Annotated in this window: 44 protein-coding genes (1 of these 44 running past the window's edge); 24 read left to right on the top strand and 20 right to left on the bottom strand. The window is 69.2% G+C overall.

Annotated elements, in window-relative coordinates; translation table 11 throughout:
- A protein-coding gene (locus VF106_RS33675) for a condensation domain-containing protein (protein WP_330843962.1) crosses the window boundary here: on the bottom strand, positions 1-771 show its beginning. 2,133 nt of this gene lie to the left of the window's left edge; the window shows 771 of its 2,904 coding nt (coding positions 1-771); its start codon is at positions 769-771; its stop codon lies beyond the left edge, outside the window.
- Positions 768-2,522 (bottom strand): non-ribosomal peptide synthetase, encoded by a 1,755-nt coding sequence (locus VF106_RS33670; RefSeq protein WP_330843961.1) that lies wholly within the window; start codon positions 2,520-2,522, stop codon positions 768-770. The genes VF106_RS33675 and VF106_RS33670 overlap by 4 nt, the downstream gene beginning before the upstream one ends.
- Here VF106_RS33670 and VF106_RS33665 point away from each other — a divergent pair.
- Positions 2,438-3,424, top strand: a complete 987-nt coding sequence (locus VF106_RS33665) for an NAD(P)-dependent oxidoreductase (protein WP_330843960.1) — start codon at positions 2,438-2,440, stop codon at positions 3,422-3,424. The genes VF106_RS33670 and VF106_RS33665 overlap by 85 nt on opposite strands.
- Positions 3,425-3,441: 17 nt before the next feature.
- On the opposite strand, the gene VF106_RS33660 is transcribed toward VF106_RS33665, so the two are convergent.
- Positions 3,442-4,596, bottom strand: a complete 1,155-nt coding sequence (locus tag VF106_RS33660) for a fatty acid desaturase (protein ID WP_330843959.1) — start codon at positions 4,594-4,596, stop codon at positions 3,442-3,444.
- A gap of 226 nt (positions 4,597-4,822) precedes the next feature.
- Between VF106_RS33660 and VF106_RS33655 the strand changes: the two genes are divergently transcribed.
- Together VF106_RS33655 and VF106_RS33650 are read left to right on the top strand one after the other, a co-directional pair.
- Positions 4,823-5,338 (top strand): hypothetical protein, encoded by a 516-nt coding sequence (locus VF106_RS33655; protein WP_330843958.1) that lies wholly within the window; start codon positions 4,823-4,825, stop codon positions 5,336-5,338.
- 146 nt (positions 5,339-5,484) lie between these two features.
- On the top strand, positions 5,485-8,478 hold the full coding sequence (locus VF106_RS33650) for an AfsR/SARP family transcriptional regulator (RefSeq protein WP_330843957.1): 2,994 nt from the start codon (positions 5,485-5,487) through the stop codon (positions 8,476-8,478).
- 6 nt (positions 8,479-8,484) lie between these two features.
- Here VF106_RS33650 and VF106_RS33645 read toward each other — a convergent pair whose 3' ends face one another.
- On the bottom strand, positions 8,485-9,141 hold the full coding sequence (locus VF106_RS33645) for a response regulator transcription factor (RefSeq protein WP_330843956.1): 657 nt from the start codon (positions 9,139-9,141) through the stop codon (positions 8,485-8,487).
- A gap of 184 nt (positions 9,142-9,325) precedes the next feature.
- On the opposite strand from VF106_RS33645, the gene VF106_RS33640 reads away from it, so the two are divergent.
- Positions 9,326-10,363 (top strand): hypothetical protein, encoded by a 1,038-nt coding sequence (locus tag VF106_RS33640; RefSeq protein ID WP_330843955.1) that lies wholly within the window; start codon positions 9,326-9,328, stop codon positions 10,361-10,363.
- Positions 10,364-10,445: 82 nt separating this feature from the next.
- Positions 10,446-11,222 (top strand): NYN domain-containing protein, encoded by a 777-nt coding sequence (locus VF106_RS33635; protein WP_330843954.1) that lies wholly within the window; start codon positions 10,446-10,448, stop codon positions 11,220-11,222.
- Between the two features lie 33 nt (positions 11,223-11,255).
- On the opposite strand, the gene VF106_RS33630 is transcribed toward VF106_RS33635, so the two are convergent.
- From VF106_RS33630 to VF106_RS33620, 3 genes are all read right to left on the bottom strand, one after another.
- Positions 11,256-12,545, bottom strand: a complete 1,290-nt coding sequence (locus tag VF106_RS33630; RefSeq protein WP_330843953.1) for a ferredoxin reductase family protein — start codon at positions 12,543-12,545, stop codon at positions 11,256-11,258.
- Between the two features lie 71 nt (positions 12,546-12,616).
- Positions 12,617-12,994 (bottom strand): hypothetical protein, encoded by a 378-nt coding sequence (locus tag VF106_RS33625; protein ID WP_330843952.1) that lies wholly within the window; start codon positions 12,992-12,994, stop codon positions 12,617-12,619.
- Positions 12,995-13,214: 220 nt separating this feature from the next.
- Positions 13,215-13,781, bottom strand: coding sequence for a TetR/AcrR family transcriptional regulator (locus VF106_RS33620; protein WP_330843951.1), 567 nt, complete (start codon positions 13,779-13,781; stop codon positions 13,215-13,217).
- Between the two features lie 73 nt (positions 13,782-13,854).
- Between VF106_RS33620 and VF106_RS33615 the strand changes: the two genes are divergently transcribed.
- Positions 13,855-14,727 carry an SDR family oxidoreductase gene (locus tag VF106_RS33615; protein ID WP_330843950.1) on the top strand — a complete coding sequence of 291 codons (873 nt, stop codon included), beginning with the start codon at positions 13,855-13,857 and terminating at the stop codon, positions 14,725-14,727.
- 11 nt (positions 14,728-14,738) lie between these two features.
- On the opposite strand, the gene VF106_RS33610 is transcribed toward VF106_RS33615, so the two are convergent.
- The 3 genes from VF106_RS33610 to VF106_RS33600 form a co-directional block, all read right to left on the bottom strand.
- Complete coding sequence (locus tag VF106_RS33610) at positions 14,739-15,875, bottom strand: glycoside hydrolase family 76 protein (protein ID WP_330843949.1); 1,137 nt, start codon at positions 15,873-15,875, stop codon at positions 14,739-14,741.
- A gap of 148 nt (positions 15,876-16,023) precedes the next feature.
- Positions 16,024-16,662 (bottom strand): response regulator, encoded by a 639-nt coding sequence (locus VF106_RS33605; protein WP_330843948.1) that lies wholly within the window; start codon positions 16,660-16,662, stop codon positions 16,024-16,026.
- Positions 16,662-17,831, bottom strand: coding sequence for a sensor histidine kinase (locus tag VF106_RS33600; protein ID WP_330843947.1), 1,170 nt, complete (start codon positions 17,829-17,831; stop codon positions 16,662-16,664). Before VF106_RS33600 ends, VF106_RS33605 begins: the two co-directional genes overlap by 1 nt.
- Before the next feature lie 224 nt (positions 17,832-18,055).
- Between VF106_RS33600 and VF106_RS33595 the strand changes: the two genes are divergently transcribed.
- Positions 18,056-19,192: an ABC transporter substrate-binding protein gene (locus VF106_RS33595; RefSeq protein WP_330843946.1), complete on the top strand. Its 1,137-nt coding sequence runs from the start codon at positions 18,056-18,058 to the stop codon at positions 19,190-19,192.
- Between the two features lie 21 nt (positions 19,193-19,213).
- Here the strand turns inward: VF106_RS33595 and VF106_RS33590 are convergent, their stop codons facing one another.
- Both VF106_RS33590 and VF106_RS33585 read right to left on the bottom strand, forming a co-directional pair.
- Positions 19,214-20,155 carry an alpha/beta hydrolase fold domain-containing protein gene (locus VF106_RS33590; RefSeq protein ID WP_330843945.1) on the bottom strand — a complete coding sequence of 314 codons (942 nt, stop codon included), beginning with the start codon at positions 20,153-20,155 and terminating at the stop codon, positions 19,214-19,216.
- Positions 20,156-20,376: 221 nt separating this feature from the next.
- Positions 20,377-24,087, bottom strand: a complete 3,711-nt coding sequence (locus VF106_RS33585; protein ID WP_330843944.1) for a S8 family peptidase — start codon at positions 24,085-24,087, stop codon at positions 20,377-20,379.
- A 193-nt stretch (positions 24,088-24,280) separates the two neighbouring features.
- On the opposite strand from VF106_RS33585, the gene VF106_RS33580 reads away from it, so the two are divergent.
- Both VF106_RS33580 and VF106_RS33575 read left to right on the top strand, forming a co-directional pair.
- Positions 24,281-26,179: a Xaa-Pro dipeptidyl-peptidase gene (locus VF106_RS33580; RefSeq protein ID WP_330843943.1), complete on the top strand. Its 1,899-nt coding sequence runs from the start codon at positions 24,281-24,283 to the stop codon at positions 26,177-26,179.
- Between the two features lie 165 nt (positions 26,180-26,344).
- Positions 26,345-27,019 carry a Crp/Fnr family transcriptional regulator gene (locus VF106_RS33575; RefSeq protein ID WP_330843942.1) on the top strand — a complete coding sequence of 225 codons (675 nt, stop codon included), beginning with the start codon at positions 26,345-26,347 and terminating at the stop codon, positions 27,017-27,019.
- Here VF106_RS33575 and VF106_RS33570 read toward each other — a convergent pair whose 3' ends face one another.
- Complete coding sequence (locus VF106_RS33570; RefSeq protein ID WP_330843941.1) at positions 27,020-28,117, bottom strand: hypothetical protein; 1,098 nt, start codon at positions 28,115-28,117, stop codon at positions 27,020-27,022.
- Positions 28,118-28,359: 242 nt separating this feature from the next.
- Between VF106_RS33570 and VF106_RS33565 the strand changes: the two genes are divergently transcribed.
- Both VF106_RS33565 and VF106_RS33560 read left to right on the top strand, forming a co-directional pair.
- The gene (locus VF106_RS33565; RefSeq protein WP_330843940.1) at positions 28,360-31,761 is read left to right on the top strand and encodes a CHAT domain-containing protein; all 3,402 of its coding nucleotides are present in this window, start codon (positions 28,360-28,362) and stop codon (positions 31,759-31,761) included.
- Positions 31,762-32,126: 365 nt separating this feature from the next.
- Complete coding sequence (locus VF106_RS33560) at positions 32,127-36,356, top strand: NYN domain-containing protein (RefSeq protein WP_330843939.1); 4,230 nt, start codon at positions 32,127-32,129, stop codon at positions 36,354-36,356.
- Here the strand turns inward: VF106_RS33560 and VF106_RS33555 are convergent.
- The 3 genes from VF106_RS33555 to denD are packed head-to-tail and all read right to left on the bottom strand — an operon-like array spanning position 36,350 to position 38,796.
- Positions 36,350-37,252, bottom strand: coding sequence for an alpha/beta hydrolase (locus VF106_RS33555; protein WP_330843938.1), 903 nt, complete (start codon positions 37,250-37,252; stop codon positions 36,350-36,352). The genes VF106_RS33560 and VF106_RS33555 overlap by 7 nt on opposite strands.
- Positions 37,249-37,761, bottom strand: a complete 513-nt coding sequence (locus VF106_RS33550) for an SDR family oxidoreductase (RefSeq protein WP_330843937.1) — start codon at positions 37,759-37,761, stop codon at positions 37,249-37,251. The genes VF106_RS33555 and VF106_RS33550 overlap by 4 nt, the downstream gene beginning before the upstream one ends.
- A gap of 45 nt (positions 37,762-37,806) precedes the next feature.
- Positions 37,807-38,796 carry a D-erythronate dehydrogenase gene (denD, locus tag VF106_RS33545; RefSeq protein ID WP_330843936.1) on the bottom strand — a complete coding sequence of 330 codons (990 nt, stop codon included), beginning with the start codon at positions 38,794-38,796 and terminating at the stop codon, positions 37,807-37,809.
- A 66-nt stretch (positions 38,797-38,862) separates the two neighbouring features.
- On the opposite strand from denD, the gene VF106_RS33540 reads away from it, so the two are divergent.
- From VF106_RS33540 to VF106_RS33515, 6 genes are all read left to right on the top strand, one after another.
- Positions 38,863-39,441 (top strand): phosphatase PAP2 family protein, encoded by a 579-nt coding sequence (locus VF106_RS33540; protein ID WP_330843935.1) that lies wholly within the window; start codon positions 38,863-38,865, stop codon positions 39,439-39,441.
- Positions 39,442-39,650: 209 nt separating this feature from the next.
- Entirely contained in the window at positions 39,651-42,368 is a 2,718-nt protein-coding gene (locus VF106_RS33535) for a beta-L-arabinofuranosidase domain-containing protein (RefSeq protein ID WP_330843934.1), read from the top strand.
- A gap of 18 nt (positions 42,369-42,386) precedes the next feature.
- A complete protein-coding gene (locus tag VF106_RS33530; protein WP_330843933.1) occupies positions 42,387-43,769 on the top strand; it encodes a family 43 glycosylhydrolase in 1,383 nt (460 codons plus the stop codon).
- A gap of 11 nt (positions 43,770-43,780) precedes the next feature.
- Positions 43,781-45,220, top strand: coding sequence for a glycoside hydrolase family 43 protein (locus VF106_RS33525; protein WP_330843932.1), 1,440 nt, complete (start codon positions 43,781-43,783; stop codon positions 45,218-45,220).
- The gene (locus tag VF106_RS33520) at positions 45,217-46,644 is read left to right on the top strand and encodes a family 43 glycosylhydrolase (RefSeq protein ID WP_330843931.1); all 1,428 of its coding nucleotides are present in this window, start codon (positions 45,217-45,219) and stop codon (positions 46,642-46,644) included. Before VF106_RS33525 ends, VF106_RS33520 begins: the two co-directional genes overlap by 4 nt.
- A gap of 136 nt (positions 46,645-46,780) precedes the next feature.
- Positions 46,781-47,434, top strand: coding sequence for a lytic polysaccharide monooxygenase auxiliary activity family 9 protein (locus tag VF106_RS33515; protein WP_330843930.1), 654 nt, complete (start codon positions 46,781-46,783; stop codon positions 47,432-47,434).
- Positions 47,435-47,875: 441 nt separating this feature from the next.
- Here the strand turns inward: VF106_RS33515 and VF106_RS33510 are convergent, their stop codons facing one another.
- Positions 47,876-48,265, bottom strand: coding sequence for a hypothetical protein (locus tag VF106_RS33510; RefSeq protein WP_330843929.1), 390 nt, complete (start codon positions 48,263-48,265; stop codon positions 47,876-47,878).
- 326 nt (positions 48,266-48,591) lie between these two features.
- On the opposite strand from VF106_RS33510, the gene VF106_RS33505 reads away from it, so the two are divergent.
- Positions 48,592-49,488 (top strand): PaaX family transcriptional regulator, encoded by an 897-nt coding sequence (locus VF106_RS33505; RefSeq protein ID WP_330843928.1) that lies wholly within the window; start codon positions 48,592-48,594, stop codon positions 49,486-49,488.
- On the opposite strand, the gene VF106_RS33500 is transcribed toward VF106_RS33505, so the two are convergent.
- Positions 49,467-50,141, bottom strand: a complete 675-nt coding sequence (locus tag VF106_RS33500; RefSeq protein ID WP_330843927.1) for a DUF998 domain-containing protein — start codon at positions 50,139-50,141, stop codon at positions 49,467-49,469. The two genes, VF106_RS33505 and VF106_RS33500, sit on opposite strands and share 22 nt — an antisense overlap.
- 20 nt (positions 50,142-50,161) lie before the next feature.
- Positions 50,162-51,097, bottom strand: a complete 936-nt coding sequence (locus tag VF106_RS33495; RefSeq protein ID WP_330843926.1) for an SMP-30/gluconolactonase/LRE family protein — start codon at positions 51,095-51,097, stop codon at positions 50,162-50,164.
- A 415-nt stretch (positions 51,098-51,512) separates the two neighbouring features.
- On the opposite strand from VF106_RS33495, the gene VF106_RS33490 reads away from it, so the two are divergent.
- The 4 genes from VF106_RS33490 to VF106_RS33475 all read left to right on the top strand — a co-directional run bounded on the left by VF106_RS33490 (position 51,513) and on the right by VF106_RS33475 (position 54,235).
- Positions 51,513-51,953 (top strand): MarR family winged helix-turn-helix transcriptional regulator, encoded by a 441-nt coding sequence (locus tag VF106_RS33490; RefSeq protein WP_330843925.1) that lies wholly within the window; start codon positions 51,513-51,515, stop codon positions 51,951-51,953.
- Positions 51,954-52,093: 140 nt separating this feature from the next.
- Entirely contained in the window at positions 52,094-52,456 is a 363-nt protein-coding gene (locus VF106_RS33485; RefSeq protein ID WP_330843924.1) for a hypothetical protein, read from the top strand.
- Between the two features lie 34 nt (positions 52,457-52,490).
- On the top strand, positions 52,491-52,952 hold the full coding sequence (locus VF106_RS33480) for a DUF350 domain-containing protein (RefSeq protein ID WP_330843923.1): 462 nt from the start codon (positions 52,491-52,493) through the stop codon (positions 52,950-52,952).
- Positions 52,952-54,235 (top strand): glutathionylspermidine synthase family protein, encoded by a 1,284-nt coding sequence (locus VF106_RS33475; RefSeq protein WP_330843922.1) that lies wholly within the window; start codon positions 52,952-52,954, stop codon positions 54,233-54,235. The genes VF106_RS33480 and VF106_RS33475 overlap by 1 nt, the downstream gene beginning before the upstream one ends.
- A gap of 2 nt (positions 54,236-54,237) precedes the next feature.
- Here the strand turns inward: VF106_RS33475 and VF106_RS33470 are convergent, their stop codons facing one another.
- Positions 54,238-55,287, bottom strand: coding sequence for a LacI family DNA-binding transcriptional regulator (locus VF106_RS33470; RefSeq protein ID WP_330843921.1), 1,050 nt, complete (start codon positions 55,285-55,287; stop codon positions 54,238-54,240).
- Positions 55,288-55,489: 202 nt separating this feature from the next.
- Between VF106_RS33470 and VF106_RS33465 the strand changes: the two genes are divergently transcribed.
- Positions 55,490-56,803, top strand: coding sequence for an extracellular solute-binding protein (locus VF106_RS33465; protein ID WP_330843920.1), 1,314 nt, complete (start codon positions 55,490-55,492; stop codon positions 56,801-56,803).
- The coding region (locus tag VF106_RS33460) for a carbohydrate ABC transporter permease (RefSeq protein ID WP_330843919.1) at positions 56,800-57,671 on the top strand (872 nt) is incomplete at its 3' end. The genes VF106_RS33465 and VF106_RS33460, both read left to right, overlap by 4 nt.

The following is a 57,671-nucleotide window of genomic DNA, read 5'->3' as shown; positions in this document are numbered from 1 at the left end:
CGTCGCGCGCTGGTCACGGGCCATCGTCGCCACCCGGGCGGCCAGCCCGGCTGGCACGGCGAAAACGTGCCGGCCGGCGGGCCGCCGCGGGCCGGGCGGGGTGGCGCCGGCGAGCGTCAGGTCCCACGGAACGGTGATCAGCTCGGCGACCCGTTCGGACAGCTGCCGTGCCAGCGCGGGATCCGTGAGCTGGGCCCGGTCCCACACGGCGAAGTCGCTGTACTGATGGGAAAGCCGTGGCAGCACAACGGGTTCGCCCGACAGCGCGTGCCGGTAGGCCCGCGCGAGGTCGGTCAGCAGCGGCGCGAGCGACCAGCCGTCCACGGCGATGTGGTGGATGCACAGCAGTACCGCGTCCCCATCGGAAATCCCTTGGTACACCGTGCATCTGACGGGTGGCCGGGCCGCGAGGTCGAACGGTTCCGCCGCTCGCGAGGCCGCGTCGTCCCGCGCCTTGTCGAGCGCGTCGGGCACGCCGTCGAGGGCGACGACGTCGATGGGCACGTCCGCGTTATCGCCGACGACCTGCACCCGGTGACCGGCATGGGCCCGGTAGGTCGTGCGGAGCACCTCGTGACGGGTGACCACGGCGGACAGCGCGGCCCGCAGAGCCGCGAGGTCGACAGGTTCGTGCCACCGCAGGAACAGCGGCACGTTGTACGCCGGTGACTCCGGTGCCGTGGCCTGCAGGAACCAGAGCCGGTCCTGCGCGAAGGACAGCGGCGCGTGGTTCGCCCCGTACCGGCGCAGCTCGAGCAGGGACTGGTTCATGAGCCCACTCCCGCCGACATCTTCTGACGCAACACCGTGTTCAGCTCTCCGAAGGTGTCCGCGAGCAGGACGTCACCTGGCTCGACGCGGACGCGCAACGCCTGCCCTGCCCGCGACGCCACCTGGATGGCGAGAATCGAGTTGCCGCCGAGGTCGAGGAAGCTGTCGGCCGGCGACACCTCCGCCACGCCCAGCACGTCCCGCCAGATCCCCGCCAGCGCCGCCCGCACGTCGTCGGCACGCTCGGCGCCGTCGTCCGGCTGGTCGGCCCGTGCCAGCAACTCCAGGAGTCGGGCTCGGTCAGCCTTGCCGGTCGGGCCGAGCGGCACCCCGGTGAGCCGCAACCACCTGGCCGGGATCATGTACTTCGGCAGCCGTCTGGCGAGCAGCACCGGCAGGGTCGCCATGTCGGGTGCCGCGAACCGGGCCGGCAGCACGAACGCGACGAGCGCGGCGGTAGGGCCCTCGCCCACCTTCTCCACGAACGCGGCGTCGACCAACCCGGTGTCCCGCAACGCCTCCTCGATCTCGTCCAGCTCGATCCGGAAGCCACGCAGCTTGACCTGCCGGTCACGCCGGCCGGCCACCTCGAGCGCGCCACTCGGCAGCACCCGGGCCATGTCACCGGTTCGGTAGATGAGTTCGCCAGAGCGTGGGTCGGTGACGAACTTCGCCGCGGTCAGGTCGGGACGGCCGAGGTAGCCGAGCGCCACGCCCGGCCCGCCGATGCACAGCTCCCCCATCTCGCCAGCCGCGACCGGTGTGAGGTCGTCGTCGAGCACGTGGGTCGAGGTGTTCTGCAGGGCGAACCCGATCGGGACCCGGGTGGCGCCGGCCAGGTTCTCTGCCGTGCACTCGAACGTCGCGGCGAACGTGGTCGTCTCCGTCGGGCCGTACGCGTTGACCAGGCGCCGGGGCGGTCGAGCGGCGAGGACGTCGCGGGCCGCGCCGAGGTCGAGCTGCTCGCCGCCGACGATGAGGGTGTCCAGCGTCGCGAAGGCGTCCGGCCGTTCCCTGGCCACTGTGTGGAACAAGGAGGTCGTGAGGAACATCGTGGTGATCGACTCGCGGGCCAGTACGCCGATCCAGTCGTCGATGGGCAGGTCGGTGGCCGACGGGATGGTCACGACCGTGCCGCCCGCGACGAGCGTGTTCCACACCTCGAAGGTGGTGGCGTCGAAGGCCGGGTTGGCCAGGTTCGCCACCCGGTCGCCGGGCGCGATCGTGCAGTAGTTCGGGTTCACCGCCAGGCGGATCACAGCCCGGTGCGGGACCACGACGCCCTTGGGCCGACCGGTCGAGCCCGACGTGAAGGCGACGTAGATCGGGTCGTCGGCACCGGTCTCGACCTCGGGCGCGGACACGGATCGCTGGTCGCGCACGTCGATCCGCGCCAGACGCGGAGGCAGCCGCCAGCGGCGCTCGTCGAGCGTCGCCGCACACACCACCAGCGACACGTCGGCGTCCTCGACGATGCCGGCCAGGCGGTCACCGGGGGCGTGGCGGTCCAGCGGCAGGTAGGCGGCGCCGGCACGGATGATCCCGAGGAACGCGACGACCAGGTCGACCGACGGGTCCAGAGCGACGGCGACCCGGTCACCGCGCCCGACGCCCCGCGCCGCCAGTGCGCCGGCGAGCCGGCCGGCGTGTTCCCATAGTTCGAGGTATGTCAGTTCCCGGCCACTGTCCGATTCGCGAACCGCGCACGCACTGGGCTGGCGGTGCACCCATTCGCCGACCAGCCGGTGCACTACGGCAGAATTCCCGACCACAACAGGTCCTTTCCGATGATAAGGTCGCGCATATGACCCTTATCGCATTTATCGGCCTCGGCCGCATGGGCGGTCTCATGGCCGAAAGATTGGTTTCACACGGTTATCAAGTTTCCGTGTGGAATCGCACGAAATCGAAGACCGAACCACTTGTCTCCGCCGGCGCGACCGCTGCGGACACACCGGCCGATGCGGTGGCGGAATGTGATTTCGTCATCACGATGCTGACCGGGCCCGACGCCGTGCGCGACGTCTTGTTCGGCGCAGGCGGCGCGGCGTCGGCAATGCGTGCCGGCGCGGTGCTGATCGAGATGTCGACCATCACGCCGGACACCGTCGCCGAGATCCGCGCCGGGCTGCCGGCCGGCACGGGCTTGCTCGACGCCCCCGTCAAGGGCTCGTTGCCGGCGGCGTCCTCCGGCACCCTCCAGATCCTGACCGGCGGCGACGAGAAGGACGTTGCCGCGGCCGCGGACGTGCTGGCGGTACTCGGCACCGTCAACCACGTCGGCCCGTCCGGGGCCGGCTCGGCCGCCAAGCTGCTGGTCAACATCGCGCTGTGCTCGTCGTTCGTGGTGTTCGGCGAGGCGCTGGCACTGGGCGACCGGCTCGGCCTGCCCACCGAGGTCTCGCTGGAGGCCCTCTCCACGACCGTGCTCGGCGGCGTCGTGCCCGGCGTCCGCGGCGAGCTGGACGAACCTGACGCGCCGACCCGGTTCTCCCTGAGCCTCGCGGAGAAGGACCTCGGGCTCGCGCTGGCGGCCGGCTGTGTGCCGGACGGCGCGGTCGCCGGGGCCCGTGCCCGGCTCGCCGCCGCGCTGGCCGCCGGGTACGGCGAGAAGAACCTGGCCTCGGTCGTCCGCCACCTGCGCGACGCCTGATGCGGTAGCCACGTTGCTCACCGCGCGCCTTCGCTGGTCAGGTCGCCGAGCGTGCCGAGCGGGCACGTGTCGGCGCAGGAAGGCGCCGCGGTCGAGCTCTGCGGCCTGCCGAGCAGCGCCCGCAGCACGACCCCTCGGCTGTCGTTGCGGACCTCGCGGTTGTGGTAGCCGGCCATCTTCTCCGGTCTGAGCAGGTCCTGCACCACCGAGGGCCGGTCGGCGCGGGTGGGCAGCACGAACCCGTGGCAGTGGTGCCCGTCGCGGTACTCGGGCACGGCACCGAGGATCCGGTCCAGTCTCGGCAGCTGGTGCTGCGGCACGCTGGGGTACAGGTGGTGTCCCAGGTGCCAGTTGGCGTTGTGGGGCGCGATCAGCTGCCGCAGCAGCCATGGCGCGGTCCAGCTGCGGGTCGCCTGCCACGGGTCGCTGATCTCCAGGCCGGCGTGGTCGGCGATGTCGCTCCAGTACCGGAAGATCTGGTACGTCGTGCAGTACGGGACCAGCCACAGCAACGCCGCCTCCGCCGCCCAGCCGGTCGCGAACGCGACCGCGGTGAGCGTCGCGAGGTAGGTGAGCCGGATCCAGGTCTCCCTGCGGTTCTCGTCGCGGCCGACCAGTGCGGCGAGCACGTTGTACGGCGCGTGCACCAGCGTCAGTGGACGCAGCAGGTGCCGGAGCGTGAACCGCAGCGGGTCACGCGGCCGGATGATGCCCAGCGCCGCGTACTGGCGGCGCTTGGGATCCAGCTCGGTGTCCCACAGGTGGCGGTGGTGCTCGCAGTGCGCGCACAGGTAGCCGGAAACCCCTTCCAGCAGCGGGAACGCCACCAACAGCCGCCCGACCCAGAGGTTGGCCCGCTTGTTGGGCACCAGCTTGTGGTGGCTGGCCTCGTGCAGCAGGCTGCGTAACGCGCGCTGGCGGGAGCCGATCACGACGACCGCGACCAGGTAGACCGCCAGGTGGAAGCCGGACCAGATGGTCGCGGCCACCGCGGCGGCGACCACCAGCCAGTCCAGCGCGAGGAACACCAGCCCGTGCCAGTTGTCACGATCGCGGTGCAGCTGTTTGATCTGTTCCTTCGCGGCCGCGGGAATGTCGGCCTTGAAGTTCCTCTGCGGCACGCGTCGCAGCCGGCAGCCGGCCGTGGAACCGCGCGTCTCTTGCTGGCTCAACCCGTCCCCCTCATAAATGGACACACAGCGGCAGAACGCCTGATTGATTTCTGGATACAGGCCATTGCCTCAGTCGGCGCGGCCCCGACAAAGCCTAGGCTTAACCCGCTGTTCGGCAAAGGTTTATTTACCGGGAAAATTTCCCGGTTGCGTCCCCTAACGAACCAGAAAGCGAAATCGATAGCCCGTCTGATCCAATTCGGTGCCAATTGAGGGAGTAGCGACAATGAGCGCGTCCGACCTGAGAACCATGCGTGCGTTCGCGGCCACCGCGGGCATCGAGCTTCCCGACGTGGAGGCCGAGGACGCCGCCCGCCGGTGGGAGCCGTTCCGCCAGGAGGCGTTCGTGGACGAGGCCGGCAAGATCTCGACCTTCGACATGCGCGTCGACCCGGTGGAGGACGACGAGCGCACCCGCGTGCTGGCCACCCACCCCGACGGCAAGCCGATGATGCAGGAGTTCGACGGCAAGCTCGTCATCCGGTTCACCAACGGCTCGAACGGCAAGTCGGTGCTGCGCAACGTGACCAGCTACGCGATGGTCTACACCACCGCCGACGGCGTCCGGTACACCTACTACCGGGGGCGGGCCGGCGTCGGCGTGCGGATCGGCAACCCCACCACACCGTCCGGGTGGTACATCATGGACGGCACGTTCTTCGTGCGGGCGACCCCGGCCAAACAGCGGGACTTCCTGGTACAGGACGGCTCCATGGAGGATCTTTGCGAGACCCTCGCGTAACGCCGCCGGTACGCGTTTGTACCCCTTTGGGCAAGATCGCGCCCGTCACGTTTCCTGACGTACGGACGAGTTCTCGGGTGCACCGTTCGCCCCGAACTGATCATCCGGCGGGGCCGTCGAGGCGGGTGCGGGGATGAGGAAGAACGATGGAGTTCAGTGTGCTGGGACCACTCGCGGTCACGCATGCTGACGGGAGTGTCCAGCTGGCCGGCGGGTTGCGGCGGCGGTTGCTGGCGGCGCTGCTGGTCAACGTGCGGACGGTGGTGTCGGCCGACCGTCTGATCGACGTGCTGTGGGGTGACCACGCGCCACGGTCGGCGCTACGCAGCCTGCACAACCAGGTGTGGCGGGTCCGGGCGGCGCTCGACGAGTGCGCCCCCGGCTCGGCCGAGGCCCTGGTCACCCAACCGCCCGGCTATGTGCTGCGGATCGATCCGGCGACGGTCGACTCCTGGCGATTCGAACAGGCCATCACCGAGGCGGTCGCCGAGTCGGGGACGCGACCCGAGTACGCGGTCGCGCGGCTGACCGAAGCCCTCGACCTGTGGCGCGGTCTGGCGTTCGCGGAGTTCGCCGGCGAGGAGTTCTGCCGGTACGAGGCGATGCGCCTCGAGGAGCTGAGACTGGTCGCCGCCGAGGAGCGGTTCGAGGCGAGCCTGGCACTCGGCCGCCAGGCCGAGCTGATCGGCGAGATCGAGGCGTTCGCGGCCGAGCACCCGTTCCGCGAGCGGCCGCGCGGCCTGCTGATGACCGCGCTGTACCGGTCGGGCCGGCAGGCCGACGCGGTCGCCGTCTACCGCGAGTTCCATGAGCTGCTGGCCGAGCAGCTCGGGCTCCGTCCGTCGGCGGAGCTGCGTGAGCGGCACGAGCACATGCTGCGTGGCAGCCCGGATCCGGCCGCAGAGAGCCGAGTTCTCGGCGGCCAGCCGGCCGGCAACCTGCGACTCGAGTTGAGCGAGCTGATCGGTCGGGACGAGGACGCCGCCGCGGCGCTGACCACGATGGCGCGGGCCAGGGTCACGACGCTGACGGGGGTGGGCGGGGTCGGCAAGACCCGGTTCGCCGCCAGGCTCGCCGCCGCGGCGCAGGCACGCTTCCCGCACGGTGTCTGGATGTGCGAGCTGGCCGCCGTGCGGGACGGCGGCCTGGTGCCCGACGTGCTGGCCACCACGCTGGGCGTGCAGCAGCCGCAGGGTCTGAGCGTGACCGACGGCCTGGTCGACTTCCTGCGCTCCAGGCGGACCCTGCTGGTGATCGACAACTGCGAGCACGTGCTGGACGCCGCCGCGCACCTGGTCGACGCGCTGGCCAGCAGCTGCCCGGGTGTGTGCGTACTGGCCACCAGCCGGGAGCCGCTCGGCGTGGAGGGCGAGCACGTGCTGCCGGTGCGCCCGCTTCCGGTGCCCCCTCTGGGCGCCGGCCTCGACCGTCTCGCCGAGGTGCCGTCCGTCGGGCTGTTCGTCGACCGGGCACGGGCGGCCGTGCCCACGTTCACGCTCGGCACGCACAACGCGGGCGCGGTCGCGGCGATCTGCCGTGGCCTCGACGGGCTGCCGCTGGCCATCGAGCTGGCCGCCACCCGGCTGCGGACGATGTCGGCCGACGAGATCGCCGGCAGGCTGGAACGGGGGCTGCATTTCCTGCACAGCACCCGGCGGGTGCGCGAGGAACGGCACAGCACGCTCGCCGCCGTGGTCGACTGGTCGTGCGCGCTGCTCGAACCGCTCGACCGGACCGTGTTCGAGCGACTCAGCGTGTTGGTCGGGTCGTTCACGATGGACGACGCGGTGGCGATCGCCAGCGACGAGGAGATCGACCAGGCCTCGGCCGGGGACGCGGTCACCGACCTGGTGCACAAGTCCATGTTGGCCGCCGACACCGACCGGGTCCCCAGCCGCTACACGATGCTGGAGACACTGCGGATCTACGGTCGGGAGCGGCTCGAGCGCGGCGGCCAGCTCGACGCGGCCCGCCGCCGGCACGCCGCGTACTGCCTCGCGGTGGCCGAGGCGTCGGCGGCTGGTCTGGTCGGTCCGGACGAGGCGCGATGGGCGGACCGGATCTCGGGACTGCTCGACGACCTGCGCGGCGCGCACAGCTGGGCGCTGACCACCGATCCGGCGATGGCGGTGCGCCTGTCCGCCGCGCTGCTGCGGTACACCTCGGCGCACGGGCCGTCCGAGGTCTACGGCTGGGCCGACCGCGCGGCGGCGGCCGTCCCCGACGGTCCCGGGCCCCACCTGGCCGCGACGCTGGCCGTCGCGGCCGCCGGCGCCGCCCGCCGGGGTGACCTCACGGGTGCGAACGAGCTGGTCAAGCGGGCACTGCGTGCCGTGCCGGGACAGGACGACCCGGCACGCCGGCACGCACTGTGGGTGTTGGCCAGGGTGGCGTCGTTCCAGGGCCGGTTCGACGAGGCGGCGACCCTGTACATGACGGTGGCCCAGTTCGCGGAGCGGGTCGGCGACCAGTACAGCGTCGCCTACGTGACGGCCAGCAGTGCGCTGCAGTACGCGTACCAGGGCAGGACCGCCCGGGCCATGCTGCTGGCCCAGCGCGCCCACCGGTTGGCGACGGCCACCGGCAACCCGACCGCCATCGCGTGGTCCGACTACGCGCTGGGAGTGGCACTGCAGGACCGCGACCCCGACCGGGCGGTGGCGACCTTGGAGCAGGCACGCGAGATCGGGCGCTCCGGCGGTAACACCTACCTGCCGGGCGTGGCCCTGAGCGTGGCCGCCGCGATCATGGTCCGGCACGGTGACCCGTACCGGGCCGCGCGGCTGACCGCCGAGGTCATCTGTTACTGGAGTCACGAGAGCCACTGGGCCCAGCAGTGGGTCGCGCTCCGCACCGCTGTCGTGCTGCTCACCCGGGCCCGTCAGGACGAGGCCGCGGCCACGTTGTACGGGGCACTACGGTCGAGCCGCGCGGCGATCCCCCCGGTAGGCGCCGAAGCCATCCGTCTCGCCGCGGCTGTCGCCGAGCTGACCACACGGCTCGACGCCGGGCGTTTCGCCGCCGCCACGGCAAGGGGCGCCACACTGAGCGACGACGACGCGGTCGCCTTCGCCAGGACCTCGCTCGAGCGGATGGAGCACGTGCGTCCGGTGAGCTATCCGCGCAGTCTGTCCTGCTGACTCGCGCTATTCGGTGTTGGCGCGGCCCAGCCCGGCGGCCCTGGCCTGCATGATGGCCTGGTAGCGGTCGGCGAGACCGAGCTTGGCGTAGATGTTCGAGATGTGGTTGCTGACCGTCTTCGGGGCGAGGTGCAGTTCGCGTGCGATGGCCGGGTTCGGTAGGCCGGCTGCCAGTAGAGCCAGGACCTCCCGTTCCCGTGCGGTCAGTTCCGGGAACGGGTACTGGTTGAACGGCGGGATGTCGTCCCGCCGTTCGACGTCCGGGCAAACGGACTCGCCGGCGGCGACCCGTTCGACGGCACGCACGATCTGGCCGTCCGGTGAGTTCTTCGGCAGATAACCACGCGCCCCGGCTCGCCGCGCCGTCAGCAGTAGATCGGTGTCCATCGCGCTGAAGACCAGGATGCCGGTCTCCGGCGCGTGCTGCAGCACGTCACGGATCACGGCCTCACCGCTGAGTTCCCGCAGGCGCAGATCCAACACGAGCACGTCGGGCCGGTGGACCAGCGTGTCGCGAACGGCCTCCCGTCCATCGGGCGACGACGCCACCACCTCCATCTCCCCCGTGCCGCCCAGAACCGCGGTGAGCCCGGCACGGACCACCGGCTGGTCGTCCGCCACCACCACCCGCAGCACCGGACGGTCGGCCACCTCGGTGTCCATGCCCACTCCCCTGCTCGACTCCCACTGTCGACGAGCATGACCGCCCATGCTCACGCGCCGCACTCACGGTGCTCTCACGACGAGAAGACGGCTATCTCCCTGCGGGGACCCGAACATGCCCGTTCATCCAGACCCCGTGCCGATCGAGCCGACTTCCTGATCAAGCTTGATACGTTCCGGCCCCATGAGTTCTGGGGTGTCATCGTGGAGAAGGATCGTTGTCGTCGCGGCCCTCGCCGTGGCCGGTGTTGGCGCTGCGACGGCGCCCGCGTACGCCGACACGATCGAGGTGCTCGACTGCCCGCCGGGCGGATACGGCGGACAGGCCAACGCGATCAACGCGTGGGGCGTGGTCGTCGGCGAATGCGTCGGGGCCGACGGCCGGAACCACGCCGTGCGCTGGGACCAGGATGGCGGGGCCACCGAGTTCGGCTTCCTGCCGGGCGGCACGGCCAGCGCGGCGACGGGCATCAACGACTCGCAGGACCTGGTCGTCGGTCTCTCCTACGTGAACGGCCACTCCCGCGCGGTGAGCTGGGACCGGAACGGCGTGATCACCGATCTCGGCACGCTGCCTGGCCACACGGACAGCGCGGCGAGGGGTGTCAACGGCTACGGCACGATCGTCGGCAGCTCTGACCCCTCCCAGGGCTTTCCCCAGGCCGTGCGGTGGGCGCCCGACGGAACCGTCACAGCACTCGCCACACTGGGGCTCCGTCATGTCAGCGTCGCCAACGCGGTCAACAACCACGACATCGCGGTCGGCACGTCCACCGGCCCCGACGGCCGCCAACACGCCGTGCGCTGGGACGCCACCGGCGCCGTCACCGACCTCGGCACCCTGCCAGGCGGCACCGACTGCCAGGCCAACTCGATCACCAAGGACTTCGACTTCACCATCGTCGGCACCTGCACCGGTTCTGACGGCTCCTACCACGCCGTCCGCTGGTACGGCAGCACCATCGTCGAGCTGCCCTCCCTCCCGGGCCACGTCAACGGCGCGGTCACCGGGGTCGGCGACGGCACCTACGCCGGCTCGTCCATGGCGCCGGACGGCAGCTACCACGCCGTTCGCTGGGACAGCATCCGAGATACGGCCGACACCGTCGTCGATCTCGCGGCCATCCCCGGCGCCACGGTGACCGTCGCCAGGGCTGTCGGGGACGACGGCACCGTCGTCGGGCAGTCCGGCAGCCACGCCGTCCGCTGCCTCATGAACTAGATCCCGGCCCTGGCACCAACGAAGATCCTCATATCATGGCAGCGGCCTGCCGGCCTCGACGAGCCGTCCCATGAGGAGTGCCATGGTCACCGTCAACGAGAGCACCGCCAAGCTGGCGGTGCTCATCGACGCGGACAACGCCCAACCGTCCATCACGGAGGGTCTGTTGGCCGAGGTCGCCAAGTACGGCACCGCCCACGTCAAACGCGCCTACGGCGACTGGACCGGCACGAACCTCAAAGGCTGGAAGGAGCACCTCCTCGCCCAGTCGATCCAGCCCATCCAGCAGTTCGCCTACACCACCGGTAAGAACGCCACCGACGCCGCCATGGTCATCGACGCCATGGACCTGTTGTACTCCGGCCGCTTCGACGGGTTCTGCCTCGTCTCCAGCGACAGCGACTTCACCCGACTGGCCGCCCGCCTGCGCGAGTCCGGTCTGACCGTCTACGGGTTCGGCGAACGCAAGACACCCAAACCCTTCGTCGCGGCCTGCGACAAGTTCATCTACATCGAGAACCTCAACCACCCGAACAGCCCGGCCACCCCGGACGACCCGGTCAGCAAACCCCGCCCAGCCGCCTCCGCCGCACAGCTCAAACGAGACGCCGCGCTCGTCAACCAACTACGCAACGCCGTGGAAGCGGCCTCCGACGACGACGGCTGGGCCCCACTGGCCTCCGTCGGCCACATCCTCACCAACCAGAGCCCGGACTTCGACTCCCGCACCTACGGCTACGCCAAGCTCAGCGACCTCATCGCCGCGACCACCCTGTTCGAACTGGACCGGCGCAGCCCCGGCGACGGCAAACAGGGAATCATCTACGCCCGCGACAAACGCCGCCGACCAGGCAAGTAGCGCCGGCCTCTTTCGCAGCCCGGTGTCTGTTCCTCAGGCGAAACGTTCTTCGTGCAGGTACCTGGTCGGGAGACCGGCGTCGCGCAGTGAGCCCCGTACCGCCGCGGCCATCGCGGGTGGGCCGCACAGGTACACGTCACGCTCGGCGAGCCCTGGGGCGTGGCGGAGCAGTGTGGCCGCGGACAGGCCGTTCGAGTCGTCGCCGAGCAGGAAGCGCAGCCGGGCTCCGCGCCGGCGGGCGATCTGCTCCAGCTCGTACCCGAACAGCACGTCGTCGGCAGTGCGTGCCCGGTAGAGCAGGATCATGTCCTGGCCGGGCGCGAGCGGCAGTGTTTCGAACAGCGTGCGCATCGGGGTGATGCCGACCCCGCCGGCGATCAGCAGGACGTCGCGGCGGGTTCGGCGGGCGGCCGTCATGGCGCCGTAGGGTCCTTCGGCCACGACCCAGGTGCCGATCGCGATTTCCTGCAGGCGGGTGCTGCCCTCGCCGAGCGCTTTGATCGTCAGCCGCAGGCAGTTGTCCGTCGGCGGCGCGGACAGCGAGAACGGGTGGGCGGTGCGCCAGTTGTCGGGACAGAGAAACCGCCAGCGGAAGAACTGGCCGGGCTCGGCACGCAACTCCTCCAGGTGCTGGCCCCGCACGACGATGCTCACCACGCCCGGCGCTTCGGGCACCACCGCGGCGACGCGCAGGCGATGCCGCGTGGCCTGTCGCAGCGGAGTGAGCACGCGATGGCGCAGCAGCAGCGCGAACACGTGGGTGTACAACAGCGCCCAGCCGATCTGCAGCGGCAGATAGCCGGCCAGGTCGGTCCCGGCGAGCTCGTGCGGGAACGCCAGCGCGACGCCGAGATAGGTCAGCAGGTGCAGTGTGTGCCATGCCTCGTAGGACATGCGACGACGTGCGAAGCGGACCGACACGACACCGACGGCCAACAGCGCCACCGTGCCGACAGCCGCCGCCAGCAGGCCGGGCAGGCCCAGCACGTGCCACAGCGCCAGCAGCAGGTCTTCCTGGCGGGAGCGTGCCCACGACTCGACGGCCGTCCAGGCATGCACCAGGATCAGCAGGATGACGATCCGGCCGCCACGGCCGTGCCAGCGGGCGAGCATATCCGCGCCGATGCCGCGTTCCAGGGCGGGCGCCCGGGACATCAGCGCGAGGAGCACGAGCACGCCGTAGCCGGCGAGCATGCCGCACACGTGCGCGACGAGCACCAATGGCTCCAGCGGCTGGGGGCCGCGCAAGGCGACGACGACGGGCCACACGGTCACGGCGATGGCGCCGAGCCAGATCGTCCACAGTAGACCGCGTGGGCTCACCCGCCGCCGGCCTGACCGCCGCGGTCGGAGCCGGCGCGCGTGTGGTCGGCGAAAGAGCGCCAGCAGCCGGCTCACTTCGACCCCACGCCGGCCTCGACGGGTGCGGGGGGATGCGCGGGCGCCTGGGTGACCGAGGTCGGGTCCGGCGGTGCGACCGGCGAGACGTCCGGCGCCGACATGCCGAGCCACACACCGATCGCGGACGCGGTCAGCAGAAGTGCGACGTTCTGACGTCTGAAGCGTCGGGCGCGTGGTCTCGCGGGAACTTCGACCGGTGGCACAGTTGCGATCACCGGTAGTTGCTCGGTGTCCGCCGACGCGGTGTCCGTCCACAAGGGATAGCGGGCCGGCCCTTCCACGAGATCGCGAAAGCCTGCCCTGGCACGGGATCGGCTGCCGAACAGAGATGGCCCGCTTCCACCCTCCTCGTCAAGTCGGTGCTTTCCCATACCCGACAACACCACCCGAACCCGTGGTTCGACGGCAAGCATCAATCGTTATCTGTGCGTTATCTCACGATGGGCTTTCACCGAATCGAAGTATCGCGTGTTTGTTGCGTCCTATGTGGCCGAACAATGCCGCGATTCGTGGCACGTGGCGTGAATCCCCAACCGTGCGGCCATCCCGTATGCCCTCACGAGAAACCCACACCGCTGCGACGCCTGCTCGTCACCGGTTCGATGTGAGCAGCCCGTCGAGGGTGAACGCGACCAGGCGCGTGGCCTGCTCCACGGACGCGTGCTCCCGCGTCCACGCGCCGGCGTTCATGAGCGTGAACACATCCGCGCCCGTCACGTCCGGCCGCACCACCCCGGCCTCGATCGCCCGGGCCACGAGCCGCTCGCCGATGCCGGCCATCCGTACACAGGACGCGTGCAGCTCCGACGCCTCGTCGTCGACGCCGTCCGCCAGAAGGGCCGCCAACCCCTGGTAGGTCGCGGCGTGCGCGACCACCAGGTCGACCCAATCCCGCAGCGCCACGACCGGCGACTCCGCGAACAACGCCTCCCCCGCGTCGAACAGCTCGTCGTTCCGCTCCCGCAGCAACGCGCCGACCAGCGCCCGCCGGTTCGGGAAGTGGCCGTACAGCGTGCCGATCGCCACCCCGGCCCGCCGCGCGACGCCCTCCAGGGACGCACCCGTGCCCTGCTCGCGGAACACCGCGTCCGCCTCCGCGAGCAGTCGGTCGTAGTTGCGGCGCGCGTCGGCACGCGGACGCCTGCCGGTGGGGCTCACCTTTGCCTCCCAATTAAATTGAGGTACCCTCGAATTACTACTCGAGCCACCCTCAGTTTATCGGGAGACCGCGATGATCCTGGTCACCGGCGCCACCGGCAGCATCGGTCGCCACCTCATCCCCCGCCTGCTCGACGCGGACGTCACCGCGTTCGTGCGCGACCCGGCCAAGGGTGACGCGCTCGGCCTCCCCTACGCGGTCGGCGACTTCGACGACCCCGACTCGATCGCGGCCGCGATGAAGGGCGTCGACCGGGTGTTCCTCAACACCGGCGGCGCCACGCCGGCTGCCGGTGAGCAGCCGATGGTCCGCCACCAGCGCGCGGTGATCGACGCTGCCGCCGAGGCCGGCGTCGCACACGTCGTGAAGGTGTCGGTGTGGCACGCGAGGGAGGGCGGCAGGCTGGCCGAGGGCGCACACTGGGTCATCGAGGAGCACCTGCGCGCATCGGGTGTCGGCTGGAGCGTCCTGCAGCCCAGTGGGTTCATGCAGAACTTCCGCACCGGCGAGGCGGTGTTCACCGAGGACGGCCACCTCCTCGGCGCGTACGGCGACAGCCATGTGTCCTATGTGGACTGTGTGGACATCGCGGCGTGTGCGGCCGCGCTACTGACCGGCGACCCCAGACTCGGTGAGACCTTCGTCCTCACTGGACCACAGGCCCTCACCCACGCCGAGATCGCCGCGAAACTGTCTACCGTCGCGGGCCGGGAGATCCGTTATGTCGACCTGCCCGCGTCCGCGTTCGCCACCCGGCTCGCCGCACTCGGCCTGCCGTCCGACTTCGCCGAGGACGTCGCCACTCTGTTCGCCGAGGTCGCCGGCGGCACGCTCGCGCCGACCACCAACGCGGTCGCCGACCTCACCGGCCGGCCGGCCCGGACCTTCGACGACTTCCTCCGCGACAACGCCGGGGTGATCCGCCGCTCCTGGACGGCGCGCTGATCAGGACCGGGCTACAGGACCGACACGAGCAGGCTTACCGCCGACTCCTGGCGGCCGATGTTCGCCGTGTCGAACGGTCCGGCCCAACGCAGGCCGTACTGGTCGAGGTTGTCGCGGGCGTAGCGGTAGGCCGAACTGGCTTGGGTTCTCAGGTAGGCGCGGTAGGGGTGGCCCGGCAGCGCTCGGTCGAGTTCGGCGAGGTTGCGGACGAAGATTCCCTTGAACGCGGGCCCGTCGGAGCCACAGTCGCTGTCGGCTTCGCACGGCTCGGTGAGAATGCCGTTCGGTGACAGGCTCGGGCTCGTAGTGACCGCGGTGGCGATCCGCCGGGCGGCGTCGAGCAGGCTTCGGTCACCGGTGGCGTAGTACAGCTCCGTCAGCCCACCGAGGACCACACCCTGGTTGTACGTCCAGGTGGGCCCGCCGTTGTTCTCGCAGCTCCCGATCTGGGTCTGCAACCCGTCATTGACCAGGTGCTCGCTGTTGATCATGCCGGAGTTCTCGAGCCAGTGCCACGCCCGCAGCGCGTGTTCCAGGTAGACGGTGTCGCCGGGGATCCGGTTGTGCAGCGAAGCGGCCAGCTTCATGTACAGCTCGATGCTGATCGCGTTCTTGTAGGTCTTGTTCGGGATGTCCCACCAGACGCCGCCACCACAGAAGTCGTCCCAGTAGTCCCCGATGTAGCTTTCGTCGATCTTGGCGATATCCAGGTACTCCTGGTCCCGGGTGATGTCGTACGCCCGGATCATGGCCAGTCCCCACCATCCGGTGTCGTCGGTGGAATCGGCGCGGAACTCACCACCGCCGGACGGCCACCACGGCAGGGGCTGACGTTGTTTCTCGACGGTGTTCTCCAGGACCCACAGGTACCGCGTCGATTGGGTCGCGGCCATGTAGTCGAGCAGCGCCTGAAGCGCGTTCCCACTCTGCCACCACGGAGCCTCCGGCGACCATCGCCCGGAAGGTTGGTCGTAGAACCGCATCATCGCCTCGACAGCGGCCTTGGCCTTGTCGCGCGGCGTCTTCGCCCCTCCCGACGCGGCGCTCGCGGGCGACACGACCATCGCGATCGCGAGAACCACCCCGAGTATGACGGCGCCAGCCCGTAGTCCTGTCCAAGGTGTCTTCGCGTGGAACGACTCGCTCACGAGCGCTTCCTTCCCGGGTGATCCGGCAGCCGAGATTCCGCCGAGTCGGCCCAGTCATGTTTGCGCAAGAGTGTGCGGCATTCCACGCATCGCGAGCAAGACTTCGATCAGTATCTGCTCGAAGTTGCGCGAAATTGCGCGACGCGCGTCAGTGAAAGTCGACGAGGCCTTGGCGGGCCGCCTCGGAGACGGCCGAGGCTCGGTTGTCGGCGCCCAGTTTTCGGTAGAGCCGCACGAGGTGTGTCTTCACCGTGGCCTCGGTGAGGAACAGGGACGTGGCGATGGCGCGGTTGCTCAGCCCCTGGGCGACGAGCCTGATCACCTCCACCTCCCGGTCGCTGAGCACGGGGGCCGGGCCGGTGAGCTGGCTGACCACGAGGCCGGCGACGTCCGCCGTCAGACCGACGCCACCGCGGGCGGCCGTGCGCACCGCATGGAACAGCTCCTCCGGCGCGCCTGCTTTGAGCACGTAGCCACGGGCACCCGCGGTCATGGCGCGGACCACGTCCGCCTGTGTGCTGTAGCTGGTGAGCACGACGACCGCGGTGTCCGGCGTGGTGTCGAGGATCCGCCGGGTGGCCGCCACGCCGTCGATGGCGTCGGCCCCGCCCGCCAACCGCAGGTCCATGAGCACCACACCCGGCCGCAGTTCGGCGGTGAGCCGGACCGCTTCCGCACCGTCGCCGGTCTCGCCGACGATCTCAAGATCGGGCTCGCCCTCGAGTAGCGCCCGCACCCCGGCGCGGAACATCGCGTGGTCGTCGACCAGGAGGACTCGGATCGTCATCAGGCCGCGGCAGGTTGACGGATCTCGGCGGGCAGCGGTACCCGTGCGGTGAGCACCGTGCCGTGGCCGGGTGTGCTGTCCACGGTCAGCGCGCCATCGTGCTCACGAAGGCGTTGGCGCATCGCGGTCAGGCCGAACCCACGCTCGGGTGTCGTGGCCGTCCGGCCCGGCGTGAAGCCGCTCCCGTCGTCTCGCACCTCCACGGAAACGTGGTCCTCATCCTGGTACAGCGTGACCACCACCTGGCCGGCGCGCGCGTGGTCGCGGACGTTCGCGAGGGCGCCCTGGACGACCCGCAGCAACGCGGCCGTCAGCCGGGCCGGCAGCGGCCGGTGCTCGCCGACGGCCTCGAAGTGGACCTCGTCGGCCGTACCGCACTCCCGCGCTCGCGCACAGAGACTCCGCAACGCGGCGGCGAGGTCGTCGTCGTCCAGTGCAGGCGGGGTCAGGTCGGCGATCATCCGCCGTGCCTCGACGAGGTTGTCCCCCAGGTACCGCGTGACGGTTCGCACCCGGTCCCTGGCCCGCTCGGGGGACTGCTGCCAGTCACGGTCGGCGGCCTGCAGCAGCGTCCGGCTGGCGGCGAGTTCCTGGGTCAGGGTGTCGTGCAGCTCGCGCGCGATCCGGGCGCGTTCGGCCACGGCTCCGGCCGCACGCTGCTGAGCGGCCAGCTCACCCCGGGTGTGCCGGAGCTCGTCGACGAGGCGTTGCTGGCGGCGGTACAACATGGCGGCGGCCCACACGGCGCCCATCGGCACGAGCACGCGGACGGGATCGAAGCCTGGCTGCGCGGCCGCGGCGAACGCGACCACCGCCGTGATCGCCACCAACGCGACGAGTGAACCCCTGGCGCCGAGCGCACGCATCACCAGACAGGCGAGAGGCACCGCGCACCAGGCGATCGCAGGCCGCAGCGAGGACGGCGACAGGACGACCAGCGCGAGCCACAGCAGGAGCAGTGCGCCGACCCACACCGGACGCCACCGGCCGAGCCGATCCCACCGGGCGAGCCCGGCGGCGTACGCACCGGCAAGAGCGCAGCCCACCGAGATGATGTAGGGACAGAGCGGTTCGTTCAGGGAGAGCAGCCGCACGGCGCTGCCGGCGACCACGAGGAAGAAAACGGCGTGGAGCAGGTACTCGACACCGAGGCCTCGTCGTCGGTACACACCAACTCCTATCTGTCCAGTATGTCCACTCAGTGCCGCGCTGACCTGCGACAACGACGAATCCGGCCCGAGTCTAGCCAGGCACGCGCGTCAACCGTTCGGTTGAATCCAGGTTCAACCGCCAGCGCAGCCGGTTCAACCCGCCTGGCGACGCGGAGCCGTCTCGCTCGCGCCATAGTCGATCGTAGAACGCTCAACAACCCTTGGGCACGGAGAGGATCGGGATGTCCACATTCAGCAGGCGGCGGATGCTCGGCACGAGCGGCGCGATACTCGGCGCGGCCGCGCTCGGCACGTCGCTCTCCGGCACGGCCAGCGGCGCGCCAACGAACGCCGCGGGCCGGCCGGTGCCGGAGGAGACGAAGTCGCTCGACGAGCTCTACTCCGACGCCATGGCCGAGGGCGGCAAGCTCGTCATCTACGCCGGCGGGGACACGGCGACCCAGCAGGACTTCACCAAACAGGCCTTCCTCTCCAGGTTCCCGGACATCGACCTGACGATCGTCGTCGACTACAGCAAGTACCACGACGTCCGCGTCGACAACCAGCTCGCCACCGACACACTGGTCCCGGACGTGGTGCAGTTCCAGACGCTGCAGGACTTCACCCGCTGGAAGCAGCAGGGAGTGTTGCTGCCGTACAAGCCGGCCGGTTTCGCGAAGGTGCACAGGCGGTTCCGGGATCCGGAGGGCGCGTGGCTGGCGATCGCCGTCATCGGCTTCAGCTACATGTACGACTCCACGGCCGCCGGCAGCGAGGCACCCACGTCACCGCTCGACCTGGTCGACCCGAAGTGGCGGGGCAAGATCGCGTCCTCCTACCCGCACGACGACGACGCGGTCCTGTTCCTGTACCGGCTGTACGCCCAGACCTACGGTTGGGACTGGGTGGCCAAGCTCGCCACGCAGGACGTCCAGTTCGCGCGCGGCAGCCACACCCCCGCCGCCGCGGTCAACGCCAAGCAGAAGGTGATCGGCATCGGCGGCTCCGGCTCGCTGACCTCGACGTCGACGACCAAGTGGGTCGTCCCGGCCGGGCACCCGTTCATGGCGTGGGGCCAGCGCGCCGCGATCCTCGCCGGCGCCAGGCGTCCCGCGGCCGCGAAGCTCTACCTGAACTGGGCGATCTCCACCGCCGTGCAGCAGAACGCGTTCAACGGCTGGTCGGTCCGCACCGACGTCTCCCCCAACGGCGGGCTCAGGCCGATCTGGGAGTACCCCAACGCCAACCTCGACGGCTTCGCACAGTTCATGGCCGACCGTGCCGAGGTCGAGCGGTGGAAGCAGACCTTCGCCCTGTACTTCGGTGAGGTCCAGGGCGCGCCAAGCCCTGGCTGGCTCGGACTGCACCCGGGCCGGTAGCGGTCGCGGTGCGGGCCGGGCTCAGGACGTGGCCGGGGCGCCGGCCCGCACACGCAGCGCACTGTCGAGAAAGGATTCGATGGTGTCCAGGGTCGGTCGGGTGGCAGGCGGTGTGGTGTCGCGGCAGTGAACCGTCGAACGCACGTCGGACTCGGCGTTGTCCGGTGACACGATGTTCTTCGAGTGCCCCACACCCGGGACCGAGAAGAACGTCGCCGCAACACATGCCCGCTTCAGTGCCGCGTACAACAGCTCGCTCTGGTGGTGCGGCACGAGCAGGTCCTGCTGCCCGTGGGCGATGAGGAACGGCGGCGCGCCCGGTGTGACATAGCGGATCGGGTTCGCCGCCCACACCCGGTCAGGGCAGGTCTGGATGGCGCAGCCGACGAGCCGCGACTCCGGTGAGCCAACGTCGTTGTGACAGTCGCTGACGCCCATGAGCTCGTTGAAGGACTCGCAGGCCCCCGGCAACATGTGGGCGTCCATCACCAGGAAGTCCGTGGGGCCGTACAGATCGACCACCGCCTGGACGCGGCTCGACACACCAGTGACACCGACATCGCCCTCCAGTCCACGCACCTCGCCGGTGACACCCGCCATCGTCGCGGTCCACCCACCGGACGAGTCACCGAGCACCGCGAACCGGGCCGGATCGATGCCGTACTCCCGCGCGTGCACACGCAACCACCGGATCGCGGCCTTCACGTCGTGCAACTGGCCCGGGAACCGGGTCTGTGCACTGGACCGCGTCGACACCCCGGCCACCACATAACCCGCCGCGGTGAAGTGGGGCGCGAGCTGTGCGGCGTAGGCCTTGCCGTTGTCACCAAGCCACGCGCTACCACCCATCACGATCAGCAGCGGCCTCCTCCCCTGCCCAGCCGGCACGTACAGGTCGAGCAGATGACCCCGGCTACCCTCGGGATCGGCAGCGGCATACGGAATGTCGGTGTACACACTCATATCCGCCCCAGCCGACGCGGGAACCGATGGCGCGACCGCGAAAGCGGCGAGGACAGCGACGAAGATGGCTCGAGTCCGCAACGCTCCTCCTCGACGGTGCGACACGGCATCCGAACGATGTTCGTCGCACACACCACACCATGACAAGAGGGATCTTCCGCTGAGTGGAAGTAGCGCGGCCTGGCGGCACCCGCACGTGGTGCCGCCAGGCCATTGTTCACTCAGCCGATCTGGTATGCCCGGACGATCGTCTGCTCCAACGTGTTTCCGTCCACATCGGACGTACGGGCCCGCAGCGATGCGTAGCCGGACTGCGGATGCCGCACGGTCACCTTCCAGTGGTCGTGGTCGCGGCGGACGTCGGCCGGTTGCCAGGTCGCCCCGTCGTCGTAGGACACGTCCACCGACAGCGAGGTGATCCGGGCCGGGCCGTCCTGCCGCTCCACGAACGCCGGGAACGAGAACCGCCGGTTACCGGGTGCCCTGTTGCGTACGTCCACGGCCGGGTCGAACCGGGTGGTCAACATGGGCAGCGCCTTGCCCTCACCGGCGGCCGAGGAGCGGAAGTTCCACTCCGCGGTGACCACTGTGGACAGTGACCAGGTGGCGTCGGCCTGCCGGGCGTCGGCCACCACCCGGTAGGACGAGTCCTGGTCTGGCACCGGGTACTCGGCGAACTCGGTCACCGGGGTCGTGCCGAGCGCCGTGCCGTCCCGGTACACGGTGACCGACCCGGTGGCACTGCTCCACGTATCGGCCATCCTCGGCCGGCCGGCAGCGTCGCCGTACATCGGCAGTTTGACGTTGATCAACCCGTCGTTGCGCCAGGACCACGGATGCGGATCCTCGGGAATGTAGTTCTTCGTGAGGCCGCGCAGCGACGGGCCGACCACCGCCTTGTTCCAGACGATCCGGGTGGGCGGCCGATGTGCGGTGAGCGTCACCGTGTCGGTCAGGATGTACGGCCCGCTGGCCCACTCCAGGTCCCACTCGGTCGGGGTGAAGTACTCCACCCGTGCCTGCTGGGACGCCGTCCGCGCGAACCACCCGGTGCCGACGTAGCGGCCGAACAGCTTGCCGAAACCGACGAAGCCGGCATCGTTCGGCGCGTTGTCGTGGTAGGCCGCGCGCATGGTGGCCAGGTCCCTGGTCCTGGGCCGGTAGGTGACCGGCGCGGTGACCTGTCGCCGCACGCCGTGGATCAGCTCGTAGCGCAGGTCGGTGGTCGCACGGCTGGCGTATTCGACCGATGTCTCGCCGCGCTTGACCAGCTCGACCAGCCGGTCAACGGTGCCGTTGCCGTCGCTGCCGTAGAAGGTCGGCACCGGCTCGCCCTCGATCGGATCGCCCGGCGGCAATGGTTGAGCACCCGTTTCGACGAACCGGAACATGGCCAGCTTGCCGCCGGCCTTGGCGATGTTGACACCGCGCCGCAGCCACTCTTCCCGGCCGAGGTACGGATCGAACTCGACCACCACGAGCTTGCCGGTGGCGTCGATCTTGGCGAGGTCCTCGGGTGTCCCCGAGCCGCCGTAGACGGCGGTGACCGTGGCCTGGTCCGCCGGCGGGATGGCGAACAGCGCCTGGAGGTTGACGTCGAACGGCTGCCCGTCGTCGGCCACCATCTCCAGGTCCGGCTCGGTGGCCCGGCGTGCGTGGCCGAGCGCGTAGTTGTCCGACGCCGTGCCCGGCAGGGTCGCCGCGTACATCGGCTCGAACCGCGGGTCACCTTCGAAGACGAGCGCGAACAGGCAGTCGCAACTCTCGAGCCGGGACATGGCGTAGAGCGCGTGCGTCCCGCCCCGGGCGTCCGGGTTGTCCGGCTCGGCGGTGACCGGTTGGCCGATCCGGGCGTCGAACACCTGCGTGACGTCCCGGTCCAGATTCAGTTCGGGATGGCTGATCGTCGAGTACGACGACTCCTTGCCCGGCTCCGTGGTGACGATCGCGGCGTGCACCGCGTACCGGCCGCGGGGCAGCGACACCGTCTCGCCGGACGGGACGAAGTAGGCGTCACCGGACTCCATGTCCATGACGAACGCCAGCGATCGTCCGTTGAGCGCGGGTTCGGCGCCGGTGCGGTCCAGCAGGGTCGGTGTGAACGAGAACCGCTGTTCCTGCTGGTACACCGAGATCGCGGTACGGGTGCGGGTCGTGCCGGCGGCATCGCTGGCGACGAGCACGCCGGAGTAGGTCCCGGTCTTACCGTCCTGGCCGGTGACGACCAGTTCGACCGGCACGGTGGCGCCGGCCGGCACGGTCACGCTGTCCGATGCGAGGGTGACCAGTCCGGCCGGGGCCGGCTGGCCCTTCTCGTCGACCAGGTTCGCACTCAGCGCCAGGGTGACCGGCTGATCGCCCGTGTTGGTCCAGGTGACCGTCCGGCGCTCCTGCGACCCGGCGTTGGGCCAGGGCAGGTACGCCGACACCGCGGCGGTGGCGACGACCGGGGTCGCGGTCGCCCGGGCGAGGTCGAGCCGGCCCGCGCCGACCTGGTACACACCGGCGCCGGACACCTCCTGCGCGCTGCTGACCAGAGCCGACTTCAGGGTGGACGGGGTCCAGTCCGGGTGCTGCTGGGCCAGAATCGCCGCCGCCCCGGCCACGTGCGGGGTGGCCATCGAGGTGCCGTCGAGTTTCTGGTAGCCGTCGCCGACCGGTTCACCGAGTGGCGCCACGCCGGCCGGCCGGGCCGCCACGATGGCCCCGCCCGGCGCGCTGATCTCCGGCTTCGCGGCCCCATCCCCAAGTCGCGGGCCGCGGCTGGAGAAGTCACTCGGCTCGTCCCGCTTGGACACGCTGCCGACGGCGAGCGCGTCGTCCGCGGCCGCCGGGGAGCTCACCGTCTGGTCCCGCCCGAAGTTGCCCGCGGCGATCACGAACAGCGTGCCGTACTGGCGGGACAGCGTGTTCACCGCGATCGACGTCGGGTCCTGACCGTCGGAGGGGCCGCTGCCCAGGCTCATGTTGACGACCTTCGCGCCGGACTCGGCTGCCGCCCACTGCATGCCGGCGAGCACGCTGTCGTCGGTGCCGTAACCGGTGTCGTCGAGTACCTTGCCGACCGCGAGGGTGACCTCCGGCGCCACGCCGCGGTACTTCCCGCCCGAGGCGGCGCCCGTCCCGGTGATGATCGACGCGACGTGCGTGCCGTGTCCGAACCCGTCCTCGACCCCACCGGTCCCGGTGAAGTCCTGGCTGGCCGCGACCTTGCCGACCAGGTCCGGGTGGTCGGTGTCGATCCCAGTGTCCAGCACGGCGACGCGTACGCCGGCCCCGGTCAGCCCGCGCTGCCAGGCCGTCGGCGCGCCGACCTGCGGCACGCTCTGGTCGAGGGTGGCCCGGACCCGCTTGTTCAGCCAGACCTTGCGCACCCCGGTGGCACTGCGAGCGGTGGACGGTGTCAGCGTGCCGTAGAAGGCCGTCGTGCTGTCCTTGTTCTGGTCCAGCGCGGTCAGGTTCAGGTCCGGCAGCGTCCGGCGCACCGAAGCGCCGGCCGGCACCGCGGCCCTGGCTCGCGCACCGGCGTCGGTGTACTCGACCAGCAGCGGCACCGACTTGGTGTGCGCGTCGTCGTAGCGTTGCCGGATCAGCCCGGTGACGTTGAAAAGTTCGCGGTCGAGCACGCCGCTCTGCACCAGCAGGGCCGCGTCGCCTGGCACGACGTACCGGTCGCCGTCGTGCCAGTAGTCCTGGAACGGCACCGAGTAGCCGCGCTGCGCCGGCTCGATCCGCAGCGGAGCGGACGGGGCACTTCCCCGCAGCTCCACCCGGTCCCCGCTGACCAGCGTGACCGAGACCGGCTCACCCTGGTCGGCGGTGGCGGCCTGTTGAGCCACCGCCTGCGGCCCCGCGCTCGCGACCACACTCGCGACCAGCGCGGCCGCCAACACGACAACCGCCTTGCCACGCCACAATCTCCGTCGACGCACCACATCTCCTGTCAGTTGGGAAATCCCTCCCCTCCTAATGACTAGGCAGCTCGGATCCCTGTTGCCTTCCCGCGCCGAAAAAAGATCGAATTGCGCCATCCGGCCCAGCACCAGCACTTCCACCGCACAGCTGGCAACTGGCATCACCGGTTGGTCCTGCCGGGCGATCAGGACGGTGACCTAGCGTGCTGGCATGGTGCGTCGTGTCGTGGTGGTCGCCGGGCTGGTCGGGGTGCTGTCGGGGCTGCTGGCCATGCCGGCGTCGGCGGCCACACCCGCCTTCGTCGTCGCGGACGGGGTGACCCAGCCGATCCACTCCTTCGCCGACGCGGTGCGGGAAACCGTGTGGGTGGATATCGGACTCGACCTGGACGCCAACGGGGTCGGCGACCGGGTGGCCACGGACATCATCCGGCCGGCCATCGCCGAACGGGTTCCGGTGATCATCGACGCGAGCCCGTACTACGCGACCTCCGGGCGCGGCAACGAGAGCGAGCGCAAGTCATACGACTCGGCCGGCGTGCCGGTCAAGTTCCCGCTGTTCTACGACAACTACTTCGTGCCGCGCGGCTACGCGGTCGCGCTGGTCGACTTCAGCGGGTCGTCCCGGTCCACCGGCTGCATGGACACCGGCGGCCGCTCCGAGGTGGCGTCCGGCAAGGCCGTGATCGACTGGCTGAACGGCCGGGCCACCGGCTACTCGGCGGCCTCCGGCGGCTCGGTGAAGACGGCGAGCTGGTCCACGGGCGCGGCCGCGATGATCGGCAAGTCCTGGGACGGCAGCATCACCCAGGGCGTGGCGGCCACCGGCGTGGACGGGCTGCGCACGATCGTGCCGATCGCCGCGATCAGCTCCTGGTACGACTGGTTCCGGTCCGACGGCGTGGCGTTCCGCGGCTTCGGCACGCCCACCAGCCTGGCGTCGGGCTTCGAGAACGCGAACGCGCAGTCCCGGTGCGGAGCCGTGCGTTCCGAGATGACCACGGGCGCCCCGGCCAACGGCGACTACACCGCGATGTGGCAGCAGCGGGACTACGTGCGCGGTGCCGCGAACGTGCGGGCGGCGGTGTTCTCGGTCAACGGGCGGGCGGACCTGAACGTCAAGCCGGTGAACTGGGGCCAGTGGCTCGACGCGCTGCCGGCGTCGGTGCCGCGCAAGCTGTGGCTGTCCCAGACGGGGCACATCGACCCGTTCGACTTCCGGCGCGCCACCTGGGTCGCCACCCTGCACCGCTGGTTCGACCGGTGGCTTCTCGGCGTCCAGAACGGGATCGAGAACGAGCCGAAGGTGTCGGTCGAGCGTGCCGTGGACCAGTGGAGCGACACCGCGAACTGGCCACCGTCCGGCACACAGGCGGTTTCGCTCTACCCGACGGCCGGTTCGGTGGCGGGTGTGGGCACGCTGGGAACCACGCCCGGCACTGCGACTTCTTCGTTCACCGACAACGGTTCCGGGACCCCGACGAGCTACATCGCCTCGCCCACCGCGACGTCGGCCCGCCGGGTGGTGTACAGCACCGGCACGCTCACCTCGGACCTGCGGGTGGCCGGCGTCTCCCGGATCACGGTCGCCGCCACGCCGTCGACGTCCACCGCGCACCTGTCCGCCTATCTGGTCGACTACGGCCCGGCGACGGCAAGAAGCACCACCGGGGAAGGCATCCGAACACTGACCACCGAGTCGTGCTGGGGCGAGAACCGCACCGGCGACGACGCCTGCTACCGCGACACGGTGGCCACCACCGCCACCGTGGACGCCCAGGTCATCGCCCGCGGCTGGGCCGACCTGGCGAACTACGCCTCGCTCAGCACGCCGCGCACGCTCACCCCGGGCACCAGGTACACCATCACCTTCCGACTGTCCACAACGGACTGGGTGGTGCCCGCGGGACACCGGCTGGCACTGGTGATCGCCGGCAACGACAGCAGCATGACCAGCACCCCGGCCCAACTCCCCCGGGTGACGATCGGACTGGCCGAGACCTCGGTACAGATCCCGCTGCTTGGCACCGTGCCCACGACACGGTCGACGGCCGGTCCGCCGGTCACCCGGATCCAACCGGACACCGTGCCGGGTCGACTGGACGGCTGACCGGCCGGCGCTGATCAGAGTCCAGGCGCGCTTCTGTGGAAATCGTCTGCCGATGTGGTGTGCGCGTGGCGTCGCGGTCACGAGCGGTCATTGCGGGAGCATGGGTGTAACACCCGACATCCATCGCAGACATTTCCCATGACGCGCTATCAGGAGGGGGTTCACGTGCCGACATGGCCTCGCACGAGTTTTCTCGGGCAGCTTTCCGACGACACGCGGGATGCCGTGTTGCGGCTCGGCACGCGGCGGCGTCACTCGGCCGGGGAAACAATCATCCAGGAAGGGGCGCCGTCGAGCTACGCGGTCATCCTGCTCACCGGGCTCTACAAAGTGGTCGGGCTCACCGAGGACGGACGCGAGGCGCTGCTCGCCGTCCGGATCGGCGGCGACCTGGTCGGTGAGCTGGGCCTCGCCGACGGCGAACCACGCATCGCCACTGTCCGAGCCGCCAGTGCCGCCGATGTCATCCGCATCGGCGAGCGCGACTACCGAGCCATGCTCGACACGTATTCCGACGCCAACAAGGCCGTCTCCAAAGCCATGGCCGACAAGCTGCGCTCCGCCAGCAGAAGGCGCGTCGAGTTCGCCACCTGCCCCACCCCCGTGCGGGTTGCCCGCGTGCTCCAGGAACTCGCCGAGGCACACGGTGTGCGTCGCGGCTCCGAGATACTCGTCGGGGTGACCCTCACCCAGACCGAGCTCGCCGCACTGGTCGGCACGACCGGGCCGACCATCCACCGGGTGCTCGGCGAAATGCGGGCGAACGGAATTCTCGCGACCGGCTACCGCAACATCCGGGTGCTCGACGAAGAAGGCCTCGACGAACTCGCCAGAATGTGATCACGAACCGCCCACCAGCAGCCACGCCTTCGTGGTGAAGTTCTTCTCCGGAATGTGCACGTCACAACTGGTGAAAGACTCGGCGGAAAGCGCGAGGCCGCGCTCGCTGAACACATCCCGGTACAGGCACTCCGACACCACGAACACGCAGTCCGCGTTGCTCGCCGTCAGCGCCTGACGCGCGGCCGGGCAGTCGGCGAGCCGGGTGGCCGTGATCGGCGCCTGCCCCGTCCACCCCGTGCCGCCCCGGACGGTCAGTCCGCGGTCGGCCCCCACCCGCAGGCGCACCCTCGCATCGGCGTTCAGGTCCAGGTTGACCTCCCGCAGCCCCGCCGACAGCTCCGCGTAGAACGCCTGCAGGACCTCGCTTTCGTCGACACCGGGAGGAAAGACGAACAGGAAGCTGTCGCCACCGTACTGCCGGCCGTCCACGGCGACCCCTGTCGCCAGCCGCGCTCGCTCCGACACCTTGGCGAGCCGCTCCTGCGCGCGTTCACTACCGCCCGGGTCGCGACCGCTGTAGGCGGCCATGTCGGCCGAGACCACGAGCCGCACGGCCCGGCCGCCCTCCGGAACCCGCTCCGTGAACGTCACCGTCTTCTCCATCACGGCGGAGACGACGTGCACCACGCGACCGATCGACCGCCGGATCTGGACCTGGCAGGACAGTTCGCCGGTCATGTCCACCGTGCCGTGCGGCACCTCGACCACCGCGTGCGTGGCGAACGTCCCCTCGCGCGGCCTGTCCACGGACTGCGAGAACCGGTGCGCCGACAGGCCCGGCGTGTCGGCCGGCCGGTCGGGGAACGCCACGACCCGGCATCCCGCCGGCAGCGACACCATCAGCTCCAGCGAGCCGTAATCCTGCCCCCTGGGCAGCTTCTCCAGCTCGACCGAGCAGACCAGGCCGACGAGACGCGCCTCCTCCGTGCTCGGGGCCACCGCGACGTCCTCCGGCCGTGCCCGGTACAGGACGGGCCGGCGGAGCGTGACCATGGTGAGCGGCCGGCGGGAGTCGGGCCAGCCGCGGTCGCCACTGGCCAGGAGGCCGACCCGCGCCAGAACGCCGGGAGGTTCGTCACGGACCATGTCGGTCATCGCTGCTGCCCTTCACGGAAATCGTTGTTGACAAATAATGGACACATTCGGGAACGATGTCGGTCCCGGGTGGACCGAGAGCCGGTCAGCCACTATAGATCTCCCCAGACGCCGCGGAAGTACGAATTCCACAAGCAACCCCGCGTTCGTGGAAACGGCCTGACAGCAAGACTTCCGGATTGACATTCGCGGTTCCGCTGACCAGCGTTACGGCTCGGTCGCACTCGTCAGAAAGGACGCCGATGTCAGCTGACTCGATCGAGCGGAGAATCGCCGAGCTGGAGGCCGACATGGCCGGGTTGCCGCCGGGCAGCGCGGAACTCCGTGCCGCACGGGCGAAGCTGGTGGCGCTCCTCACCGACCGCTACGTCCGGCACGGCGGGAGCGAGGACGACCGGCGCCGCGCGCGGGAAATCGGCCAGGCGGTGCTCGACGACGACGCGGTCACCGACGCCGAACGTCAACGCACGGCGATGCTGCTCACCGTGCTGACGATGTTCGACGCCTCGGCGGCGGCCGTGTTCCGCGATCGCCCCACACTCGACGCCGAGGCACTGCGCCGTACCCAGAAGTGGCAGGAAACAGCGGATCCCGCTCGCATCACGGCAGGCATCGCCGAACTACAGGAGCGGCTGCGCACCATTCCCGGCGTCGAGAACCTGCCACCGGTCGTGCAGACGATGTTCGGTCTGGTCGGTCGGCTCGTCCCGCTGATAAACACCGGCGCGGACGGGCCCGGGGCGGCCGAGGCCGCCGCCGACCTGGCGACAGTCGTCGAGCAGGCGGATCCCGACGTGCCGGGCCTGGATCTCGTGCGGCTGCTGGTGACCTGGCTACGTCCGACTCCTGGGCCGAACGGGGAGCGGGTGGCGGAGATCGAGGCCGCGCTGGCGACCCTCTCGACCGACCATCTCCTCGCCCCGGTGCTACGAGGTGACCTCGCCCAAGCCCTGCTCGCCGACGGGACGGCGGGTATCGACGGCATCGAGCGTGCCACGCGGCTCCTCGAACACGCCGCGGCCGGGATGGCCGAGGACCACCCCCTGTACGACGAGACCGTTCGCAGACTCGCCGGGGCGCTGGTCGCCACCGCGGCCGCGAACCCGTCCGAGATGACCGTGGCACGAGCGGAGACGGTCGTGGCGGAGGTGCTGCGCCAGTCCGGTCCGCACGAGCCGGAGCGACGGGGCCCGGACGCGCTCATCTCCTCGCTCGTCCGGTTGCTGCGCGGAGTCGCCGGCGACGAACGGCAGAGGAAGCTGGCGGTGCGCGATCTGCTGGACGCCATCGACCTGCTCCCGGCCGGTCATGCCCTGCGGCCGGCCGCGGTCGGGCAGTTGGGCGCGCTACTGGCTGACCGCCACCTGATGGCGGGCGTGTTGGAGGAAGCGGAGTCCGCGCACCACATCCTGGCCCGGGCGGCCGCCGCGGTGTCGGCCGACGACGCCTCCGGCGCGGTCCTCGCCGGTCTGGTCGCCGTGCACCGCGTCAGCCACGCGATCCGGGTCGAGGACGTGGCGGGCTTGCCCGCCGCGACGGCCGCGCTGCGCGCCGCGGTCGAGCGGCTGCCGGCCGAACAGGTGTCGCGCGCCCAGTTCGAACTCGTGCTCGCCGTCGGCGACCTGTGGCTGGCATCCCGGACCGGAGCGGACCTTCGAACAACACTCGCCAGCATCCGGCGGATCGCGGCGCGGGACGCCATCCCCGGCATCCCTCCGGCCGGTGTCACCGCGGTGCGGGGCGCGGTCTCCGTCCTGGACGGCCTGATGGCGGCCGACCCGGAGATCATCGTGCGTGCCATCGGCGACATGGAGTCGCACCTCGCGACGACCACGGAACCCACGCGGCAGCAGGCGATGTTGCGCGCGATGATCGGCAAGGCCTACCTCATGGCCCCCGGAGCCGACCGCGACCAGACCGCACGCCTCGCGGTCGGTCACCTGGTCGAGGCGGAACGACTGCTCGACGCGCAGCGGGCCGGTATGGCACGCACGGACGTCCTCCGCGAGCTCGCGAGCGCCTACCGGATGTGCGGTGACCATGACCGGTCCCGGCGCACCGCGTTCGAGGTGCTGGCGGGCCACGCCGGCACGGTGCTGCTGCAGACGGGGATCGCGCACGCCATCGTGACGGCCCGGGGCGCGTCGGCCGACGCGGTGGCCCTCGCGCGGTGGTGTCTGGCCGACGGGGACCACGCCGGCGCCGTACAGGCCGTCGAGCTCGGACGCGGGCTCGCACTGCACGCCGCGACCTCCTCGTTGGCGCTGCCGACGGTGCTGCGCCGGGTCGGCCGGCCGGATCTGGCCGACGCGTGGGTGGCCGACATCGCCGCGCGGGCCACGGAACCGCTCCCCTGGTCGCTCGGCACGGAAGCCTCGGATGCCGATGTCGACCACTCACGTGCGATCGCCGACCTGCGTCACGACGTGCTGGCGGTCCTGCGCCGCACCGCCGAGGGCATGCGGCTGCTCACCGCGCCGTCCACCGCCGACATCGGCGCCGCGCTGACCCGCGCCGACGCGGACGCACTGGCCTACCTGCTGCCCGGCGACGAGAACACCGCCGGGCACCTGCTCGTGGTCGACCGCCACGGTGCGACGGCAGCGGTCAGCGCGCCGGCACTCCGGATCGAACCGGACGGGCCACCGGTCCGTTTCGCGCGGACGGACAAGCAGGACGACGACTGGCGGCCATCGCTTGCGGCGGTCTGCGACTGGGCCGGCACCGCGGTGTTGGCTCCACTGCTGGAAAAGCTGGGCCGCGGTCGCGCCCCGGCCAGGATCGTGCTGGTGCCGTTCGGTGTGCTCGGCGCGGTGCCCTGGCCGGCGGCGCGGATCCACGACGGGTCGGCCGGACCGCGCTTCGCCTGTGCTGACGTCGTCCTGTCCACCGCGGCGTCCGCCCGCCAGTTCATCGACGCGACAACGCGGACGATGCTGCCGCTCGAACGGGAGCAGGTGCTGGTGGCCGACCCGCACGGCGGGCTGCCGTTCGCCGTCGACGAGGTGCTGGCGCTGCGCGACCACTTCTACCCCGACGCCTTGGTGTTTGGCACGTTCGGCACCGTCGAGCACGCTGCCGGCGACGATCCCGTGTCCCCGCCCGACGGCACCGGCACTCCCGCGCAGATCCTCGATCGAATGCCGGGCGACCGCGCGCTCGGCAGCTCGCTTCTCCACCTGGGCTGTCACGCGCGTGCCATGGGATCCGCGGAAGCGTCGTACCTGGCGCTCACGGAGCCGCTGACCATCCGCGAGGTGCTCGACCACGGCGCGGGCCGCGCCGTCGACGCACCCGGCCCGCTCATCGTCCTTTCCGCCTGCCAGAGCGATCTCACCGTGCAGGACTACGACGAGGCGCTGACGCTCACCACGGCGTTCCTCGCCGCGGGCGCGGTCGCGGTCGTCGGCTCCCGGTGGCCGGTGGACGACCAGTCGACCGCCGTCATGATGTTCGCCTTCCACCACTTCCTCGTCCGCGAGCGCCAGCGACCGGCCGACGCCCTCCGCTCGGCCCAACTGTGGATGCTCGGCCCCGACCGGGCCGAGCTACCCGACATGCCCGAGACCATGCTCGGTGACCTGACCACGATCGAGCCGGCGGACGTCGCCGCGTGGGGAGCGTTCAGCCACCACGGCCGCTGACCGATGCCATAACCCTCTCGGCTTGCCATCATTTGAGAGATTTCGGGGCGGCCGCCTCTGCGACGCTCGCCGCATGATCCACCAGATACCGGCAGCGAACGGCTGCGGCTTGTGCTCGGTCGGCTGTAACACAGCGAAGTCCGCGACGACACCATTGTCAATCGTGTGAAATCTCAGCTTCTGGCGACAACTCGCCCATTATTGACGGTGAAGGATCTTCAGCCATGACCGCTTGGCTCAGGTTTGACGAAAACAAGATCGAAGATCTACTGAGGACAGTTCTGGTCGACACGGAAAGGGAGATCGACAAGTTTCCGGAAAGTCAGCGGGAGTCCACACGGACGGCGATCGCTCAACTGGGTGCGATGAGCTTTGCCGAGGCGCAGGAGTCCGTTCAACTGTCGACGTTCGTCGATGCCCTCCTGCTGATCGGCGAGGCTCGTCTCGACAACGGGCGCGCCGAGGACGGGCTGCCCTTCCTGCACGCGGCGTTCGAGTTGGCCAGATCGAGCAGTGCGCCGACGGCGACGAAACAACAGCGGGCGGCGTTGCGAACGGCCTGTCTCGTCCTCATCCGGGCCGGGCTCAACGAGATCACCGCTGCCGACGGGGACGTCTCCATCGACTCGACCCTCGTCAAGGTCGAGGAGATGGTCGAGTCCGCTGGCGTCGGCAGCGAGGGGCGGATGCAGTGGCGGATCAACCTCCACGAACAGATGCTTCATGAGCTGGAAGGCCTGCGACAGGCACACGAGAACGAGCCGGAGTTCGAGCGGAAGCTGATCAGGAACAACATCACAGCCGTCCTCGGTCTGTCGCTGCCGCAACGAATGCGTGACATCCAGGCACGGTGGCGGGACGCGGCTCGCCACGTCGCGCCGCATGCTCTCAAGTTCGCGGAGCAGGAGTACGAACTGCCTCAGACGCTGGGAGAACTCCTGGGGACCCAGTCGCTGGAGCGAATAGAAGCGGCAGTGGAAACCGGTGAGGCCGGTCCACTCATCGAAGCGCTCACCGAGGTCGAAAGCGCGCTCGTGAAGAACCTCGAACTCCGGCTCGACGAAACCCCTGCCTGGTTGCCGCCGGGCGGGAAGGTCAATATCAAACAGGGAATGACGGACCCGAAGTGGCTGAGTGCCAAAAGTGAGCTCGAACGTGGCAACAAGTCGGCGCTCGACGCTTTCCGGACTCTCGACTACAGCCGAAACAACACAAACCTCCAGGCCCGCATGTGGCATGGCTACGCACTGGCGGTCCTCGGCCGGGCCGCGGACATCCACGACATCAGGGAGATCTTCGCCGATGTCGTGAAGTCCGAGAACTTCAATCCCAAGTTCCACGCGGTGGCGCACTGGAACCTGGCTGTGGCGTGCAGCCGGGTACCGGCGTTTCGGGACCGCGCACTCGACGAGCTTCTTCCGATACTCGACCTCGAGAACCACCCTGCCGGCTCGCTCGACCTGGCGCTGCTCTGGGCGAGTACCCAGCAACGAGACGACGTACTCCCCTCCCTCTACCAACGGTGCCGGCACTACGAGGCCCACCTGCTGTCCGCCTTGCACAGCGCGCGGTCTGCCAGGGATGCCGGCGTCGCCACCGTCGCACCAGAACACCTGCGCAGGGTGGCCGCGGTTCTTCGCGCTCCCGACAAGGAGTTCCCTCACCCTGCCGAGGAGATCCGCGACATGCGCCGACTCGACCAGCTCGTGGAGGATTTCAAACGGCTCCAACTCGCCGACGCGGGCATCGAATGGTTCCGTCAGCGGCTGAACGCTCCTCGGGAGCGGTACAGCTACAAGAACTGGGAGTGCCTCGCTTCGCTGTACGAGTTCACGCATGACTATGGGGCCTCGTGGCAGGCTCGGCTCAAGAGCCTGGACAGCACGATCAAGTCCGCCACCAGGAGGAACCAACCGAACATAGCGACCCGGCCCTTGGTGAGGGTGCTCGAGTGGGGCCAGCGCCACGAGTTCCAGCAGGACGCCCTCCGGACGTTGCGGAAGCACTGGGAGGCGACCGCCATGACTCGGGACGCGGTCGCGGCCTGGGAACGCAGGCTCGCGCCCGCGCAGGCGTCGCCCGGCGGCAACGGCACTGACCAGACGCGACGGACGCCGGCCGGCCAGCGGCCGGAGGTGACCATGGACGCCGGTGCGGCCCAGTTGGTCGTCGACCGGCTCACGCCTTTGTTCGACCGTGTCTCGACCAGCGAGCAGTTGGTGGAGCACGCCGCGGATGTCGCTGATCTCCTGCGGGCTGCCGGTGTCCTCGGCAGAAGCGCGCCCGATGGCGTCGAAGCCTCGATTCGGGACGTGCTGGCCATGACCATGGAGCTCGAACAGGGGGCGGCCGCCGAACGCATCCCGGTCGTCAACGCCGGGATGCGCGAGGCGGAAGGCGTGCTCATCGCGGGGTTGAACACCGTGCCGGTGGAGGTGCGAGGGCTGACGCGGGCCACGTTGAACGTGATACGGCACGTCCAGGCACGGTTTCACGGTGTACCCGATCTCACCATCACCATGCCGGACGCGCTGCGAATGTCCCTCGCCGAGCCGGCTGCCGGGCAGCACCTGACGACCCGGCTCGCCGTCCGTCTGTCCAACCCGGCGAGCGAGCCGGCGCTGGACGCGAAGCTCACCGTGATCTCGGAAACCAACGAGTTGGTGGTCGACGTCGCGGAGATCAACCTCGGGGTCATCGCCGCCGAATCGAAGACCGTCGTCGACTTCAGGGTCATGCTCACCGGGATACCCGCCAACGCGCGTTGCGGCATCCGGTGTCATGTCGCCTACCGCTCGGCCGGCATCGGGCGGGCGGTCCACGCCCGCGCGGAGGTACCCACCGGTCCGGCCGAGCCTCCCGTCCCCGTGACCGAGCGGTTCGTGATCAACGCGCCGGTGTCGCCCGACCGCGTCGACCTCTTCCACGGCAGGGAACGCGAGCTCGAGGAGCTCAAGGAGGCGTTCGCCGGAAACCGGTTGAGACGGCTCTACTTCGTCAACGGCATCCGGCGCGTGGGCAAGTCCAGCCTGATGAGGCACCTCGGCCGAGCGTGTGGACCTGAGGTGCTGCCGTTGATCGTCACGTTCGACATGGATGCCGGCCTGAGCGACATGCAACTGGTGCGGGTCCTGGTGAAGAAGATCAACATCGAGCTCGGCCGGCATCCCGAGTTCGGCGAGCACACCGTTCCGCTCCCCACCGCCGCGGACTTCGAACTGGACACCCCGTGGACGGTGTTCGAGGACGTGCTCCGCCGACTCCAGCGGGACACCGGTCGCAAGATCCTGCTCTGCCTCGACGAACTCCAGGAAGTCGTACAACGGATCGCCGCCCACGACCAGCGGCTGAGCGACGGCCTGTTGTCCCAGCTCCGCGAGCACGCGCAGCAACAGAGCGATCTGCTCTTCATCTGTACCGGCTCGGAGTCGTTCGACGTGATGAAACGCAGGTTCGAGAACCGGCTGTGGGGGAACATGCAGCCCTACAACGTCTCCTTCGTCGACCGGCCGGCGATGAACCGGATCGCGACCGTGCCGCTCCAGCCCGACGGTGTCACCTGGCTCCCCGAGGCCCTCGACGTGTTGTGGGACCTGACCGAGGGACATCCGTGGGTCACCCAGGTGCTCGCGGCGCACGCGGTGACCGCGCTGAACCGCGACCAGCGACGCACCGTGACACCGGGCGACATCGAACGCGGCGCCGAACTCGCGCTCGCCGACGCGAACATCAGCGATCTGTGGTGGAACGAGAACGAGGGTCTGGTCACCGCGTCGCACCGGCAGGTCGCCTATCTCGTGCTCAAGCACCAACCAAGCCCCCGGCGGGGTGTCACGACCGACGAGCTGTTCCAGGCCTGCGCGCGCTCTGGCATCCAGTCCCCAGGAATCTACGTCGACACGATGGCCAGCCTCGAGTTGCTCAGCTATGACGGCGGCGACTCCGCCGACGGCCGGTGGCGGGTACGCGGCGGTTTTCTCGAGAAGTATCTCCAGAGCCTGCTCGCCAGGGAGGTCAGCGAATCACGCGTCGACACCTCCGCGGAACAGGCCACCCAACCCCTCGGGATCTTTCTCGACGTGGAGAACATCAAGCGTTCCCTCGTCGAGTCACTCGCGAGCCGACCCCGCGAGGAGCGCATCCGCCTGGAAAGACGCCTCGAAGGCGACGAACTGGGCCGGCGCCTGCTGAGCGCCGCCAAGCGTCACGGCAAACCAACCATCAAGTGGGCAGTCGCCAACTGGCACGCTGGCGACCTGCAACACGATCAGATGGCGTACAAGTCCGCCGGCTACCAACCGGATATCGCCGACAACACCAAGCCGGGTGCTTCCGATCACGTCCTCCGAGAGCACATCCACCGCGCGCTGCGAGAACTGGACCTGGGTGCGTACGTCATCGGGACCGGCGACGGCGACTTCCAAGGAGTGATCCAGACTCTGCAGTCCTCCGGAAAATACCTGGTTCTGTGGGCCACCCGTAAGAACATGAGCAATGCCTTCGGCGCGAACCTGCGAAGCGACGAAGGACTGCTCACCGTGGAGTTCTTGGAGGACATCGTCTTCGCCGACGACCGGGACGAGACAGGTCAGTAGGCCAGGGCTGCCGCGAGGGCCTTCGTCTGCGCAGCACGGAACTCCCGGGAGACCCCGGCGCCAGGGCGGGCGAGGTCGAAGCCGTGGAAGGCACCGTCGATCACCAGTTGTTCGCAGGCGACGCCCGCCGCTGTGAGGCGGTTGGCGTAGGCGATGTCTTCGTCGTAGAACAGGTCCAGCTTGCCGACGCCCATCCAGGCCAGTGGCAGTCCGGACAGGTCGACACACCGTGCCGGTGCGGCGAGCGGGCTGATGCCGGCCGATCCGGGAACGGCGTTCAGATAGGACTGCCAGCCGTAGCGGTTGGCGGTCTTGTTCCAGCCGCGGATGTGGGTCTCGTCGATGTCGGTGCGTGTCGTGGTGCGGTCGTCCAGCATGGGATAGGCCAGCAACTGGAAGGCCGGCCGTATCTCCTCGCGCTCGCGGGCGAGCAGGGCCAGCGCCGCGGCGAGCCCCGCGCCCGCGCTCGCTCCGCCGATCGCGATACGGGTCGCGTCGACGTCCGGGCGCTCGGCGAGCCAGGTGAGTGCGCGATAGCAGTCGTGCAGCGGGGTGGGGAACGGGTGTTCCGGCGCGAGGCGATAGTCGACGGAGGCGACGACGATGCCCAGTTCGTGAGCGAAGTGGCGGCACAGGGCGTCGTCGAGGGCTGCTGTGCCTATCACGTAGCCGCCGCCGTGGATCCACAGCAGTGCGGGCGACGGCACGGTCGCAGCGGACCTGTATGTGCGTACCGAGATCGGGCCGACCGCCTCGACCGTGACGTCCTTGGCACGGCGTGGTTCGCGCAGCCGGTCGAACGTCCTCATCAGACGAAGTCGCCGCGCACTGACCGGGCTCCGCGGGATCCATCTGGCGATACCGCGGAGATCGGGGTGGTAGATGTCGAGGTTCATCGTGTGTCCGCGACCGCGATGGCTTGGAGGAGCTGGGCGATCTCCTCGCCGGAGTGACCGGGTGTGGTGTATCCGGTTTCGTCGCGGATCTCGGCGAGGTGGTCTCGTATGTCCTCGATGGACAGTGCGGGGTGGTGGTAGCCCTTGGTTCTGGCGGTGAAGAACCGGGCGACCTGGCCGGCGCCGGCGGTGTAGATCTCGCCGGTGACCGGGCAGTCCTCGTGGGCCAGGAAGGCGACCACCGGCGAGACGAGTGCCGGGTCCAGCTTGCTGGCGACGGCGTGCATCATGGCCAGAGCGGCGGGGTCGAGCTGTCGTTCCTCCTCGGCCTGTGCCATGTTCACGGCGAGCATGCGGGTGGCGGCGACCGGGGCGATCGCGTTGACCATGATGTTGTGTTCGGCGCCCTCGATGGCGAGGACGCGGGTGAAGCCGATCAGGCCGGACTTGGCGGCGCCGTAGGGGCTTTTGTACTCGCTGCCGAGGATGCCGGCGGACGCCCTGCTCAACAGGTCAGAAACCGGCGACTGGCCACTCTGACCCCGGCGACGTGGTCATGCTGTCGCTCCCGCGTGGTCGGTGAGGTAGGCGCGCACGATGTCGTCGAAGGTGCGTTCGGACGTCAGGCCCAGCCGTTCCGCACGATCGGCCCGGACCTCGGCGGGCCACGTGCGCACCATGCCGCTGATGGCGGGATCGTCCGTCCAGTCGATCAGCTCGCTCGTGCCCGCGCCCACGACTCGGTCGAGAGCGGCCGCCATCTCCCTGGGCGTGGTGGTCAGCCCGGGCAGGTTCATGGCGGTCGTGCTCCCCCACGTCAGGTCGTCGACCTCGGCGGCGAGCACGATCCCGGCCAGGGTCGCGCGGGGCGAGGACAGCGCGACGGGTGTGTCGGGCGGCACCGGGCACACCGCCCGCTGCCCGGCGATCGGTTCCCGGATGATCCCGGACAGGAACCCGGACGCCGCCGCGTTGGGTTTGCCCGGCCGCACGGACACCGTCATCAGCCGCACCGAGCGGCCGCGGACGAAACCCCTGCGGGTGTAGTCGGCGACCAGCTGCTCGCCGATGAACTTCTGGATGCCGTAACTGGTCTGCGGGCGCGGCAGGGTGTCGTCGTCCACCAGGCCGAGCGAGCCGAGTGCCGGGTCGCTGCCGAACACCGCCAGCGAGCTGGAGAACACCAGCACCGGAGGCACGCGATGGCGTCGCGCGTACTCCAGCACCGCTCGGGTGCCGTCCACGTTGGTGCGCATGCCGAGGTCGAAGTCCGCCTCCGCCGCGCCGCTGACCACCCCGGCCAGGTGGAACACCGCGTCCACGTCCCCCACCTCGGCGAGCACGGACTCCAGTTCGCCGACGACCGGCCGGACCGGTTCGGCCGAGACGAGGTCGGACGGCGGCGACACGAGGTCGACCAGCACCAGCTCCCCGACCCGCTCGGCTCTCCCCCCACCCAGGCCGATCGGTGACGCCAGCAGCCGGCGCGCCAACAGGGAGCCCAGAAAGCCCGCGCCTCCGGTGATGACGACTCGTGCGCTCACGCTGCCTCCAGCCATTCGATCACGACCGACCGATCTCAGGATCGCGCACGGCCGTTAGGGTCGACCATGCCTGTCCGGCCGCCGACGATTCTCGCCGCCGTCTGCGCGCTGCTCGTCGTCGCGCTCGGGCTGGTTGTCGCGGGCGATCACACAGCCAACGGGGTCGACGCCGCCGCGCGGTCCGCGGTCGCCGGGTGGCCGCACGGGGTGCTGGGCGCGTTGGTGCTGCCCACGGAGCCACACGTGCTCGTGCCGTTCCTCGCGTTGCTGGCCGCCTGGTGCCTGTACGCGTCGCGGCCGTGGGACGCGTTGTTCGTCGTGCTCGGGCCCGCGACCGCCGTCGCGGCGAACACGTGGCTGCTCAAACCGCTGTTCGACCGGTGGAAGGGCGACACGCTCGTCTACCCCAGCGGGCACACCGTCAGCATGGTCGCGACGCTCGCCGTGGTGTTCGTGCTGGCCAACGGGCACGCGCGGACGATCATCGTCGTCGTCGGCGCGGTGCTGCTCATCGGTGTCTCGATCGGGATGGTCGGGCTCGGATACCACTACCTCACCGACATCGTCGGCGGGGCCTTCTTCGCCGTGTTCGCGGTTCTCGCCGTGCACGGACTGGCGTTCACCAGGCCGAGAACTGGGGCTTGAATGCGTAACCCAGCGTCTGTTAGCGTTAACACACAAACATGACGCCGGTTGCCACTTCGGCGGCATCCAGGATGTCCACCCCCTGCTTCACGTCCTGTTAGCGGTCACATCTCAGGTTAACCCCATGACTGCCCCCGGGGTGACGGTGCGAACCACCGTCACCCCGGGCCGGCATGCGCGCCAGCCAACGACGATCCTGGAGCGTTCTCATGCAGCCCTCCCGTCTGAGCCGCCGTCGGCTGCTCCAGGCCGCTGGTGTGGCAGCCGTTGCCACCGCCGCCGGCACCGCCACTGCTCGAGCCGAGCTGGCGCCGGTCCGTCCCGACATCGGGGTCTCGGCCTTCCCGTTCGAACTCGGCCAGGTCCGTCTGACCGCCAGTCGCTGGCTGGACAACCAGAACCGCACGCTGGCGTACCTGCGGTTCGTCGACGTCGACCGGCTGCTCTACAACTTCCGCGCGAACCACCGGCTGTCCACTGCTGGCGCGGCGGCCTGCGGTGGGTGGGAGGCACCCAACTTCGAGTTCCGCAGCCACAGCCAGGGACACTTCCTGACCGCATGGGCGCAGGCATGGGCGGTCCTGGGTGACACCACCTGCCGGGACAAGGCCAACTACATGGTGGCCGAGCTGGCCAAGTGCCAGGCGAACAACCCGGTTGCTGGATTCAACGCCGGCTATCTGTCCGGCTTCCCGGAGTCCGACCTGAACACCGTGGAGACCGGCGCACGCAAGGGCGTGCCGTACTACTGCCTCCACAAGACCCTCGCCGGTCTGCTGGACGTGTGGCGCTACATCGGCAACACGCAGGCGCGGGACGTGTTGCTGCGGTTCGCGGGCTGGGTGGACTGGCGCACCGGCCGGCTGACGTACAACCAGATGCAGACCACGCTGCGCACCGAGTTCGGTGGCATGAACGCCGTGCTGACCGACCTGTGCCAGCAGACCGGCGACACCCGGTGGCTCACCGTCGCGCAGCGGTTCGACCACGCCGCCGTCTTCGACCCCCTCGCGGCGAACCAGGACCAGCTGAACGGCCTGCACGCCAACACCCAGGTCCCCAAGTGGGTGGGTGCCGCCAGGGAGTTCAAGGCGAGCGGCACCACCCGCTACCGCGACATCGCCACCAACGCGTGGCGTGCCACCGTCGACGCGCACACCTACGTGATCGGCGGCAACAGCCAGGCCGAGCACTTCCGCGCACCCCACGCCATCGCCGCCTACCTGGCCAGCGACGCGGCCGAGGCGTGCAACACCTACAACATGCTGAAGCTGACCAGAGAGCTGTGGCTGCTGAGCCCCGATCAGGCGGCGTACTTCGACTACTACGAGCGGGCGCTGCTCAACCACCTGATCGGCCAGCAGAACCCCGCCGACAGCCACGGCCACGTCGTCTACTTCACCGCGCTCAACCCCGGCGGCCGGCGCGGCCAGACCGGACCCGCGGTCGGCGGGGGCAGCTACAGCACCGACTACGGCACGTTCTGGTGTTGCCAGGGCACGGGCGTGGAGACCAACACCAAGCTGATGGACTCCATCTACTTCCACAATGGCACTTCGGGCACCATGCTGACCGTGAACCTGTTCATGCCGTCGGTCCTCAACTGGTCGCAGCGCGGCATCACCGTCACCCAGACCACGAGCTACCCGGCGAGCGACACCACGACGCTCACCGTCACCGGCAACGTCAGCGGAACGTGGTCCATGCGCGTGCGCATCCCGGCGTGGACCAGCGGCGCGACGGTCAGCGTCAACGGCGTGGCGCAGAACATCACCACGACACCCGGCAGCTACGCCACCATCAGCCGCGCGTGGACGTCCGGCGACCAGGTCACCGTCCGCCTGCCCATGCGGGTGATCATGCGTGCCGCCAACGACGACGCGGGCGTCAACGCGATCACCTACGGTCCGGTGGTCCTCTCCGGCAACTTCGGCAACACCGCCTTCAACACCCTCCCGAACCTGAACGCCGCCTCGGTCACCCGCACCAGCGCCACCGCGCTGGCCTTCACCGCGTCCGCCAACGGAGCCAACGTCAACCTGATCCCCTTCTACGACGCACACGGGCACAACTACACGATCTACTGGCGAACCTCGGGATCCGGCTCAGGCTACCGGTTGTTCAACGCCGCCAGCGGACTCGTGCTCGGCATCCGTGACATGTCCACATCGGACGGCGGACTCGCGCTGCAGTGGGGTGACACCGGAACCGCGGACCACGACTGGGAGATCGTCGCGGACGGCACCGCGGTACGGCTGCGGAACCGCAACAGCGGCAAGGTGCTCGGCGTCGAGACCATGTCGACCGCCGACGGCGCCCGTGTCCTGCAGTGGGCCGACAACGGCACCGCCGACCACCGGTGGACGGTCACCGACGCCGGTGACGGCACCCACACGATTCGCAACGTGAACAGCGGCAAGGTGTTGGGCATCCAGGCCGGGTCGACCGCCGCGGGTGCCCAGGCCGTGCAGGACGCCGACGACGGGACCGCGGACAACCGGTGGTGGTTCGCGCCCACCGGCTCACCGCGCGTCCAGAACCTCAACAGCGGCCTCGTCCTCGGCGTGCAGGACATGTCCACATCGGATGGTGGGCTGGTTGTCCAGTGGGACGACAACGGCACCGCCGACCACCTCTGGAGCACGGTGATCGACGCAGGCGGTTACGTCCGGCTGCGCAACGCCCACAGCGGCAAGGTCCTCGGCGCCGAGAACACCGCGAACGGCGGCAGAGTCGTGCAGTGGGCCGACAACGGCACGGCGGACCACCGCTGGCGCCTGCGCTACGGCAGAGACGGCTACTTCCGGATCCAAACCGCGAGCGGCGGACGGGTCCTCGGTGTCAACGGCGCCTCCACCGCGCGGGGCGCGCAGATCGTGCTGTGGGACGACAACGGCACGAACGACCACCTGTGGCGGTTCATCTGAAGGCAAGGGAGCCTTGTGATGCGTGTCCTGGCTGTGCTCACGTTGTCCGGTCTCCTGACGGTGTTGCTGACTGTCCCGGCGGCCGCGGCGACACTGCCGACCGGAGCCCGGTCCCTCGAGTCGGTCAACTATCCGGGCTCGTACGTGCGGCACCAGGACTCCCTCGGCCGCCTCGACCCCGTGACGGCGAGCAGTGCCGCGCAGACCAAGCTGGACGCGACCTTCACCGTCGTGAACGGCCTGGCCTCGCCGTCCTGCTACTCGTTGCAGACCAAGGACGGGCGGTTCCTGCGGCACCGGGACTGGCGACTGCGTATCGACACCAACACCGGCGACCCGACCTTCCGTGCGGACGCCACGTTCTGCGCGGTCGACGGCTCCGTCGCCGGATCGGTGTCGTTCGTCTCCTACAACTACCCGAACCGACGGATCCGGCACCGCGACTTCGGGCTGTGGCTGGACACCTACGCCGACGCCGCGGTCTTCCGTGCCGACAGCTCGTTCCGGCTCACGGCGCCATGGGCACCCAAGACGACCAAGGGACCGGTCATCCCCGGGCTGTTCGCCGACCCTCACATCACGACCTTCAACGGCCGCTACTACCTCTACCCGACCACCGACGGGTTCGCGGGCTGGAGCGGCACCTACTACAAGGCGTTCTCCTCCCCCGACCTCGTGAACTGGACCGACCACGGTGTGATCCTCGACCACGGGCCGGACGTGTCCTGGGCGGACAACTCAGCGTGGGCACCGGCCGTCGTGGCGAAGAACGGCCGTTACTACCTGTACTTCAGCGGCGGCCTCGCGAGCGGTGACACCGGCAAGCACATCGGAGTCGCGGTGGCCGACTCCCCCACCGGACCGTTCCGCGACGCGCTGGGCCGGCCACTGATCCGCAACGGCCAGTTCTCCGGTCAGATGATCGACCCGATGGTGTTCACCGACGACGACGAGCAGTCCTATCTGTACTGGGGACAGGGCGTGGCCAGGGTCGTGCCGCTGAACGCCGACATGGTGTCGTTCGACCCCGCCCGGGTCCGCGTCATCACGCCACCCGAGTACAACGAGGCGTCGTTCGTCCTGAAGCGTAACGGTACCTACTACTTCATGTGGTCGGAGAACGACACCCGCAGCGAGGACTACCGCGTCGCGTACGCCACCGGGCCGTCGCCGCTCGGGCCGTGGACCAAGCACGGCGTCGTCCTGCAGAAGCGGCTCGACCTCGGCATCAAGGGCCCCGGCCACCACTCCGTGGTTCGCGCACCGGGTACCGACACCTGGTACATCGCCTACCACCGCTTCGCCGTGCCAGCCGGCAACGGCACCAACCGCGAGGTCGCCATCGACCGGATGGAGTTCAACGCGGACGGCACGATCCGCCCAGTCGTGCCCACCCTGTGAAGGAGACGCCGATGTCCCGACCGCGTCCGATGTTCGCTCCGCAAGCTCCGCGAATAGTGGCGGTGCTCTGCCTGGTCCTCGCCACCTTCATCGTCGTGCCGGCACAGGCCGCTGTCGGGCCCTTCACCGGGTACCTCATGGCACACTTCACCGGCGAGTCGGCGACCGGCGAGCAGATCTACGTCGCCCACAGCGACGACGGTCTACATTGGACAGACCTGAACAACGGCTCGCCGGCGCTGGTCTCCACGGTCGGCACCCGCGGCGTCCGCGACCCCGCCATCGTCCGGTCACCGGCCGGTGACCGGTACTGGATCGTCGCGACCGACTTGCGGATCGGCAGCGGCACGTCCTGGGACAACGCCGCGAACCGCGGCAGCACCTCGCTGGTCGTGTGGGAGAGCACCGACCTGGTGAACTGGTCGGCCCCACGGCTCCTCTCCGTGGCGGCCGGCATCTCCACAGCGGGCAACGCATGGGCACCCGAGGCCATCTACGACCCAGCCAGCAGCCAGTACATCCTCTACTGGGCAACGAACTCGACCGTGAACGGCGTCCGGAAACACCGCATCTGGTACTCCCGGACCACCGATTTCCGTTCCGTCACCGCCCCGCAGATCTACATCAACCGCGCCGGCAGCCAGGGCATCATCGACACCCAGATCATCGAGGTGCCGAACAGTGTCGGCGGGTGGCGGTACTACCGGGCGTCCGGCGACGGTCAGCTCACCATCGAGGCGGCCAACTCGGTCCTCGGCTCCTGGACCAGGCTCGGCGACCTGTCCCACATGGGCCTCACCGGCAGCGACGTCGAAGGTCCGATGTGGACGAGGTTCAACGACCGCGACCAGTGGACCCTGTGGCTGGACCAGTACGCCACCGGCCGCGGCTACATGCCGCTGACGTCGACGAACCTGGGCAGCACCCAGAACTTCACGCGGACCACCGCCTACAACCTGGGCGGCACCCGCAAGCGCCATGGCTCGATCCTCAACCTGACCGCCGCCGAGGAGAGCCGCGTGCTCGCGCGCTGGCCGAGCACGGCGGCCAACCGCCTGCAGTCGTACAACTTCCAGGATCGCTACGTCCGGCACGCCAACTTCGACGTGCGTATCGACCCGAACGTCAGCCCGGCCGCTGACGCGCAGTTCCGACTCGTTCCCGGCCTCGCCGGCTCGGGCACCATCTCGTTCCAGTCGGTCAACTTCCCCGGCTACTACCTGCGACACCAGAACAACGACTTCGTACTGGCCGCCAACGACGGCGGGGCCACCTTCACCGCGGACGCCACATTCCGCCGTGTCGCGGGGTTGGCCGACTCGTCGTGGAGCTCCTTCCAGTCCTACAACTTCCCCGACCGGTACATCAGGCACTACAGCTACCTCCTCCGGCTCGATCCCGTCGCCACCGCGGCCGAACGGGCCGACGCCACGTTCCGGTTGACGTCATGAGGTTCGGGGCGCTGTGCGCCGCTCTCCTGGTGTTCGTGACAGTGGTCTGCGCGGTCCCCGCGCACGCGCAGGCCGCCACGTTCACCAACCCGTTGAACAGCACGGGTCCCGACCCGTACATGACCTACTACAACGGCAACTACTACCTCATGACGACGCCGTGGAACGGCCCGTTGACGATGCGCAAGGCGCCGACGATCGCCGCGTTGAAGCAGGCCGCGCCGGTGCCGGTGTTCAACGACTTCCCGGCGGGCCGCTGCTGCTGGGTGTGGGCGCCCGAGTTCCACCTGATCAACGGCCGCTGGTACATCTACTACTCGGCCGGGACCGGGGACATCGAGGCCCAGCGGGTGCACGTCGCCGAGAGCGCCGGGCTCGACCCAACCGGCCCGTACACCTACAAGGGCATGGTGTACAGCGGCTGGGGCATCGACGGCAGCGTGGTCACGATCTCCGGCCAGCTGTACTACATCTGGTCCGGCGTGCCGACCCAGCTGTGGCGGGACAGCGACCCCCACATCTACATCGCGGCCATGAGCAACCCGTGGACGATCAGCGGCCAGCGAACCGCGATCTCCGCGCCGACCCTCGCGTGGGAGAGACAAGGCACCCCGATGAACGAGGGACCGGTCGCTTTGCAGCACAACGGGAGGACGTTCATCGTCTACTCGGCCAGCGCCTGCCAGGGTCCCGACTACAAGCTGGGCCTGCTGAGCTACAACGGAGGCAACCCGCTGTCCGTGTCCGCGTGGACCAAGGCCCCTCAACCGATCTTCCAGCGGAGCGACGCAGGCGGCGTGTACGGCCCAGGCCACAACGGCTTCTTCACCTCACCCGACGGCACCGAGTCCTGGATCGTCCACCACGCCAACACCTCGGCGTCCCAGGGCTGCGGCGACACCCGGACGACCCGCATCCAGAAGTTCACGTGGAACGCCGACGGGACACCGAACCTGGGTGTGCCGGTGGCGGCGGGCACCACGCTCACCGTGCCGTCCGGCGAACCGGTGGTGACCTACCAGCGCATCACCAACCGCGGCAGTGGGAAGGTCGTCGACGTGCAGATGCCCAACACGTCCGACAGCGCCCGGGTCGGGCAGTGGGCGTGGAACGGTGGGCCGTGGCAGCAGTGGCGGTTCGTCGACGCGGGCGGGGGCCACGTCCGCATCGAGAGCCTGAACAGCGGAAAGTGCCTCGACGTGACCGGCAGGTCCACCGCTGACGGTGCGGGTGTCATCCAGTACCGCTGCGGGGACGGGACGAACCAGCAGTTCCAGCTTGTCGCCTCCGGCAGCTACTTCACGATCAGGGCACGGCACAGCGGCAAGTGCCTCACCGTGGCCGGAGCGTCCACATCGGACGGTGCGCTCCTGGAGCAACGCGCCTGTGGCACCGGCAACGAGTTCCTGTGGTCGCGGACGTGAGGGCCCGTGGGTAACAGTCCACGACTATTACCCACGGTTCGTTGATATTCACACCGTTCGTGGCTTAAGCTTGGTGCGATATGGGAGCGCTCCCAGTTCGGTAACTATTCGATCACCGGAGATTGGAGGCCTCGTCATGCGCCCTGCTTCGAGGTCTGTTGCCAGACCGCGCCGCATCCTCGCCGTGGTCGTCGGCGTGCTGGCCTGCCTGGCTGTCTGGACACCGACGGCCTCGGCCCACGGCACCATCGTCGATCCCGCTTCCCGCGCCTATCACTGCTGGCAGGCGTGGGGCAACAACCACACGAACCCTGCCATGCAGCAACAAGATCCCATGTGCTGGCAGGCCTTCCAGGCCAATCCCGACACCATGTGGAACTGGATGAGCGCACTGCGGGACGGTCTCGGCGGAAACTACCAGGCGAGAACCCCCGACGGACAGCTGTGCAGCAACGGTCTCGCACGCAACAACTCCCTGAACAACCCGGGACAGTGGAAGACCACCAACATCAGCAACAACTTCACGATGCACCTGTACGACCAAGCCAGCCACGGCGCTGACTTCCTGCGGGTCTACGTCAGCAAGAACGGGTTCAACCCCGCCACCCAGCGCCTCGGATGGGGAAACCTGGACTTCATCACGCAGACCGGCAGGTACCCGCCGGCGAAGGACATCACCTTCAACGTCCAGACCTCTGGCTACAGGGGACATCACATCGTCTTCACGATCTGGCAGGCCTCGCACCTCGACCAGGCCTACATGTGGTGCAGCGACGTGAACTTCGGCTGACCTAGCAGCACCTCGGCCCGGCGCCGGTCGGCGCCGGGCCGAGCTTTCGCCCGCGATGTAAAGATCATCGGCTCCGCGTGACTACTCTTGGTGACCGTTCCATGGTCACGGAACCACGGGCTGAACCGGGGACAGGCGGGATCACCGCGCGACCGTGAAGCGCCCGCGTGCGGGAGTGCAGACGCAACCGGCTGGGGGCACACGGTGACCGCCGCCCGACTCAGTCCGGCTCGCCCTTGCGCGGGCGAACCGAACATCTACCTTATCGACTGTCCACGCGCGACTGTTACACCGGGGAACATCCAGTTTCCCTCACCTGTAACAGAGTTTGTTTCACGATTCTCGCCATAGTCCTTATTGGACTATGGAGCGGCCCCTACCGCTGTCCGACTGTTGGACGCCGGCTCTCGCGCGCCCAAACCAGCTGGTGCGCGCCGTGTGCTACAGGTCGGCGAGCGCTGGGCAGTTGGCGAAGGCCGGGAAGTTCGGGTCCAACGTGAAGGCCTCAAGGTAGAGCGGAGTGCCGTCGGGCAGCGTGTCGACTTGGATGATCTCTCCGGTTGGGACGATCTTCGTCTGCGGCCGGTCGAAGTCGAAATCGATCAAAAGGCCGTCCGCGAACGGGTGGATGGTGAGCACGGCACCGGCGAACAGTGGCATGGCGAAGTTCTTGGTTCCGTCGCGACTCAGCCCCTCCGGGGCAAGCGGCTCCTGGCCGGAGCACCACTGCGCGACGATCTCATGAACGGTGGCGGACGCACCTGGCGCGGCCAAGACGTTGCCAACCAGCAGCGCAGCCGACGCGGTGATGGCGACTAGTACTTTCCTCATCGGAATTCCTCCCACGACTCAAACGAGTGTGCAACAGCAGTCGTCGTGTTGACCAACACACCCGTTACGACGGCGAGCCCAGACCACAGTCCACTGTGGCCCTAATGAAATCCACTGAGGACTACCGACTCAACTCCGCTTCTGCCCGCCAGAATGACTCACGTACCGTGCCAACACAGATGCGGACCGGCGTCGGTAGAGAACCTTACCGTCACACGATCAGCACAGTCGGACACCATTGATCAGATAATCCCCGGGCAAAGTTAGGCACTTTTCCAACGGCGGTCAAGCGTATGCCCAACATGGTCCGCGCTTATGCTCGACCCGTGACTGATGTGGCCGACCCGGTGAACCTCCACGACTGGACCACCGACGCGGATGAGACGCCCCGCCCGCAGGCACTGCTGCTCACGTTCTTCGGCGGGCACGTCCTCGACCGCGGGATCCACGTGGCCACCGGGAGCGTGCTCGACGTCCTCCGCAGGGTCGGCGTCACGGAACACGCGACCCGTTCGACGCTCAGCCGGATGGCACGCCGAGGACTGCTGATGCGCACCCGCCGTGGCCGCAACGTCTACGTGGGACTCACCGAGCGGTCGCGTGCGATCCTGCGCGACGGCGACAACCGCATCTGGCACACCGGTGCGATCAACCGGCAGTGGGACGGCACCTGGACTCTCCTCGGGTTCTCGATGCCCGAGTCGTGGGGACGCCAACGACACGCACTGCGGTCCCGGCTGCTGTGGGCCGGTTTCGGCAGCCTGCAGAGCGGGCTGTGGATCGCGCCGTCCACTGTCGACGTCGCGCCGCTGCTCGACGGCCTCGGCGCCGACAGCCACGTGAAGGTGTTCCAAGCACGTACGCTGCCGCCGACCGAGGTCGCCGAGATCGTCCACGAGGCCTGGGACCTCGACCAGCTGGCCGCTCGCTACCGGGCGTTCCTCGCCCGCTGGAGCGACCCCGCCCGAGCCGCCGCGCTGGCACCCGACAGCCTGGCCCGCGAACTGCTGCTGGAGTCGGACTGGCTGCAGACCATCCGCGACGACCCACGGCTACCTCGCCCGCACCTGCCAGCCGACTGGCCGGCCGAACCCGCGGAAGAGCTGTTCCACACCCTGTCCAACACCCTGAAAACCCGAGGCACGCGCGATCGTGGCCGAGGTCGTCGACACCATCCCGGACACGCGGGCCGGCGCCGAGCTCACGCCGTGACGGCCGCCTGAGCCGGGGCACCGGCCGGATGGGGCACGATGACCGGGCGGAGGCTCCACAGCGCCAACACGGCGACGGTGGCGACCTCGATGATCGCCAGCACCCGCTCCGCGAGCCCGAGCGGGACGAGCTCCGACACCCCGGGGATCCTGCGGAGCGCGATGCGGAGCACGATCGCACCGAGCACCACCAGCGCGAGCGTACCCAGGATCCGTGCCGCCGCCGCGAACCGATCGTCGCGCCAACGCCTGCCGAGGGCGAGCGCGGCGACCGGCACGCTCATGAACGCGACGAGGCTCGCGTACCGGTGGATGACGCCGCCGACGCTCGGGCCGACCGCCCGGTTGGTCTTCTCGAACGCCACGATGACCACGAGTGCCACCGACCAGACGCCCAGCGCCACCGCGCCGGGGGACGGCCACGACAGCAGTCCCGTGCGCACCAACGCCAGCAGCACCAGCACCGACCCCACGCACAACCCGAGCACACCGGTGTCGAACATCCAACGGTGCTCGCCGAGTGCGTACTCGCTGATCGTCCGCCGGACCGGGCTCACGTCGGTCGCCACGACGTGCAGCGTCCCGACGAAAAGGACCGAGAACCCGACGCCGACAAGCCCGAGCGCGGCGATCATCCTGGTTCGGGCATGGTCAAGTGCGGGCACACGAACCTCCTGGTGAGTGGTCAGAGCGGTACAGCGACGCCGTTGAACGTCGTTTCGGGCAGCTGAGGGCTGGTGAAGCGGGCGTTGACGAGGTAGAGCCGGTTACCGAAGCGGGCGGCGGTGGTGGGGACGTCGAAACGCGGGTCGGTGATCGTGCGGCGGAGAGTCGCGGTGGTAACTGTCGCATCGAGATTGAACACGCTGATGAGGTTCAGCCGGTTCTGCACGACGTACAACGTGCGGCCGATACGGACGAGACCGTCCCCGTTGACCACGTCGGCCGCGCCGACCAATGTGATGACCGTGGCCTGGCCGGTCTTCAGGTTCACGCGGTAGAGCTTGCCGGCCGAGACGACGATCAGCGCGCGACCGTCGGGGGTGCCCACGATGCCGTTGGCGTTGTTCACGTTCGGGGTCTGCACCCAGTCACCGGACAGCGGCAGCGCGCGGACCTGCCCGGCCCGGCCGCGCGGCACGCCGTAGAGGACCGCGTCACGCGAGTCGGTGAACCAGGCACGATCGTCGAGCAGGATGACGTCGTTGATGAACGGGGCGGCGTTCTGCGTGAGCTGGTGGGTGGCGACGAGCGCGCCGGTGCGGGAGTTGATGATCCGTGCCGTGCCCCCGGCCCCACCGGAGACGTAGAGCAGACCGTCGCGATCCAGCTTCAGCCCGACGGACGCCAGGCCGGTGGCACCCTCGTGGATGACACCGCCTTCGCCGGTGCGCAGGTCGGTGCGGAAGATGGCACCGTTGGCGCGCGACCCCATGTAGGCGAACGGCTTGCTGCCAATGGTGATGCCCTCGGGAAGGAAACCGTTGGGCAACGGGAATTCCGTCGGCCAGTCCGCCCCGGTGGCGCTCGCCGTGCCAGCCCCGGCCGTGACAGCGACAGCGGCGAGCGCGGCACCGCCGAGAACGGTGCGCCGGGAGAGCTGCGGGTTCTTCCGGTTCATGGTTCCGTGCCTCCGTTAAGTTGTGATTTCGTTTGTCACCCTAGTGTTCACACGTCCCACCGGCACGACACGCCGCACGAAGCGCCGACATCGACAGCAAACCGACAGCAACCCAACGCACGCATGGCGGCGTTTCACTTTTGTTTGACGCGAAGGAAGATCGATGTCCACTCAGGACTGTGAGGTTACTGCCGCGACAAGAGCCACCGGCTGCCGCGGCCAGCTCCTGGTCATGGTTTGACCACCAAAAGGTCGTCCCAGAAATGTGGAGTTGCCTGGAATCCTATGTGGATACTCAGGGAGTCGCCGCTCGAACCGTGTTGCGGCCTTCACCTCGCCAGTCCCTTCCACACTGATTGACAGACATATGTCAACATAGAAGATGTCTGTCAATCAAGGGTGCATCGGAGGGTCCATGCCCGCGGACAGTTGGGACGACGCGTTCACACACGTGCTCTGGCGGGCGCAGAACGCCGTGCATCGCACCGTCCAGACGGCACTCGACGAACTCGGCGTCACGGCGACGCAGGCCGGCCTGGCCGTGCACCTCGACCAACTCGGACCTCTCTCTGCGGCGGACCTGTCCCGCGGCTTCCACATCGCGCCACAAAGTGTCGGCGCGGCCCTATCCCGTCTGGAGAAGATCGGCTGGGTCCAGCGCCGGGGACACCCCATCCACCGCCGGGTCGTCCTCTACGAACTCTCGTCCACGGGCCTCGAAGGAGTCGCGCGTGGACGCGCGCTCATGGCCGCGGTCAACGAAGCGGCGACCGAGATCCTGTCCGACACCGAGCTCGACGGCCTCGTCACGGGCCTGCGCCGAGTCACCACCGAGATCGACGGACCCGACCGCTGACGCCCGGAGCAGGTGGTGTCGCGATTTCGGCATCGACGCCGCCGTCGTGCCGCTAAAGTCTCGCGTCAGAACTGGGGATGGACGGACCGCGACCGGCTCGGCTGGGCACAGCAAGGTCCGTGTGATGGAGGAGAACTGACATGGGTGACATTCCGCGTCGCCGGATGCGCTCGGTGAGCGTCGCCATCGGGGTGACGGCGGTGGCCGCGGCGGCGTTGAGCGGCTGCTCGTCGTCCCCGGACTACAACGCGGTGTGCATCGACGAGAGGACCCAGCAACGGGTCGACGACGACGAGTGCGACGACACCACCGGCGGCACCCGCAGCTGGTACTACCTCGGCAGCGGCCAGCGGATCCCGTCCGTGGGGAGCCGGGTTTCCGGGGGAAGCACCAACGAACCCGCCGGATCGGTACAGCGCGGCGGCCAGTCGTCGTCCGACTCCGGCAGCTCGTCGACCGACTACGGCGGCTTCGGCAGCAGCGGAAGCCACGTCTCGTCCTGAGCCCACCCGACCCGCATCCCGAGAAAGCGCCAGAATGAACAACCTGCTCAACGCCATGCTGCACGCCGTGGTCTACGCGTTCACCGCCGGAGCGCTGCTGGTGGCCGCCTACTACGTGCTGGACCTGATCACCCCGGGCCATCTCGGCAAGCAGCTCCGCGGCGGGTCCGACACCGGAGGAGATGACGCCGCCGCGATGCCGTCCCAGTCCGCCGGGGTGGTGTCCGCGGCCTGGATGATCTCCAACGCCCTGGTGCTGTTCACCGCGATCTGGACGAACGGACAGACGGACCTCGGCACGGCGCTGCTGTGGACAGTCGCGTTCGGTGCCCTCGGCATCGCGCTGAACATCGTGATGTTCCTCGTCGTCGAGGCGCTGACCCCCGGCCGGCTTCGCGAGATCGTGTGTACGCCGGGGCCGGTGCGTCCGCTGGCGATGCTCGCCGCCGCCGCGTCGCTCTCGGTGGCCGGGATCGTCTGCGCGAGCATCGCCTGATGCGACGGCACCTCGTCGACCCACGCCCGGAGTGGAAACGGATCGTCACCGAGCAGGGGCTGGTCTTCCCGGACACGCCGATGGCGGACGGCACGGTCGTGCCGTACTGGAACGAGTCCGCGTGGTACGAGGTCTCGATGACCGAGGTGCTAGCGCTGGAGGCGGCGACCGAGGAACTGTGGGCGATGTGCCTGGACGCCGCCGGGTATCTCGCCGCCACGGCGACCGACCAGCGACTCGGCCTGCCCGCCGGGTCGCTGGAGCTCATCCGGGAGTCCATCCGGCGCGGTGACCAGGCCGTCTACGCCCGGTTCGACCTCGCCCCAACGGGTGCGGACCTCGCGACCGGCACCCCCGTGCGGATGCTGGAGATCAACGGCGACACCCCGACCGGGCTGGTGGAGAGCGGGGTCGCCCAGTGGCGCTGGGTCGAGGACGTCCTGCCCGGCACCGACCAGTGGAACAGCGTGCACGACCGGCTGGTGCGACGGTGGCGCGACCTCGCCGAGTCCGGCGTGCTCGACGGCGACCGGGTGCATTTCCTGTACGTGCACCCGGATCACGCCGATGACGCCGGCGAGATGGAGATGACCGTCCACTACATGCTGGACTGCGCCGTGCAGGCGGGGCTCCGGGCGGTCGCACAGCCGATCGAGGACGTGGGCTGGGACCGGGATCGCTCGGCGTTCGTGGACCGCGTGGGCAACGAGATTCGCAACGCCTTCAAGCTGTACCCGTGGGAGCTCATGCTCGACGAGCGGTTCGGGCGGATGCTGCTCGACCGTAGTGAGGTTCGTCCGGTGAGGTGGTTCGAGCCCGCCTGGAAGGCGCTGCTGAGCACCAAGGCGATCCTGCCGGCGTTGTGGGAGCGCAACCCCGGTCATCCACTTCTGCTCCCGGCGTACTTCGACAGTCCCGGTGAGCTGACCGAGTGGGTCGCGAAACCGCTGCACGGCAGGGAAGGCGACAACATTCGCATCCACCGCGCCGACGCCCCGGAGATCGAGATGCCCGGCGGGTACGGCACGGAGGGCTGGGTCTACCAGGAATACACCGAGCTGCCGGTGTTCGACGGCAACCATGTCGTCCTCGGCTCCTGGATCGTGGACGGCGAGGCGGCGGGGATGCTGGTGCGCGAGTCGGACGGACTCGTCACCGACTACTTCAGCCGTGTGGCGCCCCACGCGATCGGTGACGCCGCGAGCCCGGACACGGCACAGGTACAGGAGTGGCTCGTCGAGCGCACCGGACACCCGGGGGTGCCGGTGCTGCCAGGCAACTGAGGTCAGACCGGCGCGGTCGACGTGCGGACCACCAGCTCGGTGGCAAGCTCGACGTGATGGGACTCGAGTTTCTCGCCGTTGGCGATGCGGAGCGCGGTGCGCAGGGCGACACCGCCCATCTCCCGCAGGGGTTGCCGCACGGTGGTCAGCGGCGGTGAGGCCATCCTCGCCAGGAGCGTGTCGTCGAAGCCGACCACACTCAGATCTCCTGGCACGCACAGGCCACGCGTGCGGGCGGTCTCGATGACGCCGAGGGCGATCTCGTCGTTGCCCGCGAACACCGCCGTCGGTGGCTCCGTGAGGTCCAGCAACACCGCGGCGCCGAGCACGCCGGTCTCGTAGTCGAACTCTCCCGGCCGGACGTAGGCGTTGGGTACCGGCGCCTTCTCCGCCTCCATCGCGGCGAGGAAGCCGTGCACACGCGCCTGGTTCACGGCGGCGGTAGCGGGTCCGCCGAGGTAGGCGATGCGGCTGTGGCCGAGCAGGAGCAGATGCTGGGTCGCCGCGAAGCCGCCGGCGAAGTTGGTCGACCCGACGCTGGTGACGTCGGTGTGCGGCAGGTGCAGCGGGTCGAGCACGACCAGCGGAAGACCCGCGTGGGTCAACGCGTCCAGGTACGCGGGGGTGTACACGCTGGTGACCGCGATGAGGGCGCGGCGCCCCATCGCGACCAGGTCCCGTGCCCACCGGGGGCCGCGGTCAGGTTGGCTGACCACCACGGAGACGCCCAGTTCGGCGGCTGCGTCGACGACGCCGCCCAGCGCCTCGGCCACGTACGGCTTGAGATCACCCGCGAACTGCACCTCGATGGTCGGGCCGGCCGCTGCCTCGGCGCGGCGGACGACGGGCGCGACGTAGTCGTGCTGCCGCAACAATTCCTGCACTCGGGAGCGCGTCCGCGGCGCCACGTCACTGCGTCCGTTGACGACCTTGGACACGGTCGCGATGGAGACCCCCGCCATACGCGCGACAGCCGCCAACGTCGTACGTCCGGCGCCTGCGGGTTTCGGCTTGCCCGATTCTTTCCCCGGCGACCAGTCGGCCGTCGTCATCGCCTCTCCTTCGCGCGGGACTGAAAGTTTCGAAACATTTCGACGGTGCCCAACGAGCATACGTTTACGGTGTATTTCGGGCAATGAGCCTACGTTGACCTTGACACTAATCCGACGGGATACCTACGCTGACACAACGCGTTTTCGAAAGTTTTCGAAATGGCAGCCAGCGAAGTCTGCGGCTCGAGAACGGAGCAGCACCGTGGCAACACAAATCTCCCGACGTACCGTCCTCGGCCTCGCCGCGAGCGTGCCGGTCTCGATGGCGCTCTCGGCCTGTGGCACGTCCGGGCCGGGCGGCGGCGACGGCGCGACGTACTGGTTCCTCTCCGGACCGCCCCAGGAAGGCATCCGCCAGGGCGCGGTGGACCGGTTCAACGAGGCCAACCCCGACACGAAGATCACCACGACGACGTTCCTGAACGACCCGTACAAGACGAAGATCAGGACCGCCCTCGGCGCCGGGCAGGCGCCCACGATCATCTGGGGCTGGGGCGGTGGCGGGTTACGCACCTGGGTCGAGGCCGGCCAGGTCGACGACCTCACCTCGTGGTTCGACCAGAACCCGAAGGTGAAGAACAAGCTGATCCAGTCCTCGTTCGGCCCGGCGACCATCGACGGCAAGATCTACGCGATGCCGTGCGAGACCGTCGAGCCGATCGTCCTGTACTACAACAAGAAGGTCTTCGACGACGTCGGGGTGGAGCCACCGCAGTCGTGGGACGACATCATGGCCCTGGTGCCCAGGTTCAACGAGAGGAACATCGCGCCGTTCTCCCTCGGCGGGCAGTCCCGGTGGACGAACATGATGTGGCTGGAGTTCCTGTTCGACCGCATCGGCGGCCCCGAGGTGTTCCAGGCCGCCTTCGACGGTGAGAAGGACGCCTGGTCCAACCCGGCCGCCATCGACGCGCTCACGAAGCTGCAGGACCTGGTCAAAGCCAATGGTTTCGTCGAGGGCTTCTCCTCGATCACCGCGGACTCCAACGCCGACCAGGCACTGCTCTACACCGGCAAGGCCGCGATGATGGTGCACGGCTCATGGTCCTACGGCATCCTGCAGGCCCAGGGCGGCGACTTCGTTTCCAGCGGCGCGCTCGGCTACATGAACTTCCCGCCGGTCGAGGGCGGCACGGGCGACCCGAGCGACGCCGTCGGCAACCCCGGCCAGTACCTCGCCATCTCCTCGAAGGCCAGCGCGGAGCAGAAGGAGGTCGCCAAGAAGTTCTTCACCACCGGTGTTCTCGACGACCAGGAGGTGAAGGACTGGATCGAGTCGGGCGGCGTCCCGATCCTGGAAGGCACGCAGAAGGAGCTGGCCGCCAGCAAGAACGCCGACTTCGTCACCTTCGTCTACGACGTCGCCAGCAACGCCAAGGTCTTCGCCCAGTCCTGGGACCAGGCACTCAGCCCGACCGCGGCCGAGACACTCCTGGACAACATCGTCAAGCTGTTCCAGCTGTCCATCTCCCCGCAGCAGTTCGCCGACAACCTCAACGCGGTCATCGGCCAGTGAGCACGGCCACTCCGCAAACGCGGCGCGGCCGGCTCGGCGTGCTGCCGTGGCTGGCCGCGCCGGCGCTGGTGTTCTTCGTCGGCTTCGCCGTCGTCCCACTCGTCGGTGTCTTCGTGCTGAGCTTCACGACGTGGGACGGGATCGGCGCCATCCAACCGTCCGGATTGGACAGTTGGCGTGCCGTCCTCGCCGATCCCGGGCTGCCGCACGCCGTCTGGATCACCTTCCTGGTGATGCTCGCGTCGTGGGCTGTGCAGACCCCGTTGAGCATCCTGCTCGGCACGTTCCTGGCGGGCCACCAGCGCTACCGCGCCGTGCTGGCGGTGGTGTACATCATCCCGTTGCTGTTCAGCTCCGCGGCGATCGCGATCGCCTACAAGGCGCTGCTGGACCCGAACTTCGGCCTCGGCGCCGGACTCGGGCTCGATTTCCTCAGCCAGGACTGGCTCGGCAGGCCGACGCTCGCGTTCAGCCTCGTCGTGTTCGTCGTGTCCTGGCAGTTCATCCCGTTCCACACGCTGATCTACCAGGGCGGCGTCCGGCAGATCCCGGTCTCGCTCTACGAGGCGGCGCAGCTCGACGGCGCCGGCCGCATCCGGCAGTTCTTCAGCATCACGCTGCCGCAGCTCAAGTTCACGATCATCACGTCCTCGACGCTGATGGTCGTCGGGTCGCTGACGTTCTTCGACCTCATCTTCGTCATGACCGCCGGCGGTCCAGGCGACGCGACGCGGGTGCTGGCGCTCGACATGTACAAGCGCGGGTTCATGGGCAACCAGATGGGACCGGCCAGCGCCATCGCCGTCATCCTCGTGCTCACCGGCCTGCTGCTCGCGTGGCTGCTGCGGCGCATCGGCGGGGGCGGCTC

Origin of the sequence: Actinophytocola sp. (assembly GCF_036378875.1) — a bacterium.
Lineage (GTDB): Bacteria > Actinomycetota > Actinomycetes > Mycobacteriales > Pseudonocardiaceae > Actinophytocola.
The sequence above is the reverse complement of the archived record's forward strand: the minus strand, read 5'-3'. Positions and strand labels throughout refer to the sequence as shown.

Coding starts and splice junctions, on each gene's coding strand:
- VF106_RS33625 (WP_330843952.1), bottom strand. CDS start 12,994: ATGGGAAAGCACCGACTTGACGAGGAGGGTGGAAGCGGGCCATCTCTG.
- VF106_RS33495 (WP_330843926.1), bottom strand. CDS start 51,097: ATGAACCGGAAGAACCCGCAGCTCTCCCGGCGCACCGTTCTCGGCGGT.
- VF106_RS33525 (WP_330843932.1), top strand. CDS start 43,781: ATGTCCCGACCGCGTCCGATGTTCGCTCCGCAAGCTCCGCGAATAGTG.
- VF106_RS33665 (WP_330843960.1), top strand. CDS start 2,438: ATGTCAGTTCCCGGCCACTGTCCGATTCGCGAACCGCGCACGCACTGG.
- VF106_RS33510 (WP_330843929.1), bottom strand. CDS start 48,265: ATGAGGAAAGTACTAGTCGCCATCACCGCGTCGGCTGCGCTGCTGGTT.
- VF106_RS33580 (WP_330843943.1), top strand. CDS start 24,281: ATGGTGCGTCGTGTCGTGGTGGTCGCCGGGCTGGTCGGGGTGCTGTCG.
- VF106_RS33655 (WP_330843958.1), top strand. CDS start 4,823: ATGAGCGCGTCCGACCTGAGAACCATGCGTGCGTTCGCGGCCACCGCG.
- VF106_RS33535 (WP_330843934.1), top strand. CDS start 39,651: ATGCAGCCCTCCCGTCTGAGCCGCCGTCGGCTGCTCCAGGCCGCTGGT.
- VF106_RS33490 (WP_330843925.1), top strand. CDS start 51,513: ATGCCCGCGGACAGTTGGGACGACGCGTTCACACACGTGCTCTGGCGG.
- VF106_RS33590 (WP_330843945.1), bottom strand. CDS start 20,155: ATGAGTGTGTACACCGACATTCCGTATGCCGCTGCCGATCCCGAGGGT.
- VF106_RS33560 (WP_330843939.1), top strand. CDS start 32,127: ATGAGCTTTGCCGAGGCGCAGGAGTCCGTTCAACTGTCGACGTTCGTC.
- VF106_RS33640 (WP_330843955.1), top strand. CDS start 9,326: ATGAGTTCTGGGGTGTCATCGTGGAGAAGGATCGTTGTCGTCGCGGCC.
- VF106_RS33520 (WP_330843931.1), top strand. CDS start 45,217: ATGAGGTTCGGGGCGCTGTGCGCCGCTCTCCTGGTGTTCGTGACAGTG.
- VF106_RS33530 (WP_330843933.1), top strand. CDS start 42,387: ATGCGTGTCCTGGCTGTGCTCACGTTGTCCGGTCTCCTGACGGTGTTG.
- VF106_RS33645 (WP_330843956.1), bottom strand. CDS start 9,141: ATGGACACCGAGGTGGCCGACCGTCCGGTGCTGCGGGTGGTGGTGGCG.
- VF106_RS33555 (WP_330843938.1), bottom strand. CDS start 37,252: ATGAACCTCGACATCTACCACCCCGATCTCCGCGGTATCGCCAGATGG.
- VF106_RS33615 (WP_330843950.1), top strand. CDS start 13,855: ATGATCCTGGTCACCGGCGCCACCGGCAGCATCGGTCGCCACCTCATC.
- VF106_RS33515 (WP_330843930.1), top strand. CDS start 46,781: ATGCGCCCTGCTTCGAGGTCTGTTGCCAGACCGCGCCGCATCCTCGCC.
- VF106_RS33635 (WP_330843954.1), top strand. CDS start 10,446: ATGGTCACCGTCAACGAGAGCACCGCCAAGCTGGCGGTGCTCATCGAC.
- VF106_RS33565 (WP_330843940.1), top strand. CDS start 28,360: ATGTCAGCTGACTCGATCGAGCGGAGAATCGCCGAGCTGGAGGCCGAC.
- VF106_RS33605 (WP_330843948.1), bottom strand. CDS start 16,662: ATGACGATCCGAGTCCTCCTGGTCGACGACCACGCGATGTTCCGCGCC.
- VF106_RS33595 (WP_330843946.1), top strand. CDS start 18,056: ATGTCCACATTCAGCAGGCGGCGGATGCTCGGCACGAGCGGCGCGATA.
- VF106_RS33485 (WP_330843924.1), top strand. CDS start 52,094: ATGGGTGACATTCCGCGTCGCCGGATGCGCTCGGTGAGCGTCGCCATC.
- VF106_RS33470 (WP_330843921.1), bottom strand. CDS start 55,287: ATGACGACGGCCGACTGGTCGCCGGGGAAAGAATCGGGCAAGCCGAAA.
- VF106_RS33650 (WP_330843957.1), top strand. CDS start 5,485: ATGGAGTTCAGTGTGCTGGGACCACTCGCGGTCACGCATGCTGACGGG.
- VF106_RS33475 (WP_330843922.1), top strand. CDS start 52,952: ATGCGACGGCACCTCGTCGACCCACGCCCGGAGTGGAAACGGATCGTC.
- VF106_RS33570 (WP_330843941.1), bottom strand. CDS start 28,117: ATGACCGACATGGTCCGTGACGAACCTCCCGGCGTTCTGGCGCGGGTC.
- VF106_RS33540 (WP_330843935.1), top strand. CDS start 38,863: ATGCCTGTCCGGCCGCCGACGATTCTCGCCGCCGTCTGCGCGCTGCTC.
- VF106_RS33480 (WP_330843923.1), top strand. CDS start 52,491: ATGAACAACCTGCTCAACGCCATGCTGCACGCCGTGGTCTACGCGTTC.